The sequence below is a fragment of the Psychrobacillus lasiicapitis genome (assembly GCF_006861795.1).
GTDB lineage: Bacteria > Bacillota > Bacilli > Bacillales_A > Planococcaceae > Psychrobacillus > Psychrobacillus lasiicapitis.
Genome location: NZ_VDGH01000016.1, coordinates 1 through 55768 on the forward strand (window position 1 = coordinate 1; position 55768 = coordinate 55768).

At 36.5% G+C, this 55768-nt stretch carries 61 protein-coding genes and 2 pseudogenes; 56 read left to right on the forward strand and 7 right to left on the reverse strand.

Annotated features, from left to right (window positions below; genetic code table 11):
• Positions 1 to 86 precede the first annotated feature (86 nt).
• The 27 genes from FG382_RS21120 to FG382_RS21250 all read left to right on the forward strand — a co-directional run bounded on the left by FG382_RS21120 (position 87) and on the right by FG382_RS21250 (position 31093).
• Positions 87 to 1169 carry a BMP family lipoprotein gene (locus tag FG382_RS21120; RefSeq protein ID WP_142540837.1) on the forward strand — a complete coding sequence of 361 codons (1083 nt, stop codon included), beginning with the start codon at positions 87 to 89 and terminating at the stop codon, positions 1167 to 1169.
• 492 nt (positions 1170 to 1661) lie between these two features.
• Complete coding sequence (locus FG382_RS21125) at positions 1662 to 2327, forward strand: GntR family transcriptional regulator (protein WP_142540838.1); 666 nt, start codon at positions 1662 to 1664, stop codon at positions 2325 to 2327.
• A gap of 46 nt (positions 2328 to 2373) precedes the next feature.
• Positions 2374 to 3450: a BMP family lipoprotein gene (locus FG382_RS21130; RefSeq protein WP_142540839.1), complete on the forward strand. Its 1077-nt coding sequence runs from the start codon at positions 2374 to 2376 to the stop codon at positions 3448 to 3450.
• A gap of 131 nt (positions 3451 to 3581) precedes the next feature.
• Complete coding sequence (locus FG382_RS21135) at positions 3582 to 5132, forward strand: ABC transporter ATP-binding protein (RefSeq protein ID WP_142540840.1); 1551 nt, start codon at positions 3582 to 3584, stop codon at positions 5130 to 5132.
• Positions 5122 to 6168: an ABC transporter permease gene (locus tag FG382_RS21140; RefSeq protein WP_142540841.1), complete on the forward strand. Its 1047-nt coding sequence runs from the start codon at positions 5122 to 5124 to the stop codon at positions 6166 to 6168. The genes FG382_RS21135 and FG382_RS21140 overlap by 11 nt, the downstream gene beginning before the upstream one ends.
• A gap of 1 nt (position 6169) precedes the next feature.
• A complete protein-coding gene (locus FG382_RS21145; protein ID WP_142540842.1) occupies positions 6170 to 7129 on the forward strand; it encodes an ABC transporter permease in 960 nt (319 codons plus the stop codon).
• Between the two features lie 112 nt (positions 7130 to 7241).
• Complete coding sequence (yfmF, locus tag FG382_RS21150; RefSeq protein WP_142540843.1) at positions 7242 to 8519, forward strand: EF-P 5-aminopentanol modification-associated protein YfmF; 1278 nt, start codon at positions 7242 to 7244, stop codon at positions 8517 to 8519.
• Positions 8512 to 9816 (forward strand): EF-P 5-aminopentanol modification-associated protein YfmH, encoded by a 1305-nt coding sequence (gene yfmH / locus FG382_RS21155; protein ID WP_142540844.1) that lies wholly within the window; start codon positions 8512 to 8514, stop codon positions 9814 to 9816. The genes yfmF and yfmH overlap by 8 nt, the downstream gene beginning before the upstream one ends.
• On the forward strand, positions 9809 to 10540 hold the full coding sequence (ymfI, locus tag FG382_RS21160; RefSeq protein WP_142540845.1) for an elongation factor P 5-aminopentanone reductase: 732 nt from the start codon (positions 9809 to 9811) through the stop codon (positions 10538 to 10540). Before yfmH ends, ymfI begins: the two co-directional genes overlap by 8 nt.
• A 128-nt stretch (positions 10541 to 10668) precedes the next feature.
• Positions 10669 to 11475 (forward strand): DUF3388 domain-containing protein, encoded by an 807-nt coding sequence (locus FG382_RS21165; RefSeq protein WP_142540846.1) that lies wholly within the window; start codon positions 10669 to 10671, stop codon positions 11473 to 11475.
• A 16-nt stretch (positions 11476 to 11491) separates the two neighbouring features.
• Positions 11492 to 12355 (forward strand): helix-turn-helix domain-containing protein, encoded by an 864-nt coding sequence (locus FG382_RS21170; RefSeq protein WP_142540847.1) that lies wholly within the window; start codon positions 11492 to 11494, stop codon positions 12353 to 12355.
• A gap of 51 nt (positions 12356 to 12406) precedes the next feature.
• Positions 12407 to 12985 (forward strand): CDP-diacylglycerol--glycerol-3-phosphate 3-phosphatidyltransferase, encoded by a 579-nt coding sequence (pgsA, locus tag FG382_RS21175; protein ID WP_142540848.1) that lies wholly within the window; start codon positions 12407 to 12409, stop codon positions 12983 to 12985.
• Between the two features lie 14 nt (positions 12986 to 12999).
• A complete protein-coding gene (locus tag FG382_RS21180) occupies positions 13000 to 14247 on the forward strand; it encodes a competence/damage-inducible protein A (RefSeq protein WP_142540849.1) in 1248 nt (415 codons plus the stop codon).
• Between the two features lie 184 nt (positions 14248 to 14431).
• On the forward strand, positions 14432 to 15496 hold the full coding sequence (gene recA, locus FG382_RS21185) for a recombinase RecA (protein WP_142540850.1): 1065 nt from the start codon (positions 14432 to 14434) through the stop codon (positions 15494 to 15496).
• Positions 15497 to 16233: 737 nt separating this feature from the next.
• A complete protein-coding gene (gene rny / locus FG382_RS21190) occupies positions 16234 to 17793 on the forward strand; it encodes a ribonuclease Y (protein ID WP_142540851.1) in 1560 nt (519 codons plus the stop codon).
• Positions 17794 to 17846: 53 nt separating this feature from the next.
• A complete protein-coding gene (locus FG382_RS21195; RefSeq protein ID WP_142540852.1) occupies positions 17847 to 18644 on the forward strand; it encodes a TIGR00282 family metallophosphoesterase in 798 nt (265 codons plus the stop codon).
• 85 nt (positions 18645 to 18729) lie between these two features.
• Positions 18730 to 18996: a stage V sporulation protein S gene (locus FG382_RS21200; RefSeq protein WP_093060206.1), complete on the forward strand. Its 267-nt coding sequence runs from the start codon at positions 18730 to 18732 to the stop codon at positions 18994 to 18996.
• Between the two features lie 205 nt (positions 18997 to 19201).
• The gene (locus FG382_RS21205; protein ID WP_142540853.1) at positions 19202 to 20944 is read left to right on the forward strand and encodes a 2-oxoacid:acceptor oxidoreductase subunit alpha; all 1743 of its coding nucleotides are present in this window, start codon (positions 19202 to 19204) and stop codon (positions 20942 to 20944) included.
• Complete coding sequence (locus tag FG382_RS21210) at positions 20944 to 21810, forward strand: 2-oxoacid:ferredoxin oxidoreductase subunit beta (RefSeq protein ID WP_142540854.1); 867 nt, start codon at positions 20944 to 20946, stop codon at positions 21808 to 21810. The genes FG382_RS21205 and FG382_RS21210 overlap by 1 nt, the downstream gene beginning before the upstream one ends.
• A gap of 625 nt (positions 21811 to 22435) precedes the next feature.
• On the forward strand, positions 22436 to 23983 hold the full coding sequence (gene miaB, locus FG382_RS21215) for a tRNA (N6-isopentenyl adenosine(37)-C2)-methylthiotransferase MiaB (RefSeq protein WP_142540855.1): 1548 nt from the start codon (positions 22436 to 22438) through the stop codon (positions 23981 to 23983).
• Positions 23983 to 24417, forward strand: coding sequence for a YlbF/YmcA family competence regulator (locus FG382_RS21220; protein ID WP_142540856.1), 435 nt, complete (start codon positions 23983 to 23985; stop codon positions 24415 to 24417). Before miaB ends, FG382_RS21220 begins: the two co-directional genes overlap by 1 nt.
• A 200-nt stretch (positions 24418 to 24617) precedes the next feature.
• The gene (locus FG382_RS21225; RefSeq protein WP_142540857.1) at positions 24618 to 25628 is read left to right on the forward strand and encodes a TAXI family TRAP transporter solute-binding subunit; all 1011 of its coding nucleotides are present in this window, start codon (positions 24618 to 24620) and stop codon (positions 25626 to 25628) included.
• Between the two features lie 61 nt (positions 25629 to 25689).
• Entirely contained in the window at positions 25690 to 26220 is a 531-nt protein-coding gene (locus tag FG382_RS21230; protein ID WP_142540858.1) for a DUF1850 domain-containing protein, read from the forward strand.
• Entirely contained in the window at positions 26198 to 28219 is a 2022-nt protein-coding gene (locus FG382_RS21235) for a TRAP transporter permease (RefSeq protein ID WP_142540859.1), read from the forward strand. Before FG382_RS21230 ends, FG382_RS21235 begins: the two co-directional genes overlap by 23 nt.
• 185 nt (positions 28220 to 28404) lie before the next feature.
• Entirely contained in the window at positions 28405 to 29421 is a 1017-nt protein-coding gene (locus FG382_RS21240; RefSeq protein ID WP_142540860.1) for a LytTR family transcriptional regulator DNA-binding domain-containing protein, read from the forward strand.
• A 119-nt stretch (positions 29422 to 29540) separates the two neighbouring features.
• Complete coding sequence (locus tag FG382_RS21245) at positions 29541 to 30389, forward strand: ABC transporter ATP-binding protein (protein WP_142540861.1); 849 nt, start codon at positions 29541 to 29543, stop codon at positions 30387 to 30389.
• A complete protein-coding gene (locus FG382_RS21250; protein ID WP_142540862.1) occupies positions 30386 to 31093 on the forward strand; it encodes an ABC transporter permease in 708 nt (235 codons plus the stop codon). Before FG382_RS21245 ends, FG382_RS21250 begins: the two co-directional genes overlap by 4 nt.
• A gap of 150 nt (positions 31094 to 31243) precedes the next feature.
• Here the strand turns inward: FG382_RS21250 and FG382_RS21255 are convergent, their stop codons facing one another.
• Positions 31244 to 31978 (reverse strand): YqcI/YcgG family protein, encoded by a 735-nt coding sequence (locus FG382_RS21255; RefSeq protein WP_142540863.1) that lies wholly within the window; start codon positions 31976 to 31978, stop codon positions 31244 to 31246.
• A 168-nt stretch (positions 31979 to 32146) separates the two neighbouring features.
• Between FG382_RS21255 and FG382_RS21260 the strand changes: the two genes are divergently transcribed.
• Positions 32147 to 32992: a dimethylarginine dimethylaminohydrolase family protein gene (locus FG382_RS21260; protein ID WP_373287548.1), complete on the forward strand. Its 846-nt coding sequence runs from the start codon at positions 32147 to 32149 to the stop codon at positions 32990 to 32992.
• A gap of 117 nt (positions 32993 to 33109) precedes the next feature.
• Here FG382_RS21260 and FG382_RS21265 read toward each other — a convergent pair whose 3' ends face one another.
• Complete coding sequence (locus tag FG382_RS21265) at positions 33110 to 33295, reverse strand: hypothetical protein (protein WP_142540864.1); 186 nt, start codon at positions 33293 to 33295, stop codon at positions 33110 to 33112.
• Between the two features lie 228 nt (positions 33296 to 33523).
• Between FG382_RS21265 and FG382_RS21270 the strand changes: the two genes are divergently transcribed.
• The 15 genes and pseudogenes from FG382_RS21270 to FG382_RS21345 all read left to right on the forward strand — a co-directional run bounded on the left by FG382_RS21270 (position 33524) and on the right by FG382_RS21345 (position 41791).
• Positions 33524 to 34132 carry a trimeric intracellular cation channel family protein gene (locus FG382_RS21270; RefSeq protein WP_142540865.1) on the forward strand — a complete coding sequence of 203 codons (609 nt, stop codon included), beginning with the start codon at positions 33524 to 33526 and terminating at the stop codon, positions 34130 to 34132.
• 121 nt (positions 34133 to 34253) lie between these two features.
• Positions 34254 to 34451 carry a hypothetical protein gene (locus tag FG382_RS21275; protein ID WP_142540866.1) on the forward strand — a complete coding sequence of 66 codons (198 nt, stop codon included), beginning with the start codon at positions 34254 to 34256 and terminating at the stop codon, positions 34449 to 34451.
• Positions 34452 to 34476: 25 nt separating this feature from the next.
• Positions 34477 to 34899, forward strand: a complete 423-nt coding sequence (gene fosM / locus FG382_RS21280) for a FosM family fosfomycin resistance protein (protein WP_142540867.1) — start codon at positions 34477 to 34479, stop codon at positions 34897 to 34899.
• Positions 34900 to 35256: 357 nt separating this feature from the next.
• On the forward strand, positions 35257 to 35634 hold the full coding sequence (locus FG382_RS21290) for a DUF4181 domain-containing protein (protein WP_268238253.1): 378 nt from the start codon (positions 35257 to 35259) through the stop codon (positions 35632 to 35634).
• A gap of 152 nt (positions 35635 to 35786) precedes the next feature.
• On the forward strand, positions 35787 to 36038 hold the full coding sequence (locus FG382_RS21295; protein WP_142540869.1) for a DUF2268 domain-containing putative Zn-dependent protease: 252 nt from the start codon (positions 35787 to 35789) through the stop codon (positions 36036 to 36038).
• A 132-nt stretch (positions 36039 to 36170) separates the two neighbouring features.
• On the forward strand, positions 36171 to 37124 hold the full coding sequence (locus FG382_RS21300) for a sensor domain-containing diguanylate cyclase (RefSeq protein ID WP_142540870.1): 954 nt from the start codon (positions 36171 to 36173) through the stop codon (positions 37122 to 37124).
• 225 nt (positions 37125 to 37349) lie between these two features.
• The gene (locus FG382_RS21305; protein ID WP_142540871.1) at positions 37350 to 37604 is read left to right on the forward strand and encodes a PepSY domain-containing protein; all 255 of its coding nucleotides are present in this window, start codon (positions 37350 to 37352) and stop codon (positions 37602 to 37604) included.
• A gap of 200 nt (positions 37605 to 37804) precedes the next feature.
• Complete coding sequence (locus FG382_RS21310; RefSeq protein WP_142540872.1) at positions 37805 to 38203, forward strand: beta propeller repeat protein; 399 nt, start codon at positions 37805 to 37807, stop codon at positions 38201 to 38203.
• Between the two features lie 106 nt (positions 38204 to 38309).
• A complete protein-coding gene (locus FG382_RS21315; RefSeq protein WP_142540873.1) occupies positions 38310 to 38537 on the forward strand; it encodes a hypothetical protein in 228 nt (75 codons plus the stop codon).
• Positions 38538 to 38790: 253 nt separating this feature from the next.
• Positions 38791 to 39108: pseudogene (locus FG382_RS21320) on the forward strand (GyrI-like domain-containing protein); the annotation flags it as partial.
• Positions 39109 to 39216: 108 nt separating this feature from the next.
• Positions 39217 to 39576 carry an avidin-fold protein gene (locus tag FG382_RS21325; RefSeq protein WP_188713274.1) on the forward strand — a complete coding sequence of 120 codons (360 nt, stop codon included), beginning with the start codon at positions 39217 to 39219 and terminating at the stop codon, positions 39574 to 39576.
• Between the two features lie 160 nt (positions 39577 to 39736).
• On the forward strand, positions 39737 to 39997 hold the full coding sequence (locus tag FG382_RS21330) for a hypothetical protein (protein ID WP_142540875.1): 261 nt from the start codon (positions 39737 to 39739) through the stop codon (positions 39995 to 39997).
• Positions 39998 to 40153: 156 nt separating this feature from the next.
• Entirely contained in the window at positions 40154 to 40666 is a 513-nt protein-coding gene (locus tag FG382_RS21335) for a hypothetical protein (protein ID WP_142540876.1), read from the forward strand.
• A gap of 106 nt (positions 40667 to 40772) precedes the next feature.
• On the forward strand, positions 40773 to 41234 hold the full coding sequence (locus tag FG382_RS21340) for a hypothetical protein (RefSeq protein WP_142540877.1): 462 nt from the start codon (positions 40773 to 40775) through the stop codon (positions 41232 to 41234).
• 35 nt (positions 41235 to 41269) lie between these two features.
• A complete protein-coding gene (locus FG382_RS21345; protein ID WP_142540878.1) occupies positions 41270 to 41791 on the forward strand; it encodes an ankyrin repeat domain-containing protein in 522 nt (173 codons plus the stop codon).
• 199 nt (positions 41792 to 41990) lie between these two features.
• On the opposite strand, the gene FG382_RS21350 is transcribed toward FG382_RS21345, so the two are convergent.
• Complete coding sequence (locus FG382_RS21350) at positions 41991 to 42620, reverse strand: homoserine/threonine efflux transporter (RefSeq protein ID WP_142540879.1); 630 nt, start codon at positions 42618 to 42620, stop codon at positions 41991 to 41993.
• A 140-nt stretch (positions 42621 to 42760) separates the two neighbouring features.
• Here FG382_RS21350 and FG382_RS21355 point away from each other — a divergent pair, with 140 nt between their 5' ends.
• The 7 genes from FG382_RS21355 (at position 42761) to FG382_RS21385 (ending at position 47176) form a co-directional block, all read left to right on the forward strand.
• Entirely contained in the window at positions 42761 to 43588 is an 828-nt protein-coding gene (locus FG382_RS21355; RefSeq protein WP_142540880.1) for a TrmB family transcriptional regulator, read from the forward strand.
• A 167-nt stretch (positions 43589 to 43755) separates the two neighbouring features.
• Positions 43756 to 44193, forward strand: a complete 438-nt coding sequence (locus tag FG382_RS21360) for a YflT domain-containing protein (protein WP_142540881.1) — start codon at positions 43756 to 43758, stop codon at positions 44191 to 44193.
• A 285-nt stretch (positions 44194 to 44478) separates the two neighbouring features.
• On the forward strand, positions 44479 to 44937 hold the full coding sequence (locus FG382_RS21365) for a GNAT family N-acetyltransferase (RefSeq protein WP_142540882.1): 459 nt from the start codon (positions 44479 to 44481) through the stop codon (positions 44935 to 44937).
• Positions 44938 to 45045: 108 nt separating this feature from the next.
• A complete protein-coding gene (locus FG382_RS21370; protein WP_188713273.1) occupies positions 45046 to 45330 on the forward strand; it encodes a hypothetical protein in 285 nt (94 codons plus the stop codon).
• 31 nt (positions 45331 to 45361) lie between these two features.
• Positions 45362 to 45808 (forward strand): SRPBCC family protein, encoded by a 447-nt coding sequence (locus FG382_RS21375; RefSeq protein ID WP_142540883.1) that lies wholly within the window; start codon positions 45362 to 45364, stop codon positions 45806 to 45808.
• Positions 45809 to 45997: 189 nt separating this feature from the next.
• Entirely contained in the window at positions 45998 to 46372 is a 375-nt protein-coding gene (locus FG382_RS21380) for a DinB family protein (RefSeq protein ID WP_229677258.1), read from the forward strand.
• A gap of 129 nt (positions 46373 to 46501) precedes the next feature.
• On the forward strand, positions 46502 to 47176 hold the full coding sequence (locus FG382_RS21385) for an AlkZ-related protein (RefSeq protein ID WP_142540884.1): 675 nt from the start codon (positions 46502 to 46504) through the stop codon (positions 47174 to 47176).
• A gap of 549 nt (positions 47177 to 47725) precedes the next feature.
• On the opposite strand, the gene FG382_RS21390 is transcribed toward FG382_RS21385, so the two are convergent.
• From FG382_RS21390 to FG382_RS21400, 3 genes are all read right to left on the reverse strand, one after another.
• Positions 47726 to 48055: a tRNA-binding protein gene (locus tag FG382_RS21390; RefSeq protein WP_142540885.1), complete on the reverse strand. Its 330-nt coding sequence runs from the start codon at positions 48053 to 48055 to the stop codon at positions 47726 to 47728.
• Between the two features lie 27 nt (positions 48056 to 48082).
• The gene (locus FG382_RS21395; RefSeq protein ID WP_142540886.1) at positions 48083 to 49003 is read right to left on the reverse strand and encodes a DMT family transporter; all 921 of its coding nucleotides are present in this window, start codon (positions 49001 to 49003) and stop codon (positions 48083 to 48085) included.
• Between the two features lie 270 nt (positions 49004 to 49273).
• Positions 49274 to 49975, reverse strand: a complete 702-nt coding sequence (locus FG382_RS21400; RefSeq protein ID WP_142540887.1) for a helix-turn-helix transcriptional regulator — start codon at positions 49973 to 49975, stop codon at positions 49274 to 49276.
• A 566-nt stretch (positions 49976 to 50541) separates the two neighbouring features.
• Between FG382_RS21400 and FG382_RS23080 the strand changes: the two genes are divergently transcribed.
• Genes FG382_RS23080 through FG382_RS23085 form a run of 3 tightly spaced genes read left to right on the forward strand, consistent with a single transcriptional unit; the run spans position 50542 to position 51520 of the window.
• Entirely contained in the window at positions 50542 to 50877 is a 336-nt protein-coding gene (locus FG382_RS23080; RefSeq protein ID WP_142540888.1) for an inner-membrane translocator, read from the forward strand.
• A gap of 30 nt (positions 50878 to 50907) precedes the next feature.
• A complete protein-coding gene (locus tag FG382_RS21410; protein WP_211356434.1) occupies positions 50908 to 51372 on the forward strand; it encodes a GNAT family N-acetyltransferase in 465 nt (154 codons plus the stop codon).
• Positions 51365 to 51520: a hypothetical protein gene (locus tag FG382_RS23085; RefSeq protein WP_211356435.1), complete on the forward strand. Its 156-nt coding sequence runs from the start codon at positions 51365 to 51367 to the stop codon at positions 51518 to 51520. Before FG382_RS21410 ends, FG382_RS23085 begins: the two co-directional genes overlap by 8 nt.
• Before the next feature lie 240 nt (positions 51521 to 51760).
• Here FG382_RS23085 and FG382_RS21415 read toward each other — a convergent pair whose 3' ends face one another.
• Entirely contained in the window at positions 51761 to 52519 is a 759-nt protein-coding gene (locus FG382_RS21415) for an SDR family NAD(P)-dependent oxidoreductase (protein WP_142540890.1), read from the reverse strand.
• Between the two features lie 154 nt (positions 52520 to 52673).
• Here FG382_RS21415 and FG382_RS21420 point away from each other — a divergent pair, with 154 nt between their 5' ends.
• The 3 genes and pseudogenes from FG382_RS21420 to FG382_RS21430 all read left to right on the forward strand — a co-directional run bounded on the left by FG382_RS21420 (position 52674) and on the right by FG382_RS21430 (position 55456).
• Entirely contained in the window at positions 52674 to 53921 is a 1248-nt protein-coding gene (locus tag FG382_RS21420; RefSeq protein WP_142540891.1) for a helix-turn-helix domain-containing protein, read from the forward strand.
• A 183-nt stretch (positions 53922 to 54104) separates the two neighbouring features.
• Positions 54105 to 54659: pseudogene (locus FG382_RS21425) on the forward strand (transposase); the annotation flags it as partial.
• A gap of 449 nt (positions 54660 to 55108) precedes the next feature.
• Positions 55109 to 55456: a GNAT family N-acetyltransferase gene (locus FG382_RS21430; RefSeq protein ID WP_229677257.1), complete on the forward strand. Its 348-nt coding sequence runs from the start codon at positions 55109 to 55111 to the stop codon at positions 55454 to 55456.
• The last annotated feature ends 312 nt before the right edge of the window (positions 55457 to 55768 follow it).

Here is a 55768-nt window from a genome sequence, read left to right on the forward strand (position 1 = left end):
GATAAATTTAGCTTTCATGTTGTTCGGAAAAGGGTGTAAAATGTTTTAAATTCCTGCTAATAAGAAAATTAACGGAGGTTTTCATTTTGACAAAGCGTAAATTTGGTTTAGGACTATCATTTGTATTAGCTGCCGGTACTATTCTTGGAGCTTGTGGCGCAAAAGACGAAGAAACAAAAACTTCAACAGGTTCAGAAGGTACAGACACTGGAACTACAGAAACAAAAGATTTCTCTTTAGCTATGGTAACGGATGTTGGTGGGGTAGATGATAAATCTTTCAACCAATTAGCATGGGAAGGTATCGAAGCATTCGGTAAAGAAAATGGCCTTGAAAAAGGTGACGGCGGCTATGATTACCTTCAATCTTCATCGGACGCTGATTATATCACAAACTTAAATAGCTTAGTACGTCGTGATTTCGATGTAGTTTATGGAATCGGTTTCTTAATGGAAGAACCAATTGGTAATATTGCAGATCAACAACCAGATGCACAACTTGCTATTATTGATGCTATTGTTGATAAACCCAATGTTGCTTCTGTAATGTTTAAAGAGCAAGAAGGTTCTTTCTTAGCGGGTGTAGCAGCTGCATTAATGTCTGAATCCAAAAAAATTGGTTTCGTTGGAGGAATGGAAATTCCAGTTATCGAACGTTTCGAAGCAGGATTTGTTGAAGGTGTAAAAGCTGTAGATCCAAGTATTAAAGTAGATGTACAATACACTGGTAAATTCGATGATGCAGCACTTGGTAAAACAACTGCTAACCGTATGTATTCTTCAGGCATTGATATTATTTTCCACGCAGCTGGTGGTACTGGTAACGGTGTATTCGCAGAAGCTAAAGAACGTAAAACAAAAGATTCAAATGCAAATGTATGGGTAATCGGAGTTGACTCTGACCAATACGAAGAAGGTGCTGTTGGTGATACGAACATTACACTTACTTCTATGCAAAAACGTGTAGACGTTGCAGTACAAACAATTGCAAAAGAAGCAATGGATGGAAACTTCCCAGGTGGGAAAACAGTAACTTATGGTTTAGCAGAAAAAGGGGTACAGCTTGCTGACTCTCGTGGAGCTATTCCACAAGATATTCTAGACCAAATCGAAGAATACTCTAAAAAAATCGTTGATGGTGAAATTACTGTTCCTGAAACAGTAGAATAATAGGTTTATTTAATATCATAAAGGCTGATACTTATTCGGCCTTTATGATATTTTAATTAATAGAAGAAAGATTTTAAAAAGTTAAAGTTTTTCCTGTATTAATTTGGTACTAGTATAGTAGGGATTCAAGATGAAGTAAAAGAGCAACAAGAACAATTAGAGTGGGATGAATTTTATAATGAGACCATTGTCCCAAAGATGCTTTGAAGTTAGCCATTAGTGAGCTACTAAAATCATACATCAAATCGAATTAGGTGAATTAGTAGGACCTTAAGAAGGAAATATGCCACGTCAAGTACTTGTTAAGAAAATCGCCGTCGATACTGATTTTATATGACGAAACGATTACAAATAGATAAAGTTTCTGTAAAGTTAATAGTTAAAAAATTTATAAAAGTATTTATTTCGCCAATTAAAAGTGTTATAGTATGACTGATTAGTAGGAATGTTTTACATCAGAGGTCTGATCTCTAAAAATGGTGGTGTTTTTATATGACAATAAAAGTAGATCATCGTCATTTATATCTTCAAGTGATTGATCGTATAAAAGAAGACATTGAAAATGGCATATTCAAGGAAAAGGAAAAACTTCCTTCTGAGTTTGAATTAGCAAAATCACTAGGTGTCAGTCGTGCAACTTTAAGAGAAGCTCTACGTCTTTTGGAAGAAGAAAATGTAATCGTCAGACGACATGGAGTCGGGACGTTTGTTAACTCAAAACCCGTATTTACATCGGGTATTGAACAGCTTTCGAGTATTTCTTCTATGATTCGAAGTGCCGGTATGGAACCAGGTACAATCTATCTGAGTTCGATGCAATCGCTTCCAACTGAAGAAGATATGAATCGCTTTGAATGTAAGGACGAGCAATGGATTATTTCTATGGAACGAGTCCGTACTGCAAATGGCGAACCAGTAGTGTATTGTGTGGATAGAGTTCCAAAAAAATACTTACCGGGGGACTTTCTCCTGAGAGAAGAAGGATCTATTTTTTCAGCGCTAGAGGAATCTGGGGAAATTCGCGTATCCCATGCGGTCGCATACATTGATCCTGTTGGATACCATGAAGTTGCTTCTCCTACACTAAATTGTGCACCGGAGACGTCTTTGCTNCGAGCAGATAAATTTAGCTTTCATGTTGTTCGGAAAAGGTTGTAAAATGTTTCAATTCCTGCTAATAAGAAAATAAATGGAGGTTTTCATTTTGACAAAACGTAAATTTGGTTTAGGTCTTTCACTTGTACTAGCTGCTGGTACGATTCTTGGCGCTTGTGGTACTAAAGACGATGAAAAAGCATCAACTGGTTCAGAAGGTGCAGACAAAGGTACAGAATCAACAGATTTCTCTATTGCAATGATCACAGACGTTGGTGGAGTAGACGATAAATCTTTTAACCAATCAGCTTGGGAAGGTTTTCAAGCATGGGGGAAAGAACATGGTCTTGAAAAAGGCGATGGTGGTTTTGACTATCTTCAATCAGCAGGAGATGCTGATTACGTAACAAACTTAAATAACTTAGTACGTCGTGATTTCGACATCGTTTATGGTATTGGTTTCTTATTAGAAGAACCGATTGCAACAATTGCAGACCAAAAACCGGATAACAAATTCGTAATTCTTGATGGTGTTGCGGATCGACCAAACGTTGTTTCAGTATTGTTTAAAGAACAAGAAGTAGCATACCTTGCTGGTGTTGCAGCTGCACTTATGTCAGAAACTAAACAAGTTGGTTTCGTTGGAGGAATGGAAATTCCAGTTATCGAGCGTTTCGAAGCAGGATTCGTTGAAGGTGTTAAAGCAGTAGATCCAAGTATTAAAGTAGATGTTCAATATACTGGTAAATTTGATGATGCTGCACTTGGTAAAACAACTGCTAACCGTATGTATTCTTCAGGTGTAGATATTATTGCACACGCTGCTGGTGGTACTGGTAACGGTGTATTTGCGGAAGCAAAAGAACGTAAAACAAAAGATCCGAATGCAAATGTATGGGTAATCGGAGTTGACTCTGACCAATACGAAGAAGGTGCTGTTGGCGATTCTAACGTAACACTTACTTCTATGTTGAAAAAAGTTGGAACTGCGGTACAAGACGTTGCAAATGATGCAATGGCTGGAAACTTCCCAGGTGGAACTACTTTAACTTATGGACTAGCTGAAAATGGTGTTGAACTTGCTGATTCTCGTGGAGCTATCCCGCAAGAAATTTTAGACCAAATTAAAGAGTATTCAGATAAAGTTGCTTCTGGTGAAATTACTGTTCCTGAGACAGTTGAATAATTAGTTTACGAACATCATAAAGATCGATGTGAATCGGTCTTTATGATATTTTAATTAATAGATGAAAGATTTTAAAAATTTAAAGTCTTTCCTGTATTAATTTTGTACTAGTATAGTAGGGAGTGAATTCATTGGAATATGTAATAGAGATGCTAGGCATTCGAAAAGAGTTTGGATCATTTGTTGCGAATGATAATATTACTCTCCAATTAAAAAAAGGAGAGATTCATGCTCTTTTAGGAGAAAATGGAGCTGGAAAATCCACTCTCATGAATGTGCTATTTGGTCTATATCAACCGGAAGCCGGCGAGATAAAAGTAAAAGGGAAGACTGTGAAAATAACGGATCCGAACGTAGCAAATGATCTTGGTATTGGTATGGTGCATCAGCATTTTATGCTTGTAGAAAATTTCACTGTAACAGAAAATATTATTTTAGGGAACGAACTAACGAAAAGCGGTGTTATCGACATTAAAGATGCTGCGAAAAAAATCCAATCCCTATCAGAGATGTATGGATTGGCAGTAGATCCTTACGCTAAAATTGAAGATATATCTGTTGGTATGCAACAGCGTGTTGAAATTTTAAAAACACTATATCGAGGAGCAGAAATATTAATATTCGATGAACCGACCGCATCTCTTACTCCTCAAGAAATTATTGAGCTCATTCAAATTATGAAGCGACTCATTCAAGAAGGTAAATCGATTATTATTATCACGCACAAACTAAAAGAGATTATGGATGTTTCAGACAGAGTAACTGTTATACGTAAAGGAGAAGGAATTGGAACCGTTATCACGGCTGAAACCAATCCAAATGAACTTGCATCTCTAATGGTTGGTAGACAAGTAGATTTTACGACAGTCAAAGTGGATGCCAATCCTACCGATGACGCTTTAGTTATAAAAAATCTAGTTGTTACCGATTATCGCGGAGTGGAAAGAGTAAAAGATTTGAGTTTAACCGTACGTAAAGGTGAGATTTTAGGTATTGCTGGAATTGATGGAAATGGCCAATCCGAGTTAATCGAAGCAATTACCGGATTAAGAAAGTCAAAAAGCGGCTCCATCTCGATCAATGGAAAAGATATAACAAACAAAAAACCTCGTAAAGTGACGGAATCAGGCATTGGACATATACCACAGGACCGTCATAAACATGGATTAGTATTAGATTTTCCTATTGGACATAATATTGCTTTACAAACTTATTATGAAAATCCAATTTCTAAAAATGGAATCATGAACTATGGAAAAGTTTCAGAACTAGCACAAAAAATCATTAGAGAATATGATGTGCGAACACAAGGAGAATATACTCCAGCGCGTGCTTTGTCGGGTGGTAACCAGCAAAAAGCGATTATTGGTCGTGAAATCGAACGTAACCCAGAGTTATTAATCGCAGCACTTCCAACTAGGGGATTAGATGTTGGTGCAATTGAGTTTATCCATCAACGATTAATCGAGCAACGAGACAAAGGAAAAGCGGTGCTATTACTATCGTTTGAACTAGATGAAGTAATGAATGTATCCGATCGTATCGCGGTTATTCATGATGGACATATAGTCGATACCGTGTTGCCAAAAGAAACAACTGAACAAGAATTAGGTCTGTTAATGGCAGGTCAAAGCACAAAAGAAACAGTGACAAAACAGGGGGATACTAAGCATGCCGAATAGAGTAGTTAATATACTTGTCCCTGTTATTTCCGTTATATTAGGTTTACTTGTAGGAGCAGTAGTAATGGTAGTAAGTGGATACGATCCAGTTGCAGGTTATTCTGCACTTTGGAATGGTATTTTTGGAGACTCCTATACAATAGGAGAAACTATCCGCCAAATAACTCCTTATTTATTATCAGGGTTAGCGGTTGCGTTTGCTTTCCGTACAGGGCTATTTAATATCGGTGTAGAAGGGCAATTGTTAGTTGGTTGGTTTGCAGCTGCATATGTTGGAATTGCATTCGATCTACCAATGTATATCCATTTACCATTAGCGATTATCGCTGCTGCTGTAGCAGGTGGACTGTGGGCATTTATACCTGGTCTTTTAAAAGCCAAATTACAAGTGCATGAAGTTATTGTAACGATTATGATGAACTATATTGCGCTTCATACAACAAATGTACTTACACGTATGGTTGCAGATGGTAAAGAAACGACAGGTACTATTAAAGAAACGGCTTCTTTGAAATCTGTATTTTTTGAGAGTTTAACAGACTATTCAAGATTACACTATGGTATTTTCATTGCACTAGCGATGGTATTTGTTATGTGGTTTATATTAGAAAAAACGACAACTGGTTTTGAATTGAAAGCAGTTGGATTCAATAAGAATGCATCTGAGTATGCTGGGATGAATGTAAATAAAAATATTATCCTTTCAATGGTTATTTCCGGAGCATTTGCAGGGTTAGCTGGTGCGATGGAAGCGCTAGGTACATTCCAATATGCGAGTGTAAAAGGTGGATTTACAGGAATCGGATTTGACGGAATTGCAGTAGCTCTTTTAGGTGCTAATACGCCGCTCGGGGTAGTCTTCGGGGCAACCTTATTCGGTGCGTTGAAATTTGGCTCATTAAATATGCCGAATGCTGCCGGTATACCGGTAGAAATCGTTTCGATTGTTATCGCGCTTATTATTTTCTTTGTAGCATGTGGTTACATTATTCGCTATTTCCTTGTAAAGACGAACAAGAAAAAGGAGGCGAAATAACATGAGCTTTTTAGAGGTTCTATATTTCATCATTCCATCGGCTATATTTTATGCCGCTCCGCTAGTCTTTACAGCGATCGGTGGGGTTTTCTCCGAACGTTCCGGTGTTGTTAATATCGGACTAGAAGGTTTAATGGTAATGGGGGCATTTGTCGGCATTATTTTCAACCTTACATTTGTCGATACATTTGGTTCGATGACTCCTTGGGTTTCCATCATTGCAGCCATGATTGTCTCTGGTATATTCGCGATTATGCATGCGGTAGCAACTATTTCCTTCCGTGCAGATCAAACGATATCCGGGGTAGCGATCAATATGCTAGGTGTCGCGATTGCATTGTTCTCGGTTAAAATGATTTATGGTAAAGGACAAACAGATTATATTCAAGAACGTTTCGTCCGATTCGATATTCCTTTTTTAAGTGATATTCCGGTTTTAGGACCTATGTTTTTTAAAGATGTGTATTCAACATCGATTTTAGCTTTCATCGTAGCAATCGGTGCGTGGTTTGTTATCTATAAAACGCCGTTTGGTTTACGTCTTCGCGCAGTAGGGGAGCACCCGATGGCTGCGGATACGATGGGTGTTAATGTTACGAAAATGCGTTATATTGCGGTTATTTTATCCGGTATGCTTGCTGGAGTTGGTGGAGCAGTTTATGCACAAGCTATTTCTGGGGAATTTAGTCATACGACGATTAATGGACAAGGGTTCATGGCACTTGCTGCGATGATCTTCGGGAAATGGCATCCACTAGGAGCGCTTGGAGCAGCATTATTCTTCGGTTTTGCGCAGGCATTAAGTATTATTGGTGGGCAAATTCCATATATCGATCAAATACCGAGCTATTACTTGCATATCTTACCATATGTATTGACGATTTTAGCGGTTGCAGGATTTATCGGAAAAGCACATGCACCAAAAGCTAGTGGTGTACCATATATTAAAGGGAAACGTTAAAACGAGTGGGACCAATTAAATTTGGTCCCTTTTTGTTTGTACAGTTATAAGGACTACATGTATAGTAAAATGGTATAAGAGATAAACTAGAAAGAAAAAGGGGGATTACAACATGTTTCAACAATTCGAACTTGCCCAAGGCGTAAAGCTTTATGTAAGACCGACCGAACAATTTAAAACGATTAATATTTCGTTCAAATGGAAACAACAACTAACTGAGGAACAGGCAGCAATCCGTGCTGTTTTAGCGAATGTATTGCAGTATAGCAATGCGGAGTATGAAACAAATGCAGATTTTCGAAAACGTTTAGATGATCTATATGGTGCTGTATTATATTTTGATACAGGGAAAAAAGGAGCCCATCATATTTTTTCACTGAATGCGGAAACTGTAAATGATGCTTATTTATCCAACGAAAAAGTAGTAGATGAAGTCTTCAACTTATTACATACCGTCTTATTTAAACCACGGTTGGTAGATGGAAAATTTGTAGATTCAATTGTCACCCGAGAAAAAGATCAGGTTGTCGAACGTATACAATCGATGTATGACGACAAAACGAGATATGCGCAGCAACGTTTGCTAGAAAATATTCGCCCGAATCACCCTGCTTCTATTTCTGCAAACGGGACAGTTAAAGCGGTAAAAGCTGTAACGAACGAACAACTGGTAGCGATGCACCAAACCATTCTAACAGAAGATAATTTGTCCATTTATATTGTTGGAGATGTAAATGTGGAAGAAATCAAAGAAAAAATAGCTAGCCATTTTCCATTTACAGCGAGGTCGAAAGAACTGTCAAATGACGTCCAAGCAGCAAATGCATCCACCGAAAATGGATTTTTACATGAAATACAAGATATGAAACAAGGAAAATTGCATACAGCCTATCGTACACCAATTACTTTCTTTTCGGAGGAGTTTCCAGTTATGCAGATGACAAACGGCATCTTAGGAGGCTTTTCACATTCCAAAATATTCATGAACGTACGAGAAAAAGAAAGCATGGCCTATTATGCATCTAGTAGTTATGCATCCCTATATGGGTTAATATTTGTCCTAGCAGGTATCGATGCTAATTTGCAGGAAAAAGCGGTAAAGTTAATAGATGAACAACTAAAAACGATGCAAGAAGGAAATATTACAGACTTAGAAATAAATCAAACAAAATCGATGCTATCAAACCAATTGAAAGAAGCAATGGATTCTGCTCGCGCACAAATAGAAATTTATGATCAATATAAAGAGTTAAATGAGTCATTTACAGTAGAAGACTGGGTTGCTAAATGGTCCACTGTAACAAAAGAACAAATCAGTCAAATGGCTCAAAAAATAGAAAAGGAATTCGTCTATTTCCTATCTGGTAAGGAAGGTGAAGGCAATGAATGAAACTTATTTTGAACAATTAGAAGAAACGCTATACCATGAGCAATTGCCGAATGGCTTAGACGTATATATTTTGCCGAAAAAAGGATTTTCCAAAACTTTCGTAACTTTTTCAACGAAGTATGGATCAATTGATCGTGAATTTATTCCGCTTGGTAAAACGGAACCTGTAATCGTTCCTGATGGGATAGCCCACTTTTTAGAGCATAAAATGTTCGAAAAGGAAGAAGGAGACGTTTTTCAACAGTTCAGTGAAAAAGGGGCTTCTGCCAATGCATTTACTTCTTTTACAAAAACGACTTACTTATTCTCTTCTACTGACCATGTATTAGATAATACGAAAACTTTACTTGATTTTGTGCAGCAGCCTTATTTCACAGAAGAAACGGTGGAAAAAGAAAAGGGGATCATTGGGCAAGAAATCACCATGTATGATGACCAGCCCGACTGGCGCTTATACTTTGGAGCTATTGAAAATATGTATAAAGACCATCCCGTGAAAATTGATATTGCTGGAACGATAGAATCTATTGATAAAATTACGGCAGATCATTTATATGAATGCTACCACACGTTTTATCACCCATCTAATATGACAGTATTTGTTGTGGGTGCAGTAAATCCACAGGAAATGATGGATTTTATCAAACAAGATCAAGCGGCAAAAACCTTTGAAGCGCCACAGGAAATTCAACGATTTTTCCCGACTGAACAAACGAATGTTGCTTTTTCCGAGCGCAGCTTGCAAATGGATGTCCAAAAACCAAAAGTAATCTATGGTATTAAAGCAACAAATACCGATATTTCCGGTGAAGAAATGCTGAACTTTGAGTTAGCCATGCAAGTAGCCGTTGAACTCTTATTTGGAAGAACATCTACATTTTATCAAGACGTTTATGAAAAGGGCTTAATCGATGAATCGTATTCAGCAGACTTTTCAATGGAAAAAGGATATGGATTTACGATGATCGGCTCGGATACCGTAAATGCGGAACAACTTGTCGAGAAGATTAAACAATCGATTCAATCATTTGCAAAAGAAGGACAGTTTACGGAAGAGGATTTAAAGCGAGTTACACGTAAAAAAATTGGCTTTTTCTTACGTGCATTAAATTCAATCGAATATATTGCAAACCAATTTACAAGATACTCTTTTAACGATATGAATTTATTTGATGTTGTACCAGCCCTTGAAAATTTAAAGCTGGAACAAGTGATGCAGGCACTGGAATCTTTAAAGGATGAACAGACCCATACAGTATTTACGGTCGTTCCATTCGAAAAAAACGGTAATGAGTAAAAAGTTCGCATTAGTGTTAGGGGCTTCTGGAGAAATTGGGGATACCATTTGTCGTAACTTGGCTGAAGCCGGGTGGTCCCTATATCTACACTATTCAAGCAATAAAGCACGTATAAGCGTGCTTATGGATGATTTAGAGCGTTTATACCCAACACAAGAATTTATGCTTATACAAGCGGATATGAGGAAAACGAGTTCTATTGAAAAACTAGCAAATTCAATCTTTTCCCTTCATTCCATTGTTTTCGCTCATGGACATAGCTTATATAAAGGGTTGGAAGAAACTACGCTAGAAGATATACGTCAATTATTTCTAGTGCATGTGGAACATCCGATGTTTCTATTAGGGAAATTGACACCGAAGCTTCGAAAGCATTTGCATAGCTCCGTTATTTTCGTTGGATCTATTTGGGGGGAAACCGGGGCTTCCTATGAAGCGGCATACTCTGCTGCGAAAGGGGCCCAGCATGCTTTTGTAAAAGCTTATGCAAAAGAAGTGGCGCACTCTAAGATTACGGTAAATGCGGTAGCGCCAGGTTTTATCGATACGAAGATGAATATGCATGTGGAAAACGAAGCTAGGACGTTATTATTAGAAGAAATACCTGCAGGCGTTTTCGGTACAACACAAAACGTTGCAGATGCGGTCGTTTTTTTAGCTAGCGAAAAAGCAAACTATATTACGGGTCAAATTATCCGCATTAACGGCGGCTGGTATATTTAAGAAGTATTTTTAGAGAAAAGAGAGAGATTCGTGCTCTTTTCTTTTTTCTTTTATTCGCCTCGGAATTCATATATGATAGAACTTATAATAGGTAAATAACGTCATCTAACGAGAGAGGACAGATACGTATGGCAAGTGAGTGGTTTTTTGAATACGAGATTCAAATAAATCGTCCAGGACTTTTAGGGGATATTGCTTCATTACTTGGGATGCTTCGTGTAAATATTGTTACGATTAATGGCGTAGATGAAGGCCGTCGTGGTATGCTTATTAAAGCAGAAAAAAAGGAAAACATTGAACGCTTTGAACATATTGCATCAACAATGGAAACGATTCAATTAACGAAATTTAGGGAACCGAAGTTAAGAGATCGGCTGGCAGTGCGTCATGGTCGCTATATTCAACGAGATGCAGATGACAAAAAAACATTCCGATTTGTCCGCAATGAGTTAGGGATATTAGTGGACTTTATGGCTGAAATTTTTAAACAAGAAGGCCATAAGCTGATTGGCATTAGAGGAATGCCACGTGTCGGTAAAACAGAATCGGTTGTCGCTGCAAGCGTTTGTGCAAATAAAAAGTGGATTTTTCTTTCTTCTACGATGATTAAACAAACCATCAGAAGCCAACTTATAGGGGACGAATTTAGCGATCGCAATATTTTCATCCTCGATGGCATTGTGACAAGAAATTCAAATGATGAAAAACATCAAATGTTAGTAAGAGAAATGATGCGAATGCCTACGATTAAAGTAGTAGAGCATCCAGATATGTTCATTCAACACTCCGAGTATTCTATTGATGATTTTGATTATATTATTGAGCTTCGTCACAATCCCGAAGAAGAGATTTCGTATGAAATGATGGAGAAAAACCACAGCATGTCGGACAAAGGAATGAGTGGTTTCGGCGGATTTGGTGGATTTAATTTTTAACGGGCAGGTGTTTTAGTTGACGGAACTTGGCGCTCGCTTAAAAGAAGCGAGATTAGCAAAAGGGTATAGTATTGATGATTTACAAGAAATAACAAAGATTCAAAAAAGGTATTTGACTGGTATAGAAGAAGGAAATTATGCCACAATGCCTGGCGCATTTTATGTGCGTGCATTTATAAAGCAATATGCAGAGGCAGTTGGTTTGAACGGTGACGAGCTTTTGGAATCTTATAAAACCGATATTCCATCTCCTACAAATGACGACGTTTCTAAAAGTATTCCTGCGACGCCTTCTAGAAGAAGTTTAGGCGGTCGTACGTCGAATAAATTTATGGAAGCTTTTCCAATGATTGTTGTGGCACTATTTATCATCGCAATTATTGTAATTGTTTGGATTTTATATCAAAATAAACCCGAAGATTCCAAAGATGTGGTGGAACCAAATGATAATGTGTTGATTGAACAAAAACCTCAATCAGAGCAAAATACAAAAGATCCAGTAGTGGAAGAACAAGAACCAGAAGAGCCTGAAGAGCCGGTAGAAGAAGAAGTAGAAGAACCAGTTGTCGACGAGCAACTGACTTTTGTGGAAACACAAGGGGAAACGTCTACGTATAATTTAACTGGTGGAGAAAACTATGTATTGAAAGTAGTAGCAACGAACAAAACATGGTTGAACATAAGGGATCAAGACAATAAAATCTTGGTCGATCAAGCAGTTAGCGCTGGTGAAACATTCGAATTAGACGTGACTAACTTATCAAAAGTTCGAGTACGCCTCGGTTCGACCCCTGGAAATACCGTGTCTATCAATGACCAAGTAGTTGAATTTCCAACAGATATGGTTACGCAAAACTTAGTGATACAGTTTCAAAAATAGTCATCTTATAGATGGCTATTTCTGTTTGAAAGTGAAAGGAGTTACATATAAATGAATATACCAAATCAAATAACGATGTTCCGAATTTTTTTAATACCAGTATTTATGTTGTTTATGCTTGTCCCTTTTAACTGGGGAGATGTTAGCTTTCTCGGTGCGACGATTCCGACGGGACATTTAATCGGAGCGATTATTTTTATTGTTGCATCCATTACGGATTTTATTGATGGTTACTATGCAAGAAAATATAATTTAGTAACGAATATGGGGAAATTTTTGGATCCGCTGGCAGATAAATTGCTAGTGTCTGCTGCACTTATTATTTTAGTGCAACTAGGTTCCGCTCCAGCTTGGGTAGTTATTTTAATCATTAGCCGTGAGTTTGCGGTAACTGGACTACGTTTGATCCTTGCAAACGAAGGAGAAGTAGTAGCTGCCAATCAGCTTGGCAAGATTAAAATGTGGACACAAATTATCGCAGTTTCTTCCTTATTATTAGGAAATGTGTTTTTTGAAATGTTCCATATTCCGTTCGATATGATTATGTTGTATGTTTGTTTATTCTTTACTGTATGGTCCGGTTTTGATTATTTTTATCTAAATCGTAAAGTGTTACTGGATTCTAAGTAGGAAGGAAGTTTTTGATGAAAGCTGAAATTATTGCGGTAGGTTCCGAATTATTATTAGGGCAAATTTCGAATACAAATGCTCGGTTCATCTCTTCTCAGCTAGCGGAGTTAGGAATTGATGTTTATTATCATAGTGTTGTAGGGGATAATCCCGACCGCTTGGTAGAATCTATTAAAATTGCGGAGAATCGAGCAGACCTGATCATTTTTACAGGTGGATTAGGACCTACTAAAGATGATTTAACGAAAGAAACGATTTCGAAGCATCTAAACAAAAATCTTGTATCAGATCAACATGCGCTCATTTATATTGAAGATTTTTTCAAGCGCATGAATCGAAATATGACAGAAAACAATAAAAAACAAGCACTTGTTTTAGAAGGCTGTACTGTTTTAGAAAATAAGCATGGAATGGCTCCTGGAATGTTTTTATCGACCGAAACGCATTCGTATATTCTTCTACCAGGACCACCGAAAGAAATGGAGCCAATGTTCCAATTCGAAGCGAAACCCATTCTTTCTAAGCTACTACATAATGAATCCATTATTAAGTCACATGTCATGCGATTTTATGGTATTGGAGAAGCAGAGCTAGAAACCGAAGTCCAGGATTTATTGTACAATCAAACGAACCCAACACTTGCACCACTTGCGTCTGACGGAGAAGTTACCTTACGACTAACCGCTAAAAGTGAAACAGAAGAAGAGGCTTGGAAACTAATCGATGTCTTGCAAACAGAGATTTATAATCGAGTAGGAAAGTTTGTGTATGGGTACAATAACGATTCCCTAGCATCTAAACTTCGAGATATTTTGGTTGAAAATAATTTAACAATCTCTGCTGCCGAAAGTATGACTGCAGGACTTTTTCAAGCAGAACTTGCCGCAGTTTCAGGTATGGGGCAGGCATTAGTTGGTGGTATGATTACGTATACAGAGGCTATAAAGATACATCAATTAGGTGTAAATGAAGAGACGATTAGTGAATACAGCGTTGTATCTAGCCAATGTGCAGAGGAAATGGCTATTCGTGTAAGAGAGAAGTTTGACACTAATATTGGGGTTGGCATAACAGGAGCAGCGGGTCCAGACGGGCACGGTGGTCAACCGGCGGGTACAGTTTGGATTGGCATCGCTTTTGACGATGCAGCACCTGTTTCATACAAGTTAAGCCTATCAGGTATGCGAAATACAAACAGATTAAGAGCTGTAAAGTTTACCATCCATTATTTAATACGTTTACTGCACGACCGAGGATTATAGGAAATTGAATTTTGAATATAGAAAACAGCCCGAAATTGTATTTTGGGCTGTTTTTAGTAACTAAAATGAAATAGTCGCAAAAATTAACGAATAAACGTTCGCTTTTTTCTTGTGTATTTCTCAAAAACCTAGTATAGTAGAGATAGAAATAAAAAACAGTGAATCTTCTAAGGAGGAAATATAGTTGGCTAATGATCGTAAAGCAGCGCTCGATATGGCGTTAAAACAAATAGAAAAGCAATTCGGTAAAGGTTCCATTATGAAATTAGGAGAAAAAACGGACCGTGAGATATCCACTTCTTCAAGTGGTTCTTTAGCACTTGATGCAGCATTAGGAATAGGTGGATATCCAAGAGGCCGTATTATCGAAATATACGGTCCAGAAAGTTCGGGTAAAACAACTGTTGCACTTCACGCGATTGCAGAAGTACAAAAAAATGGCGGTCAAGCAGCATTTATCGACGCAGAGCATGCATTAGACCCAGTTTACGCTCAAAAACTAGGTGTAAATATTGATGAATTACTTTTATCACAACCAGATACTGGAGAGCAGGCGCTTGAAATTGCAGAAGCATTAGTTCGAAGCGGTGCCGTAGAAATTTTAGTAATTGACTCAGTAGCTGCCCTTGTTCCAAAAGCAGAGATTGAAGGGGAAATGGGAGATTCACATGTTGGTCTTCAAGCTCGACTAATGTCTCAAGCATTGCGTAAACTTTCAGGTGTTATTAATAAATCTAACACGATTGCGATCTTCATCAACCAAATTCGTGAAAAAGTTGGAGTAATGTTCGGAAATCCTGAAGTCACTCCAGGTGGACGTGCGCTTAAATTCTATAGTTCCGTACGTTTAGAAGTAAGACGTGCAGAAGCAATTAAACAAGGTACGGATATTATGGGGAACAAAACGAAAGTAAAAGTAGTTAAAAACAAAGTAGCGCCACCATTTAGAACAGCTGAAGTAGATATTATGTACGGAGAAGGAATTTCGCAAGAAGGAGAAATTATCGATCTTGGTTCAGAAATGGACATCATCCAAAAAAGTGGTTCTTGGTATGCATACAACGAAGAACGTTTAGGGCAAGGTAGAGAAAATGCAAAACAATTCCTAAAAGAAAATCCAACCATTAAAAGCGAAATCGCTTTAAAAATCCGTGAATCACTAGGACTTGCTGCGTCATCTTATACAATTGCAGGACACGAACCTGAAGAAGAAGACGAAGAGTTTGAATTACTATTAGATGAAGAATAAAATAATCAAAGTCTCTCAACTTGTTGAGGGACTTTTTTTTGGATGCTTTGGCATCCGCTTTATAGGGATTCACACGCAATAAAAAGCTTCTGGTAGGATTTCCATCGGCTATTAGTAGCACTGGACGATACTCAATCATTCGCTGACAATAAATTCCATTAAATGGTGTGACGCGAAAAATCTAATCTAGCAGATTCCTTTGTTTAACAGGTAGGATTATAGCAACCATTAAAAAGTAGTTATAGAGCAGGAATCTTATAGAATGTACCCTAATCATTGATATCTCACACCAAGTGCACTTGATATACGAAAAACTGGTTGCTTTCACCAGCTATTTGGTTGCTCTCATCCAATTTATGTAATTGATTATATAATATCCATATAATTTCGGAATTTAGTTCGGCGGCTTATCGACAAAGCAGTTCGTCGCTCGCCCGCTCAAAGCAAAGCACCGCTTTATTAAATCCTAGCGAACTATCCCTTCAAACTACCAAGACGTATAATCCTTATTTAATAAGGTGAAATTTCAGTATTTTTTTAAAAGCACTAACGATTTTTACTAAAAAACCTAGTAGAAACCAATAATATTCCTATCGTTTCCTTGACAGAGTATTTCTACATCTATACAATTAAAATTGTATAATTTCTTTATAAAATAATGAAAAGGCAATACATATATGTACTTTCATATATGAGCCGACTGAAACTTAAAAAGAATAGCAATAGGGGGTGTTCGAATGCCATATGAAATTATCATCTCCGCTTTGCTTGGTCTTTTCGTCGGTGCCGTTGTTGGTTATATTTATCTGAAAAACGTGAACGATTCAAAAGTGACTGGTGCAAAACAATCTTCTGCACTCATCTTAGATGAAGCAAAGCGAGAAGCAGAAGCATTAAAGAAAGAAGCATTACTAGAAGCCAAAGATGAAACTCACCAATTACGAACTGAAGCAGAATCTGACATCCGTGAACGCCGTATGGAACTGCAAAAACAGGAAAATCGGTTATTACAAAGAGAAGAGAACCTTGATCGTAAGGATGATGCTCTAAACAAGAGAGAAGTAGGTCTTGAGCGTAAAGAAGATGCTCTAACCGAAAGACAACAGCATATCGAACGGAAAGAAAGTAAAGTGGACGAGCTTGTTGATAAACAACAAAGTGAACTTGAACGAATTTCTACATTAACGCGTGAAGAAGCAAGAACTGTTATTCTTCAAGAAGTAGAAAATGAGCTGGCTACGGATATCGCTGTCATGACAAAAGAATCGGAGACAAGAGCAAAAGAAGAAGCGGACAAGAAGTCTCGTGAAATTCTTTCCCTTGCGTTACAACGATTTGCGGCGGACCATGTAGCAGAAACAACCGTTTCCGTTGTTAATCTACCGAATGACGAAATGAAAGGTCGTATCATTGGCCGTGAAGGTCGTAACATTCGTACGCTCGAAACTTTAACTGGAATCGATTTAATCATTGATGATACACCAGAAGCTGTTATACTATCAGGATTTGATCCGATACGAAGAGAAACTGCTCGTCTAGCACTAGAAAAATTAGTGCAAGATGGACGAATTCATCCAGCGCGTATTGAGGAAATGGTAGAAAAATCGAGAAGAGAAGTAGATGAACAGATTCGAGAAATCGGAGAACAAACTACCTTTGATGTAGGCGTTCATAATTTACATCCTGACTTGATCAAAATTCTTGGTCGTTTACGTTACCGTACAAGCTACGGTCAAAACGTATTAAAGCATTCAACAGAAGTAGCGGTTCTAGCTGGTCTACTTGCTGCAGAGCTTGGAGAAGATGTAACACTTGCAAGACGTGCAGGATTACTTCACGACATTGGGAAAGCAATTGACCATGAAGTAGAAGGAAGTCATGTAGAAATTGGGGTCGAGCTTGCAACGAAATACAAAGAACATCCAGTTGTGATCAATAGTATTGCATCTCACCATGGTGACACAGAAGCCACTTCTGTTATTGCCGTATTAGTTGCAGCTGCAGATGCATTATCAGCAGCACGACCTGGTGCAAGAAGTGAAACATTAGAAAACTACATTCGTCGTTTAGAGAAACTGGAAGAAATTTCAGAATCCTATGATGGCGTGGAAAAATCTTTTGCGATTCAAGCAGGAAGAGAGATTCGTATTATGGTTCGTCCAGATCAAATTGATGATATTACTGCTCATCGTTTGGCAAGAGATATTCGTAAACGAATCGAAGAAGAGCTAGATTATCCTGGTCATATTAAAGTAACGGTTATTCGAGAAACAAGAGCTGTAGAATACGCAAAATAGAAGGAAGGCTTCTACAAAAGAAGCCTTTTTTTCGTTAAGGAGGTGGGTAAATAATGAAGATTTTATTTATAGGCGATATCGTTGGTTCGATTGGTAGAGATACACTAGAAAGTTATTTACCAAGATTAAAAAGAAAATATGCTCCAGATGTTGTTATTGCAAATGGAGAAAATGCTGCGGCTGGTCGTGGTATTACGAAGAAAATTTTTCAAGACTTGCTATATATGGGTGTAGACGTCGTAACGATGGGTAACCATACTTGGGATCAAAAAGAAATTATGGACTTTATTGATGATACGGATTACTTAATTCGTCCTGCCAATTTTTCAGAAGAAGCACCAGGCAAAGGTATGACGTCCGTGACGAAAAATGGGCAAACTATTTCGGTGATTAATATGCATGGTAGAACATTCTTGCCACCTCATGATGACCCATTTAAAAAAGCGACAGAGCTAGTAGAAGAAGCGAAGAAATTATCTCCAATTGTTTTCGTTGATTTTCATGCGGAAGCAACAAGTGAAAAAATTGCTTTTGGGTGGCATCTAGATGGAAAAGCATCTGTTGTTGTCGGAACGCATACGCATGTGCAAACAGCCGACTCTCGCATCCTACCAGGTGGTACAGCGTATATAACTGACGTTGGGATGACAGGCCCTTATGATGAAGTTTTAGGGATGAAAAAAGAGGATGTTTTATATCGTTTTCAAACGAATTTACCTACTCGTTTTGAAGTTCCGAAAAGTGGTCGCTCCGTATTAAGTGGTTTTTTCGTAGAAGTAGATAATGCTACAGGGAAAGCTGTACACCAAGAACGAGTTTATATTAATGATGACTATCCATTTCAAGGCTAATAGAGTCTAAATAAGAACTCCGAAGCATAAGGTAGGTTATGGACGAAAGCAAGTTCATAATCTAGCTATAAAAGGAGAAATGATAGTGGATTCTTTAAAAGTATCTTCTCGTTCTAACCCCAATTCAGTTGCTGGAGCACTTGTTGCAGTAATTAGAGAACAAGGGTATGCAGAGATGCAAGCAGTAGGAGCAGGCGCACTAAATCAGGCAATTAAGGCAATTGCCATCGCAAGAGGATTTGTTGCACCTAGTGGTACAGACTTAACTTGTTCACCTGCTTTCACAGATATCATCATATCGGGTGAAGATCGAACTGCTTTGAAGTTATTAGTAGAGAAAAAGGTAAAATAACCGTGAAGTCGCTACTGTAAAACGTAGCGACTTCACTTTATTTTTTAGAATATATTGTGACGGTTTGATTCCGTCAAAGGTCTGATTTTGAGGAAAAACATTGTGAATACATAGTGAATCGTATTACTTCATGGTAAACTTATGAAGGTAAAAAAACATTCAATATAGAAAAAAGCATTCAACGAGACAGTAAGGAGATGTTTATATGTTGCAACAGCTTTCTTGGAAAGTAGGAGGGCAGCAAGGAGAGGGTATTGAAAGTACTGGGGAAATTTTCTCTATGGCGATGAACCGCCTTGGATACTACTTGTACGGATACCGTCATTTCTCTTCTCGAATTAAAGGTGGCCACACAAATAACAAAATCTGTGTACGTCCTACACAAGTACGTACAATTCCAGATGATTTAGATATTTTAGTAGCATTTGATCAAGAAACAATAGACGTGAACTACAAAGAACTAACAGAAAAAAGCATTATTTTAGCAGATGCTAAATTCTCACCGGTAGCACCAGAAGATTGCTTAGCACCAATGTATATTGTTCCATTTACAGAGGTCGCTGCAGAATTAGGTACATCTCTTATGAAAAACATGGTAGCAATAGGAGCTACATCTGCCTTATTAAATCTAGATAAAGCAGTATTCCAAGAAGTTGTAGATGAGATTTTTGGTAAAAAAGGACAAGAAGTTGTTGAGAAAAATATGCAGGCTATCCAACAAGGCTTCGATACAATGGCTGAACAGCTAGGAGACCGTTTAGGTGAATGGGAACTTGTTCCTGCAGATGGCAAACATCGACTGTTTATGATTGGAAATGATGCAATTGCACTTGGAGCCTTGGCTGCAGGTGTTCGATTTATGGCAGCCTATCCGATTACGCCAGCTTCTGAAATTATGGAATATATGATTAAAAAGCTGCCTTTATTTGGTGGAGCAGTTATCCAAACAGAAGATGAAATCGCAGCAGCTACAATGGCGATTGGATCTAACTACGGTGGTGTACGTGCATTTACAGCCTCGGCGGGTCCTGGTTTATCTTTAATGATGGAAGCAATTGGTCTTTCTGGTATGACAGAGCAGCCATTAGTTATTGTCGATACGCAGCGTGGGGGACCATCTACTGGACTTCCAACTAAACAAGAGCAATCAGACCTTATGCAAATGATCTATGGTACACATGGGGAGATTCCGAAAGTCGTTATCGCACCAAGTACCGGGGAAGAAGCGTTCTTCGATACAATTCAAGCTTTTAATATAGCAGAAGAATTACAGCTTCCTGTTATTATCTTATCAGATTTACAGCTTTCACTAGGTAAACAAACAGTTGATCCGTTTGATTATTCAAAGATCGAAATTCGCCGTGGTAACCTAATAAATACAGAAGAAATTCCAGAAGCAGAAGATAAATCATACTTCAAACGTTATGAAGTAACAGAAGATGGTGTTTCTCCGCGAGTACTACCGGGTACAAAACATGCTATTCACCACGTTACAGGTGTTGAGCATGATGAAACTGGTAAGCCTTCAGAAGCAGCATCTAACCGAAAAGCGCAAATGGATAAACGTATGAAAAAGCTACAACATGTAAACTTTAGTGATCCAGTTTATGTAAGTGCACCTTATGAAGAAGCTGACATTCTATTCGTAGGTTTCAATTCTACTAGAGGTGTATTAGAAGAATTACAGCAAACACTGATTGCACAAGGAATGAAAGTCAATCATGCTCATATTCGTCTGATCCACCCATTCCCAGCAAAAGAAGTGCAACCACTAGTAGCAAATGCGAAAAAAGTAGTGGTAGTAGAAAATAACGCAACAGGCCAATTGGCAAACATATTAAAAATGAATGTTGGCGGTCATGATAAAGTGATCAATGTGTTGAAATATGATGGAACGCCATTCTTACCATTACAGCTTGAAAAACAAGTAAAGGAGTTGCTTAAATAATGGTAACATTTAAAGACTTTCGTAATAATGTAAAACCAAACTGGTGCCCAGGATGTGGCGACTTCTCTGTTCAAGCAGCTATTCAACGTGCGGCAGCCAATGTTGGCATTCAGCCCCACGACTTAGCGGTAATTTCAGGAATCGGCTGTTCAGGACGTATTTCCGGTTATATCCATTCTTATGGTTTCCACGGTATTCACGGCCGTGCACTTCCGATTGCACAAGGCTTGAAAATGGCAAATAAAGATCTGCACGTAATCGCTTCTGGCGGAGACGGTGACGGGTTTGCAATCGGTATCGGCCATACAATTCATTCGATCCGTCGTAATATCGACTTAACATATGTTGTCATGGATAACCAAATTTATGGCTTAACAAAAGGGCAAACTTCTCCACGTTCTGCAGAAGGATTTAAAACGAAATCAACGCCAGGTGGAGCAATCGAGCCTTCCCTTAAACCACTAGAACTAGCACTAACATCAGGAGCTACTTTTGTAGCACAAGGTTTTTCTTCTGATATCAAAGAGTTAACTGCCATTATTGAGGCTGGTATTAACCATAAAGGTTTTTCTTTCATCAATGTGTTCAGTCCTTGTGTAACATACAATAAAGTAAACACCTATGACTGGTTCAAAGAAAACTTAACAAAGCTTTCCGATGTAGAAGGATACGACCATACAAATCGTGAAGAAGCAATGCGTGTTGTCATGGAAAATGAAGGACTAGTAACAGGAATCATTTATCAAAATGAAGATGCACCTTCCTATCAAGAGCAAGTTCCTGGCTACGCACCAACACCACTTGTAGACCAGAACTTGAAGATGAGTGAAACAGAATTTAATACACTATTACAAGATTTTATGTGATGATAAAAAAGCTACCTTTCAGGGGTGGCTTTTTTAGTGCTTGGAGTATAGGAAGGGTGATTTACAGATTGGCAAGATCCCCCTCCATAATTGGGAACTGCAAGATAGAAGGCTGGAATCACAAGATAGGACCCCTAAATCGCAAGATACAGTTTCAGAATCACAAAATAGAGTCTGCAAATCGCAAGATCTACCCATCATAATTGGGAACCGCAAGATAGGTGTGTGGAATCACAAGATAGAGCCCCTAAATCGCAAGGTACAGTCATAGAATCGCAAAATAGAGTCCGCAAATCGCAAGATCCATCTCCATAAATTAGGAATCGCAAGATAGGTGTGTGGAATCACAAGATAGGACCCCTAAATCGCATGATACAATCTTAGAATCGCAAAATGGAGTCTCCAAACCGCAAGATAGGTCCCCCAAATCGCAAGATCCCCCAAGATCCCCCAAAACCCCCAAGATAAAAAGTACAAACTCTAACAACTCCCACTCCAAACCCATTTTCTTATGTCCAAATAAGTACTTTTAAGCTTTATACCTTGTAGCTATAGTGCAGTATTCAGTATAATAGGTTGATGGGTATTCGTATTAGTTACGAAGGAAAGAAAGGAGCGTCTTCTTATGAACGAAGAATCGCGTTTACAAAGTACACAAGTAAAGGAACCTAATTCTCCGGACAAAAAATCCGAGAAGGATTATAGCCAATATTTTCAATCAGTTTATACTCCACCTTCCTTAAAAGAAGCAAAAAAACGAGGAAAAGAAGAAGTTGCTTACCATAATGACTTTTCTATTGCCGAGCAATTTAAAGGAATGGGGCAAAACCGTAAATTTTATATTCGTACGTATGGCTGCCAAATGAATGAGCATGATACAGAAGTTATGGCTGGTATTTTCATGCAACTTGGATATGAGCCTACTGACACTGTGGATGATGCAAATGTTATTTTACTTAATACATGTGCTATTCGTGAAAATGCGGAAAACAAAGTATTCGGTGAGCTAGGCCATTTAAAACACTTAAAACAAAACAATCCAGACGTATTAATCGGTGTATGTGGATGTATGTCCCAAGAAGAATCCGTCGTCAATAAAATATTAAAAACCTATAATCAAGTAGATATGATTTTTGGAACGCATAATATTCACCGCCTACCTAATATTCTAAACGAAGCTTACCTTTCCAAAGAAATGGTCGTAGAAGTTTGGTCTAAAGAAGGCGATGTTATTGAAAACTTGCCACGAGTGAGAAAAGGTTCGATTAAAGCTTGGGTAAATATTATGTACGGTTGCGATAAATTCTGTACGTACTGTATCGTTCCTTATACAAGAGGAAAAGAACGTAGCCGTCGTCCTGAGGATATTATTCAAGAAATTAGACATCTTGCTGCACAAGGCTATAAAGAAGTGACACTACTTGGTCAAAACGTTAATGCATACGGCAAAGACTTCGAAGACTTAGATTATCGTTTTGGTGATTTAATGGATGATCTTCGCAAGATTGATGTAGCTCGTATTCGTTTCATGACAAGTCATCCTAGAGACTTTGATGATCATTTAATCGAAGTACTTGCAAAAGGCGGTAACTTAGTAGATCACATTCATTTACCAGTTCAATCAGGGTCTTCTGATATACTCAAAATAATGGCTCGTAAATATTCCAGAGAGCATTATTTAGAGCTAGTTCGTAAGATTAAAGATGCTATTCCAAATGTATCTTTAACAACGGATATTATTGTTGGATTCCCGAACGAAACGGATGAGCAATTTGAAGAAACGATGTCTTTATATAAAGAAGTAGGCTTTGAAATTGCTTATACGTATATTTATTCTCCACGAGAAGGTACTCCAGCTGCAAAAATGGTTGATAATGTACCGATGGAAGTGAAAAAAGAACGTCTCCAACGTTTAAATAAATTAGTAAATGATATGTCTGCAGAAGCAATGAAAAAATACGAAGGTCAAATTGTAGAGGTACTTGTAGAAGGGGAAAGTAAAAATAACCCGGATGTACTTGCAGGATATACACCGAAGAGTAAGCTAGTTAACTTTGTTGGACCAAAAGAAATCATTGGTCAGCTAGTCCAAGTAAAAATTACAGATGCTAAAACTTGGTCACTTACTGGAGAACTAGTAGAAGTACAAAAAGAACAAGAGGTGGGAATATAATGACTACTAAATATACTAGAGACGATATTATTGAAAAAGCAAAAGAAATCGCGACAATGATTGCCAATACAGAAGAAGTAGATTTCTTTAAACGTGCAGAAGCACAAATTAACGAAAATCAAACAGTGCGTGAAAAAATTGCTAGTCTGAAAAGCTTGCAAAAACAAGCAGTAAACTTTCAACACCTAGGGAAAGAAAAAGCACTTAAAATGATTGAAGGTAAAATCGAAGCAATTGAAGCAGAAATTGATGAGCTTCCAATTGTACAAGAGTTCAAGCAATCACAAGGTGATGTAAATAGCCTTTTACAACTAGTTGCAAACTCTATTTCTAATAATGTAACAAACCAAATTATCGAAGCAACTGATGGCGATCTACTAAGAGGCGAAACTGGCTCGAAAGTAAAAAATACGACATATGATAGTTGTTCTTAATAAATAATTGAAGAAAAAGGCATACAAAATCTGAAAAGATTTGTGTGCCTTTTTTATTTTGTGAGTTAATAATTATGTAATATATTATATATAATAGTCTAATAATGCCCAATTTACGTAATAGGTTGACAATTACATAGAGCTTTATGATAGAATTATAACGAACATGGGGAAATATATATATAAGGGGAGAAATTTGAATGAAGAAAAAGCAATTGAATTTGCTAGTACTACTAAGCTTATTTGCATTATTAGTATTAGCAGCTTGTGGTTCTACAGATAGTGGCTCTTCAGACAGCTCAACTGATAGCAAGTCTGGCGAGGAAACTGGTAAAAAGAAAGAGGATTATAAGTTTTTAAGCATATTAACAGGTGGAGTACAAGGAACTTATTATCCGCTTGGTGGTACATTCGCAGATCTAATCAGTAAAGAAACTGGTATTAAAACAACAGCAGAAGTTTCACAAGCGTCTGCAGCTAACATGACTGCTTTACAAGAAGGTACACAAGAAATAGCATTTGTTCAAACAGATATTGCCTATTATGCAACGGAAGGCAAGTTCATGTTTGAAGGTAACAAAATCGATACCATTTCTGCACTTGGATCCCTATATCCGGAGACTGTTCAATTAGTAACGACAGATAAAACAGGTATAAAATCATTTGCAGATTTAAAAGGAAAGAAAATATCTGTAGGTGCTCCAGGTTCAGGAACTTATGCAAATGCAGAACAATTACTTGAAATCCATGGAATTACGATGGATGATATTGAACCACAAAATTTAGATTTTGGTGAATCTCAAGATAGTTTACAAGCTGGGCAAATCGATGCTGCATTTATTACAGCTGGTACACCAACTGGAGCTGTTGAGGCATTAAATGCTGTAGCAAACGTTTTAATTATTCCAGTGGAAGATGTTAAAGCAGATGAATTGATCGAGAAATATCCATATTATGCAAAAGATGTGGTGCCAGCAGGTACTTATGGTTTAACATCTGATGTGCCAACAGTTTCAGTTGGCGCAATGCTTGCAGTTAGCAATGAACTTCCTGAAGACTTAGTTTATGAAATGACAAAAGCGATTTATGATAATGCTTCTAGTATTACTCATCCTAAGGGACAATATATTAAAGCAGAAACCGGTCTTGACGGCATTGGAATACCAGTTCATCCTGGTGCTCAGAAATACTTTGACGAAGTAAACAAATAATAGTAAATATGGGGGCCATGTTGCGCATGCTTCATGCCCCTTTTTAAATGGGGGAAAGAGAATGCAATTTTTTAAGGTGTTCGCGATTCTCTTAATTACCAGCAGTATAGCGCTTCTTGTTTTTTATCCATACAAACAAGCTTTTGTATTTACGGAAACTAGAACGGATGATGCATCTGTTCATTACATTCCCACTGGAGAAGATCAATCATTTCAAATTCGTTATACACATTCCATTCATAAAACAGATGTAGTGGAGACATACAAAATCATAAACAAGTCAAAAATTCAATTATTAAAAATGGTTTATACTGATTTAGCGATTGGGTTACCTGGATATGCAGAAGAAGGGCAAACATTTGAAGAAAAAGATGGTAAATATATTCTTACATATAATAATGAAGTGATTGACTCATTTACGATATTAATAGGGAATATTGATTTGGATTTAGTATTACAATATGAAAACAATGAAATAGACTTAAAGAAATCATTAGATCGTGGCAAATCATATTTAGTGGAAGTAAAAAAAATATCCATTTATCAACAAATGAAAGGAGAAAAAATGAATGACGGAAAAAAAGTTAGTTAATAACACTGAAGAAGAATTTAAGCAATTATCGGAAGAAGAACAACAAGAAATATTAAAAAAATATGATCCCGAGTCGAATACAAGGTCCGTTGAAGGAATTATGAAGACAGTCATATTTATAGGACTTCTTGCATTTTCTCTTTTCCAATTGTATACAGCAATTTGGGGGCAATATACAGCTTACTTACAGCGCTCCATCCATTTGGGATTTGCATTATCGCTTATCTTTTTATTGTTTCCTGCTCGTAGAAAACTACTTAAAAAGAAAACGATATCGTTCTATGATTATATCTTATCGCTTCTAGCGATTGGGGTTGGATTGTATTGGCCTTTGCAATATCAAGAATTAGTTTTTAGGGTAGGAAAGTTAACACAATTAGATTTTATCGTAGGGTTATTAGCTGTTCTATTGACACTGGAAGCTGCTCGTCGGGCAGTAGGAATGCCTATTACAATAATAGCGAGTGCATTTTTAGTTTATGGACTCCTGGGTCCTTATTTTCCTGGTTTTCTTGCCCATAGAGGACAGGATTTAGGTAGTCTAATCCATTTAATGTTCTTTACAACTGATGGAATATTGGGAACACCAATTAGTGTATCAGCAACGTTCATCTTTGTATTTTTACTATTTGGAGCGTTCCTTGTTAAAACAGGAGTAGGGCAATATTTCAATGATTTAGCTGTAACAATAGCTGGACGCTTAGTAGGTGGACCAGCAAAGGTTGCAATCTTCTCTAGTGCATTACAAGGGACGATATCCGGAAGTTCAGTTGCAAACGTAGTTACTTCAGGTTCATATACGATACCAATGATGAAAAAACTTGGTTATCGAAAAGAATTTGCTGGTGGAGTAGAAGCAGCTGCATCTACAGGAGGGCAACTGATGCCTCCAATTATGGGAGCAGCAGCATTTTTAATGGTCGAATTTATTGGTGGTATTACATATTGGGAAATTGCCAAAGCGGCAGCCATTCCGGCAATTTTGTACTTTACCGGCATTTGGATTATGACGCATTTTGAAGCGAAACGTGTAGGTTTAAAAGGCATGTCTAAAGAGGAAATGCCTGATCGTAAAGAGGTATTTAAAAAACTTTATCTTCTTATTCCGATTATAGCTATCATTGTGTTGATGTTTATCGGAGTACCAACGATGCAAGCAGCACTTTGGGGAATAGTAGCGGCTGTTGTATTTAGTGCTTTTGATAAACAAACAAGAATGGGCTTCAAGGATATAATTGAGGCATTAGTAGATGGTGCAAGGACAGCTCTAGCAGTTGCAGCGGCTACTGCAGCAGCCGGTATCATTGTAGGGGTAGTTGTAAAAACAGGTCTAGGATTAAGTTTAGCAAATGGTTTAATTTCTGCTTCTGGCGGAAATATCTTCTTGACTCTTATTTTTACAATGCTAGCTTCCATTGTACTAGGAATGGGATCACCAACGACAGCCAATTATGTAATTACTAGTACAATAGCAGCTCCGGCGATTATCACATTGCTAATGATCGATATGCCAGCAGGTTCAACGGTTCCTTTAGTTATCGCGTTATCGGCACATTTATTTGTATTCTATTTTGGTATTATTGCCGATATCACACCACCAGTAGCACTTGCCGCATTTGCTGCTTCAGGGGTATCAGGTGGAGATCCGATTAAAACAGGTGTAGTAGCAGCAAAATTAGCGATTGCTGCGTTTATCATTCCGTATATGATTATTTTCTCGCCTGCTTTATTAATGATGGACACGACTTTCCTAGAAATTGTCTGGGTTGTTTTTACTGCCATTACGGGTATGATAGCTATTGGTGCAGGTATGATTGGATACTGGTATCGCAAGGTTACATGGATTGAAAGAATTTTCGCGGTTGGGGCTGGATTATTACTAATCTATCCTGAAAGTTTTTCGGATATTGCAGGATTAGTGATTTTCGCCATACTATTAGCCATCCAATTGTTCACACGTGAAAAAGGAGATTCGTCTAAAAAAGCAGTGGTAGCTTAATGTAAAAGAAAAATAGCAATCTAATTAGAGACATAATTCGCATGCGGATTATGTCTCTTTAACGTTCATTTTAATAGCAAATCTGTGTTGAAGGCACTGTAAAAATTTTGTATGCGATATTTTCAACTATTATTTAGTAACTGTTATAATAAAAGAATGAAGAATAATAGAAAAGGGGATTATGAATGTCACTCAAGTTTATACAAGCGGAAAAGCAAGTATATGATTCCATCGTATTTCCTGCTTTTGATTTAACGATTGCTGGTGGGGAAGTTACCGCCATTTGTTCGACAGTGAATATAAGAGAGCAGCTTATCGAAATAATTTTAGGAAGAAGTTTATTATCCAATGGGGAAATTCAATATGCCGATGAAAAAAAGTTGGCCTTCTTTTTCTTGCATGAAGGCTTGCACGAACGTCTTTCAGTGCAAGAATTTCTAAAATTTTTCCATCAATTGTATCAATCCAAACAATCAATCGAAGAGATTACTCGTTTAGTACAGTTGGATTCGAAGAAAAATAAGAAAATAAAAGATCTTACATATTCCGAAAAAAAACGTGCTCAGTTAGCTTACATACTGATTCAAAATGCGGAAACTTACATAATGGAAGAACCTGATCAAAACTTGGACGTTGAATCGAAACGAATATTTATCGCTGTTTTTAACGAGCTTCGAAAGTTGCATAAAACAGTGCTTGTTTTAACAAGTCACTTAGAAACAGCAGTAACGGTTGCAGATAAAATTGTTCGCTTGGATGACAAAGGACTTCAAATAGTCCAAACCGAAGAAGAGCATCCAGAGGAACTCCAAAACGAAAACGGAAAAGAAAGTGAAGCCGAAGAAAAAATTGTACAACCAATCCGATTTGAAAAAATCCCAACGAAAGTAAATGAAAAAATCGTGCTATTTGATCCACCGGAAATTGACTATATTGAAAGTACGGAAGGGCAAACTATTTTACATATAAAAGGAGAAAGCTTTCCATGTACGTTTACGCTAAATGAATTAGAGGAGCGATTATATCCATTTGGATTTTTCCGATGTCACCGTTCCTATATCGTGAATTTACAAAAAGTTCGGGAAGTAATTACGTGGACGAGAAATAGTTATAGCCTCGTACTCGATGATGTACTAAAATCGTCCGTTCCCTTATCCAAAACGAAAATGGCGGATTTAAAGGGAATGTTGGGCCTCAAATAAGCTCCATTCACCCCAGAAATGACTCCTTTCACCGGAAATATGCTGTTTTCTATATAAAAACCGCTTAATGTTAGTTGTGTAGAAACGAAACAGACAACTAACCATTTAGGAGGATGAATATGGAAAACGCAATTGAAGTGAAAGGTTTAGCAAAATATTTTGCTAATTTTAAAGCAATTGAAGGGGTCGATTTTGAAGTAAAAAAAGGAGAAATTTTTGGCTTTCTTGGACCTAGTGGCTCGGGAAAAACAACAACCATTAAAATATTAACTGGTCAACTAGATCCAACAGAAGGAGAAGCATTTGTTTTTGGGGAAAATGTTTCCCATCTAAAAAATCCAAAAGCACGCAAACGTTTCGGCGTACTAACAGATAATAGTGGCCTATATGGAAGATTGACCATTTATGAGAACTTAAAATTATATTGCGAGCTATATGATCTCCCACTCTCTAAAATTGATGAGGCTATTGGATTCGTTAATTTAAAAGAAGAGAGCAAGAAAAAAGTGGCTACTTTATCAAAAGGGATGACACAGCGTGTCGTTTTAGCAAGGGCAATTTTGCATGAACCAGAGCTATTATTTCTAGATGAACCAACCTCTGCACTGGACCCAGTAAATACGCTTCATATTTATGAGGGATTACGTGCGCTCAATAAAAAAGGAACGACCATTTTTTTAACGACGCATGATATGCAAGAAGCGGATACACTGTGTAATCGCGTTGCCTTTTTAAACAAAGGAAAGATCCGTCTGCTCGATCAACCAAACAAATTAAAAAAGCAATATGCGGATGCCACTATTACCGTAGAATTAACGAACGATGAAAAAAGACAGCTTCGTAGAGATGCAGCTGGAGCAGAAGAAATGTACCAATTAATGAAAGATAATCGAGTGGTAACGGTACATTCCAACGAACCAACATTAGGGGATATTTTTGTGAAAGTAACGGGAGGGGAATTGGTATGACATTTTCATGGAAGCGTGTAAACGCAATACTTCAAAAGGATTTTAAAGACTTTTCTAGAAACTCGGCTGTTTCCATCATCATTTTTTTACCGATTATTTTGGCTGCAATTTACGGAAGGATGGGAATCGATTCGCTTCAAGTCCATTTTATGACTATTAATATGGCGTTTGCAATGGTTGGAACATATGTACAATGTTGTTTAATAGCAGAAGAAAAAGAGAAGAACACGCTACGAGGACTTATGCTATCACCTGCAAGTACGCTTGAAATTCTTGGTGGGAAAAGCCTGCTAACTTTTGTATTAACAATTGTTGTTGTATTTTTTAGTGCGTATTTATCTGAATATAGACCGGCAAGTATGGGGATTGTTGCATTCGCGATTATTTTATCGACCTTATTTTATATTGGAATGGGTACGTTATTAGGGCTTGTTGCAAAGTCTGTAATGGAGTCGTCTGTTATTGTGTTACCAGTTATTGGAGTATTTACAATGGGTTCATTTATAACTGCATGGACGGAGAAATATCCAATATTAAAAGTCGCAGAATTTTTACCGAACATACAATTATTCGAACTGGCAGAAGCAGTAGAGCAAGGAGCAGGTTTTGTTCAAGTGTTTTCAGAGTTAGGAATCATCGGTATTTGGATTGTTGTGATCTTTGCATTGACGGTGGTTGTATATCGGAAGCGTATGGTGGATTAAATGATCGCTTAGAATTTATTGGATAGGGGCTTCGGATTTACCGCGTTCGCAGTGGGTATTGTAAGGATAATGGATGCAAGCGTTTGTTAACTATATATCTTCATAGAAAAAGGTTTCGGAATAATACCATTCCGAAACCTTTTAAATGATTTAAGCTTGTGATTTATGGTGAAACGGACATTTCCCTTGAATTGGCTCAATATCATCGCCAATAAAGAATTGCTTCCATTCGTTATGCGTGGGATCGCCGAAGTGGCCGATATCTGGATGCTTCGGTAGCTGATCCCAAGCTTCTACACGTTTCCGGACTTTTTCACGTGACATAATACCACCTTTTTCAGTTCCTTCTAATCCTTTAAATATTTTACGTGGCTGGAATCCAAGAACCATTGCATTTCCTAGATCACGTGTCTTTCGCTTTTTGTAGGCAGGAGTGTTTCCGAACACGAAGATTGGCTCTCCATTGAAACGGAAATCCCATAAATAATGATCAGGATCACGTGGACTGTCTTCCGGCCATTCCACTTCGTCGACGTCATGTAAGTATTGGAGGATTTCCCAAAATTGCTTTCGGTAATCGTCGATAGAACCCTCCTGTTCAAAAGGTTCTACAAATACAAAAAGACCATGTCTTTTATAGTTTGGTAATTTAAATAAATCTAGAAAGCCTGCTACTGCAGAAGGTAGATTACTCCAGTCATCTTGCGTGATATAAGCATAGCGGAGTTCGCCTTTCAGTTCCCCACTCATTCCAAAAAAGCATGGAAACGTTTTATCTGTTACTGTATTATGAAATGTTTCATATTCCTTATAAAGCCAACTAGGTAAGTCTGTTCTCGTATGAAAATCTTCTTTTGTTAATAATGCTTTTTCCTTTGTAATCACACAATCTCCTCCACTATCTTTATTCACATATATATGTTTATTCTTTACCCCATCCTAAATTTCCTGAAACAACAAGGTTAAATAAAATAAATTGCACAAAAAGGTTATGTAATGAAAAAAAGAGGGAATATAAAAAGAAGGAATAAAGAAATTGGAGGATTAATCATAGTGAAAATAATTCAAGATCAAATACATTGTCAAAATGAATATGGAACGCTCCAAAAAGTCGTTCTATGTGAACCGCAATATATGGAAATTAAAGAAGTGATTAATGATGTACAGAAAAAATATAAACATGATAATATTGACCGCTCACTTGCCATTTCCCAGCATCAGTTATTTGAACAAACTTTAAGAAATGCTGGTGTAGAAGTGATTAAACTAAAACCAAGTAAGAATCATCCTGAACAGGTCTTCACTAGAGATATTGGTTTTACTTTAGGAAATCGCTTTTTTATTTCCGAAATGGCGAATCCGATTCGTCAAGGTGAGGAGGAAATATTAGCCCAGTGGATGAACGAACATGGCCTTTCCTATATGGAGTTTTCCAATTATTCCATAGAAGGTGGAGATGTAATCATAGATGGAAATCGCGTGTTTATAGGAATCAGCGACCGTACGTGTCTGATGGCTGTGGAAGCTTTGCAGAAAGAATTACCGGAATTTGAGGTTATACCTATTCCTTTTAATTCAAAATACTTACATCTGGACTGTGTGTTCAATATTTTGTCCTCCGAAGATGCGTTAATTTATCCTGATGCGCTCGATCCGGAAATAGTGAACAGCCTGGCGAGTATGTACCATTTAATCGAAGTAAGTGAGAAAGAGCAATTCTCCATGGGTACGAATGTGTTATCTATTGGTCAAAATCGAGTGTTTAGTTTGCCAATAAATCAGGATGTGAATAATCAGTTGAGAAAGCATGGATATGAAGTGTTAGAGGTAGATTTTTCGGAAATCATTAAATCAGGTGGCTCGTTCCGTTGTTGTTCTATGCCATTTGTGCGACAATAATATGCAATTATATGAAACCAATTCCTCGATGTTATGATTTTCGCTTCATTCGGACGTTTTCCGCCGGGTAAGCGATGAGCCATTCCCGCCGCTTAGGACGCCTTTGGGATGGCTCATTTAGTTCTCGGAAGATAGTAGACGCCCTTCATTTAGGTATACTTCTACTTTTTGTTTTTCTTTTTTCGTCTCGTCCATACTTTCAGCTAATGTTTTTTCATCGTTTTGCGAATGAAAAAACAAAAAGGAAAGGATAACAATCCAAGCCAGTACTACTCCTAGCAAAGTAAGGGATTTCTTCTGCACTTCTTCCACCTCCAATTAATCAGGATGTTAATACATGATTATGCTTTGAAAAAATGAAAATTACAAAATACTTCTACCAGCCAATTATACCTTGAAATAAGTTTAGCAACACTATATTTGGGTAGGATAAATAAAGATGCAAGAAAAAACAGAGAGTCGTTCAAAAATTTCTATTTGAACGACTCTTTTGCGATGAAATGAGTCCGATGAAGAAAGGAGGAATTGCCTTTGACATGGGACATTCTTAACATTATTGGTACCATTGCATTTGCAATAAGTGGCGTGCTTATCGCTACAGAAGAGGATTATGATTTGTTCGGTATGTATGTACTAGGGTTTATGACCGCATTCGGTGGAGGTCTTATTCGAAATATATTAATCGGGATACCAATTGAAGACTTTTGGATGCAAGGACATTTATTTGAAATAGCCTTTTTAGCTATTACGATCGCTTATATATTGCCGAATAAATGGATTGTCAAATGGAAAAATGCCGTAGTATTTTTTGATGCAATCGGATTAGCTGCGTTCGCCATTCAAGGGGCAAATTATGCGGTGTCAATCCATGCGCCGTTAATGGTAGTAATAATAGCAGCTTCCATGACGGGTACAGGCGGGGGAATGATAAGAGATGTGTATGCTGGTCGAAAACCGTTGATTTTTAGTTCTGGAATTTATGCTTTATGGGCCGTACTAGCAGGTCTAGTCATTGGTCTAGGGTTAGTACGTGCGCCTTATTCTACGTTTTCGCTTTTAATAATAATAGTGATATTAAGGATGCTATCCGTCTATTTTAATTGGAATCTTCCACGTAAGGCATATAACAAAATAGAATAGACAACTGAGGATAAAGGGTTGCTTAGGCAGCTCTTTTTCTTATTGTCCAAATATCGATATTTAGAAATTTCCGAAACTTTATTTTCCTCTATTCGTAAGTATTGTAAAGGAGTTGATTTGCTTGTTAGTCCTCGCAGATATCTTAATGGCTATTTATGTTGGTGTCATGATTATTTCTTCGGCTTCCTATTTTCGTCATCTTGCTAAAACCAAGAAAAGAAGAAAATTATCCACTTATGAATATGCTATGTACATAATAATTCAGATTGCGTATTTGTTATTTGCAATCGGCCTATTAATTTCTGTTTTTGTTGGTTGATAAATAAGAATCTTGAGGTGATAAGGTGTCGATAAAAGGGATTAACCATTTATTGTTTTCCGTTTCGAATTTAGATAATTCGATTGATTTTTATAAAAATGTGTTGGAAGCCAAATTGTTAGTGAAAGGTAAGTCTACTGGCTATTTCGATTTGAATGGAATGTGGCTTGCACTCAATGAAGAGAAAGATATACCTCGTAATGAAATAAGTCAATCATACACACATATAGCTTTTACTGTTGATGTAGCTGAATTTGATAAAATGTATGAGAAACTGAAAAAATGGAATGTAAATATCTTACCGGGACGTTCAAGAGATGAAAGAGATAAGAAATCTATCTATTTTACTGACCCAGATGGCCATAAGTTTGAGTTTCACACAGGAACATTGCTAGATAGAATGCACTATTATAAATCAGAAAAAGCGCATATGGAATTTTTTGATTAAAAGTTCTCTTTGCAATAACTAATGTAATTTTAAATATTCAGAAATTATGTATACTAATAGTTGAGTGAACGCTCAATCAAAGTTTGAGAGGGAATAGCTTTTGACCACATCATCTATTTATATCGTTGTTATAGCGACCTTTGGAGTCTCGCTTGTTGTTAGTGGACTGATGGTTATTTTTCGGAAAGACAAAAGGGGTATTCATGATTTCATTGACGGGACTATGTTACTAGTGAATAAATAATTAAAAAATCAAGAAGATTTAGATGAATCATTTAACCTATTACACTTAAAGTAAAGCTGCTTTTTGGTTGATTAAGGGGGTATTTTGTGATTTGGATAGAGTTATCATTATTTATGTTGTTTGTATTTATATTAAATCTAATAGTTAAGTTTCTTTTGAGAAGATTAATGAAAATCGAGAAAGAAAATAAACCTTTTTTTTCTTACAACCACATAAACGCATTGCATAGAAAAATTGATTGGTTTATCAGAATTACTTCTGCTATTGCATTAATTGTTATCAATTGCTTAATCATACTTGAAAGTTATTCGATAAACCTGTTATTAATTGCAACATTTTTCTTCATTCTATTAGATTACGCAGTAAGGGCATTGTTTGAGTGTAAATATTCGCAGAATCCCAAACAATATATTCTAACAATTAGTGAAGGGATTTTATTTTTAACTGCCATTATTATTATGTTTGATTATTTACTTATTAAATTATCATAATTGAGAACGTCATTTTTGTATCATTTTCTGTGGTCTATTTTCATATAAAGGACAGGAATTTAAAATTATATCATTTTTCGATGAATTATTGGAATATGCAAGAACAATTAGGGAGAATCCAGAACTTGATAAAATAGCTATCTATACAGAGTATGTTTGGGGAAGAGGCTAATGTGTTAGAAGAATTAAGCTTGAATGGCCAATCTATGAATTTTGTTATTTACGATAAATTGGTTTATGGTAATCCACGTAAAGATATCCCGAGTTTCTCGAATTACAAAATAGGCTATCAAATCACGGAAAACTTCATCGAAAATAATCCTGATATTTCTACATTGGAATGGACAAAAAAGAGTGCGAAAGAAATCGTTATGGGCAGTAAGTATAGTGATTTGCTCCAGTAGGTTATTCAACAAGTGGACAGATTTTTGAACCCACATAGTTATCTATGTTAACCTTAATAGAAATAGTGAAGGAATTAGTGCCCTAATGTTCCGATAAAAACTAATTTTTGATAGTAATAGAGGTGTTGCTTTGTGGTAATAACGTTACAAGAATTGCAGATGTATAGGAATTTTGATGAGCTTGCTAGTGATGTATTGGATCTTGCAAAAGAAATTTTGCCGGACAAATTGATTTATTTAACCTCCTTCAGTGATAAACAACAAATTATCCTAAAGCTTTCAAATGAAGATACAAGTATTCTCTTGACTGAAGGAATGGTTATAAACCTTAACGAAACGGTTTGTAATCGAATTGATTTTAAAAATAAACAACCATTAATCTATGAGGATATTAAGGATGGAACGTGTTCGGTCGATTTGAGAGATATTCTTGAAGAAGTCAATATTAAATCTTATCTGGGTATTCCTATTTCGCTTGTTAATGGGGAAAGGTTTGGGACATTATGTGTGGCACATCATGAGGAAAGCCAATTTGATAAGAAGAGTATAAATTTGCTTCAAAAAATAGCCAAGATGTTTGCTTATTATTTGGAACTAGAGCATTTTGCTTATAAAGACTCTTTGACTGGACTATACAACAGGCATTATCTCTCCAGGTATTTTGAGGATCACTCTAAAACTGGAGGAGTACTATTCTTTCTTGATATGGATGGGTTTAAAGAGGTAAATGATATACATGGTCACGATACTGGTGATCTGGTGTTAAAGGAAATCGCTATAAGACTTCAAAAGTTCGTTAATGAGCACCACGATGCCTTTGCAGTAAGACTAGGGGGAGATGAGTTTATCATCCATTTCGCTCAGCTATCCACTAGAGAGGAACTTAGTAAGCGAGCGGAATATGTACTTAACTGTTTGAGTGCATGGAATAACAAGTTTCAACTCTCCACTAGTATTGGAATAGTATCTTATCCTGTTGATAGTAATATCAATTTAAAAACGCTTCTTAAAAATGCAGACAATGCCTTATATCTTTCAAAAACAGCAGGAAAGAACTCTTATAAGTTTTTTAAAGAAAAAATTTAGGAAGGAGAAGAGGTAATCGAGAAGAAGAGCATAATCGCATTTATCATTTATTTTATAGTGACAAGTCTCTGCCTGTTCTACTTTTTTTACGATTCGAAAGAATACGAACGGATAAATTCCCTTTCTTATTTTGTACCAAATATACTAACGTTATTTTTAGTAACGTGTGGATATATTTTGTTTATGGCTTTTGGTGATAAAAAAGATAAAGAGATACTCTTTAAAATGATCGTTTGGTTCATAATTGGAATAGGGAGTAGCACTCTGTTATATGAATTCGTTAAACCGAGTTATACCTATGCTGAAGCAAAAGCAATAGTAGAGCAAAGATACGACACAGAGGTGATAGACAGTCATTTTACAACAATCACTCAAGTAGAATCCGGTAAAGAAGTCTACCGTATGAATGCAATTAAAGATTCAAAAGAAATCGAGTTAGTTTTTAATCCGTATACAAAGCAGATAATATTTCTTAAATAAAATTACTTAGAATTTTATTGGAGAAGGGAGTTCCTATTTAGGACGTTGAAATTTTCTGTATGAAATTATTTCTCTAGGATGAAGCTGCTGGGAGCAGTATAACTGGATGCACATTTAAATGTCAGTAAAGTTCTAGCCGAATTACGAATGGAATGGGTGACAAAAAGCCAACCCAAAATAGTTTAACAAAGAAGCCCTTTATGGAATGGAGCCGTAACAATGGTGAAACATGGGGAAAACTACCGGTTAATAATTATGTAACACACGCGTGGTTTGATGGGAATGATCAATTAAATATAGCTACGGAAAAAGAAATATGGTTAGGTATTACACCCAAAAGTAAAGGGACGAAAATTCTTTCATTAGACCACCCGATTGATAAAGTCGATTATTCAAGCAATAACCATATGGCTGTGCTCTCCAACGAAAGGATTTATTATACGACCAACCAAGGGGAGAGCTGGGAGCAAGCTGTTGTTCCTAAACCATTTTATAAGGTTCAAATAACAGATAGTGGTGACTTGCTAGTCCTCACAGGAAAAAGTAAGATTTTACAAAAGACAAATGATGGCTGGAACGAGATAGCTATGCCCAAATAATGATGAACCTTTAGATATAAAAGTCATTAATAATCAGCTATTCATTACCTCACAAAGTGGAATTCGGATTAGTGATCTTAAAGAGGAAAGTTGGAGAAAAGTTCAAATGGATGAAGTAATATTTCACTTTAATAAAAAAGGTGAAAAATTATTCGGTTATACTTACAGAGGGGAAGTTATTTATTCCATTCCCACAAAAGTTGAAAGAAAACCTGAAAAAGTGTCGGATGCTGTTGAGTTCGTCGTTTCGGACGTAGATAGTATTGGAGATATCCTCTGGATTGCCACGGTACCCGATTATTCGTGGAAAGAGATGAAGATACCGCAGAAATGATAAAATTTGAAGTGTAAATCCAAAAAGAACTTATTCTTACGAATAGTTCTTTTTTATTTCAAAAAAATGCATCTTTTTTGTACGTACACTTTCTAAGAGAAAGGACGGATAATAAACGAATTGGTTTCGATTCTATTGAATTGAAAAATGCACGTAAAAAACAGGGCAAAAAAAGGATTTAAACAAAAAATAGCGAATAAAAAGATTATTGCTATTTTAGGAGATGATTAATATAAATATGGTAATTTAGGAATTATCTGAATATGAGGTGGCGTTTGTAAGACGAGTTGGAAGCTATTTTGAACCACAGGATCATTGGAAAAAATTGATGTACTGGGCTAATGAAAATGCAATTTTTCCACCTCACCAATCATTTATAGGGATATCTTTAGAGAATCCGGAATTTGTGAAAAATGATCATTGTCGACACGATGCTTGTGTTACCATTCCTGCTAGTTTTGTTAAAGAAAAACATATTAGTATACAATTCAAAAATTTAGATGACGGACAGTATGCTTTGTATTCACTTTATGATGAGTCCGAAAAATTGAATTTAGCTTATAAATATATGTTGTACCGATAAAAAAGCGAATAGCTTAAACTATCGGGCAATTAGAGTGAAATGCTATGCTCTGAAAACTAACGAAAAAAGTTAACACAAACAAAGGAGAAGAGAAAATTGATAGATTATAACGGTCGTAGTTTTGTTTCCATTGAAAATACAGATAACGGTGAGGTTTCTTCTAAGACTATTTTTGATTACAAACAAGAGGGACATATCATCTCAGCAACATATGGTGGAGGGGAAATTGTAAAAGGGACATTGATCGGAGTAATAAAGGAAGACGGTTGCTTAGAATTTAGATATAACCACGTTAATAACAAAAATGAAATTAGAGGTGGACAATGTACTTCTACTCCAAAACTTTTACCAGATGGGCGAATTAGGTTATATGAAAATTGGAAATGGCTTGATTCGGAAGCTACTGAGGGAAATTCAATTATTGAGGAATTGAGTGTATCAAACGATTTTGATTAATTATTTATTATTAATGTGAAGTGTGCTTACGTTAAAGTTCATGGGTTGCTTAGGCAGCTCTTTTTTTCATATTAAGCTAACGAGGCAGGTAGTAGAAAATGTGATGAAATTTAATATGATAATCTTATATGTAGAACAATAAGTCAAGGAGAGGTGGAAAATGTTATTATGGCAGCTTTCATTATTTGTTTCCCTTGCAACTTTATTCGTTGGAGTTGCTAAAACGTCCTGGTTGTACTTACTGATTAGTACGATTACATTTATACCGATTGCATATTATTTTTCAGGAGCAAACAATGCTTGGAAATACGTTGGTTTGACTCCATTCTTTTTACTTTTTCTAACAATATTATTTTGGTTAATACATAAGAGGAAACGAAATCGTTTTTGGATAAAACGGAAGAATAAACACATTCAGTAGTCTATTTTGGTTAATTGGTAGTGATATCCCTAAGTTGTCTAAAGGTGATCAGGTTTTATTTCTGCTAATTCCTTTATTTAGCATCATTCTTGCCAAACAGGTTCTCTTAAAGTTCCGTAATGAATTGAAGTGAAAAATTCAATCTTGGAGGAAAACATGAAAAAACAGATGTTTATAATATTTATCTTCATATTAATTTTAGGAGGATGTAAGGAACCATCAATCCCATTATCGGAAAATAGTGAGGTAAATTATAAAGCCCAAATGGAACAGCTGGAAATGACAAATGAGCAAATGAAAATGAAAATATCTAATATGGAAAAGAAGAATGAGGAAGAAAAAGAAGCATTAAGGACAACGTTGAATTTAGCATTCCAACTTCTCACTGCAATAACTAATAAAGATTATGAGTACATTACATCCATTTCTTCCTCCAATATTCGAGTGAATATGGAAGAAAGCACTATCTATTCTACTGACTATAGCTATAGAATGAACGACAAGCATTATCTATTAGAAAACCTGGAGTATCGTTTTTATCAAATGGAAGACGACAAGCTGACAATTGGCTTCGCAAATTATTTTCCTGAGGGACATAGTACCATCAATATTGGATTTATAAAGCAGGATGGACAATGGCTATTCGATTATTTAGTGACTGATGCTTAACGCTGTGCAAATGATGAAGAGATAACCAGTTATGAAAGAGATTCTGATGTAGAATTAAGAGTTGTTAGACTTTAATAAGATAAAATTTTTATAAGTAGGTGCTTTAATGTTATCAACTCCATTAGGTGCTATGAAATTATTTATTAATGGTGAAGAAGTGGGATTTACTGCGATAAAATTAGATTTAGAATTGCATTGTCCAGATGTAAGTGGTAGGTATTTAATCCAATATGAATACAAAAATGAAATGAAGAATCAAGAGATAAAATGTTGCATACCCTCATTAGATGTAAAAGGAGATGTTGAAAGTGGAGAAAATCTTGAAGCAATATCCTTTTACAAAAATGATATAAAACTCACAATTGGGGTAGAAGGAGAATTCACAGACGACACTAAATATATTGATTATAGTGGAGAGTATTTAAGTAATGGAATTCAGTATGTAACATATCACACCAGTGTGGATAGAAAGTTCAATTTTGGTGTTTCTTGGATTCAACCATGGACAGAAGGAAATGATATTCAAACTTGGTTTGGTGCGGATCCAACATTAATACAGAATGTATAGTTTGTGAATAGTATACTTCGGCTGGAGGACAGAGCATGAAAAAAAGATTAAAAATGAAAATAGCAAAGAAGTATAGAGGAGAATTGGTGTGGGCTATTTATTATGGTCAACTGGATAAAGTAAAACGATTAATCCGCTTAGGAATAGATGTGAATGAATCCGATGAAGATGGACGGACAGCGATTCACTGGGCGACACAGGAAGGGGAGCTGGAAATTATTCATTTGCTTCTCTCAATCGGTGCCGATATTGATGTAAAAGACGAAAATGGTTTTTCACCTCTATATCAAGCGTCTGCAGACGGGAATATACAAGTTGTTAATTATCTATTAAAGAACGGCGCTGATATTGAAATAAAATCGAATGATGATACTACTGCTTTAATAATTGCAAGTTGTTATGGCCATATAGAGACGGTGAAGCTGCTCATTGAAAGAAGTGCGGATATTATGGCAAAAACCGACGATGGACATACTGCACTTTCTTTAGCAAAGGAATATGGAAATGAGGAAGTTGCTATTTTTCTAAAAGAGCAGAAGAATTTATTATCCAAGTAAGAACATTATTTACTTCTGCCTTCGGTGATTTGGCTAGAGAATAATTAGGATTTAGTTATACATTGCCTAGTACATATCTAATTTCCCTTTCCAAAAGCCGATTAATATTTGTTTTAAAAAGAAAAGCCGAACTACGACGAAACAATAAATGGAAGTTTCGTGTGATAGTCCGGTTTTTTATTGTCTGAAATTATATTTCCTATATGCCTGTTTTTATGCCAAACCCAATCAAAATTAATCCCGTTGATTTTTGGAATACCTTTTGGAATTTGGAGTTGTTCAACCATCTTTTTGCATAATCAATTACATAAACAAGGGTTAGAAACCAACAAACAGCGAGTAAAGTAAGGATTAAAGCTAACATGATCAATTGCTGATTTACATTTTCGTTCAAATCGATAAATTGAGGCATGATCGTTATATAAACCAAAACAGTCTTTGGATTAAGAACATTGCTAAGTAATGCTTGCATAAAGGAACTCTTATTATGCTGATTTGAATATTTCGTAGGTGTGTTTGCTTGGGACTGAATCTCTTTTAAAGAAAACATGCTCTTAGTAAAAAAACTTCTTATCCCTAAATAAATTAAGTAGGCAGCTCCCAAATATTTGATGATACTGAAAAGGACAACGGACTTTGCTATTACAACAGATAAACCAAGGATGGCAATAAGCGTCCAAAAAGAAAGTCCCGCTGCCATTCCAAGTACCGTAAAACGTCCAGCTTTTGGACCATAAGCGAGCGTGTTTTTCACTAGCAACATTGTATCTACTCCAGGTATGATAACCATCATTGCAGCAATTGAAATATATATTAGTAAGCTACCCATGTTGTTTCTCCCTTCTCTTTCTTTTAGTGACTACCAGAGTAACTACTTATGATTATATCAGAATATTTTGGATAAAATCAATAGGTTTTGTTAAACTATTAGTTACAATGGTAGCGACTAAATTTGTCTTGGAGGATTTTATGAAAGAAAATATTTTAGATACATTAAAGAATTTGAATTTTACCGAATATGAAGCAAAAGCATATCTTACTTTATTACAAGAATCACCATTAACTGGCTATGCAGTAGCAAAACATTCAGGTGTGCCACGATCGAAGATTTATGAAGTTTTGGAAAGTCTCACCATGAGAGGAGATATTCTGGTCAGTCCAGGAAGCACACCTCTGTATTCTCCAATTCCTGCAAAGGAACTAATTAAAAATCGCCGAATGAAAGCAGAAGAGCATTTTGAACTGGCAGAAAAATCATTAGCAGAGTTTAAAAAATCAGCAAATGACCGTGAAAATATTTGGAACATTATGGGACGCAATGAAATACTCGATAAGGTAAAAGCCTGTATAATAACTGCCCAAAAAAGAATTCTCTTAGAAGTTTGGAAAGAGGAATTCGAAGAAATGGAGTCTGAACTAAGACAGGCAGCAAAAAGAGGAGTCAACGTAACGATTATTGCTTATGGAGAAATTGCCTCTGATTTTGCTAATGTTTACCACCATTATATGGGTCAAGAAATTACAGAAGAGTATGGGGGACGATGGATTGTCATTAGTGGAGATGATTCGGAAGTAGTAGCAGGTATTGTCTCACTGGGTAAAGATAGCCGTGCAGCATGGACAATGCATGTAGGCTTAGTCATGCCAATTACAGAAGTCATGATTCATGATTTATATGTAATGGAAATTATGGAACAACACAAAGAACTTTTGGAGGAGAGTTTTGGGAAGAACCTCGTCAATTTACGTCGCAAATTTTCCATCCATCCAGATTTTAAGAAACATTATGTGAAATAGATGGTCATACTCAATCCATAAGTGAATGTAAAGCACAGCTCATATTTTTGGGTCGTGCTTTTTAGCGTTATTAGAATGATAAAAGCAGCCAAAAGATGAAAAATGTCTAGAAAACCGAAAAAACGGGTAAAGAATACATAGTTGGAGTAAACAGGAGGTAATTTTTAATGAATAATCATATTGTTGGTGTATACGAAAATGAACAACAAGCAGTTGAAGTGGTGGAGGAATTAAAAGCGAAAGGCTATACAACTGAGGAAATTTCCGTTATTGCGAAAAATATAGAAGAACTATCGGAATTCTCACAGGAAGTAAAACCATCTACTAGGGATGGGGCTATTGCAGGAGCTGTGACTGGTGGAGCCATTGGTATAGCGGGTGTGCTAGCAGGGTTATCCACTATATTGATCCCCGGATTTGGTGCTGTGTTGGCTGCGGGCCCTATCCTTACAACAATTGGGGGAGCAGTTATAGGGGCAAACGCTGGTGCTGGCGGATTAAAGCATGCTCTTATGGAAATTGGAGTTCCTGATGATGAAGCTGAACGCTATTCAAATGATGCAGAGGAGGGGAAAATCCTAGTATTTCTTCATCCCAAAGAGTGATAGCGGATTAGATAGATTATGCCATTAATAATCTCGTAGGCCATCTTTTCGATGGTCTTTTTTGTGTCCAAATCATCAAGTGGATTTTGGGTAGGTTTTTAACAAAGAACAATAGTATAATTAAAATAGTCTAAAAATTATTTAATATAATTTTGGAGACATAGCTGTTAGAGGAGGCGTTCATTATGAAAAATAGGAGAAAACATATTATGAATCACTACAAGGGGATAACGACTAATTAGCAATGTTCTTTAGCGTTTCCTCGTATTCTGGAAGGGGAAAATTATGAATAAAGAAAATGTGAAAATTGTAGAATTAAATGCAGAAAATTGGTACGACTGTTGTGAATTAGAAGTATCAACAGAACAAAAAGAATACATGGAGCCCAATGCTATATCAATAGCTCAGTCAAAGTTTGAGACTACATTAAAGCCATATGCTATTTATGCTGCAGATAAGATAGTTGGTTTTCTAATGTACAATTCCGTTCAAGAAGAACTTGATGGTTTTTGGATATATAGAATAATGGTAGATAAAAAATTCCAAGGCAAGGGTATAGGTAAAGCTGCAACTGAGTTAATGATTTTAGAAATGGCAAAATTACCGAATGCGAAAAAAAAAATTATTGTAGGTTACCATCCAGAAAATTTAGGAGCACATCATTTATACTCGAGTTTAGGATTTATTGATCATGGTGATAGATTCGGTAAGGAAATGGCTGTTATCTTACATGTGAACAATTAACAGACTGAAAGAATACTACAAAAAGAATGGGCCAATCTATGGTCCTTTCTTTTTATGTTTAAAACATCAAGAGGGTTACGACGATTTGAATAGAGGAGGGATGTTCATATGAGGATAATTCTTCAAGCATTTATTGGTTCAATAATGATTCATTTAATTTATACAGCTTATACAATAATAAATGGTTATATAAAAACAAAATTTTACAATCCTGATATGCAAAATGCATGGGAGACAGTAGACGTGCTTCAAAATGAAGTAGCGTTCGGCATGATTATGTCCCCATATTTCTTTTTATATTCTATTTTAATTTTAACTGTTATTTGTGCCATTATCCTATTTTTATATGAAAAACTGTTTAAGAATAAGATGAGTTACTACAAGAAGGGTTAACGCATAAAAAGATTAAAAGGAGAGAAAAACATTGTTAATAACAAGCCAACTGGAGATTCAAGCATCTAAGGAGGTAGTATTCTCTTACTTAGAAGATAACGAGAAACAAAAAGAATGGATGACAGGATTAGAAGGTACGGAGTATTTAACGGAGTTTGATAGTACTAATCCGGTTGGTACTAAGTTCAAACAAAGGTTAAAAGAAGGAAACCGTATGCAAGAATATGAAGGACAAGTTACTGAATACAACAAAAATAATAGATTAAGTATTCAAATGAACCATCCTTCTTTCTTAATTCATATTTCTTATAAACTTAAAGAAATTAGTCCGAATTCTAGCATTCTATACATTACAGAAGAACTGACAGCTAAGACTGTTTCAGGAAAGATAATAAGTATCCTTTTTCGTGTATTTATGAAAAAAGGTTTAGAGAAACAAATGAAGGCATTGAAACGGTCCGCTGAAAAACAATTATAAAGTTTTTGGGCAAACTTAAGCTTACGCAGCAGATTAGATGTACAAGAAGGAATTTAGATGAGTAAATCGAATTAGTATTTAAAGGAAGTTATTGAATGGAGGGGAAAAGAAATGGAAGTAAAGACACTTTTATTACAACAATGGGCAAGCTGATAAGATGAGGAAGACTGGTTTCCACCGCTTGAAAAAGTGCTAGAGAATATCAGTTTAGAACAGGCACTTTGGAAGCCAGTCCACGGGTCGATGAATTCCATTTGGGAATTAGTTTGTCATTTGCTTTTCTTTAAAAAGAGACTTCTGTTGCGAGTCCTTGGTGAAACAGCGAATGAACCCCAAGCAGAAAATAATAAATCTACATTTCGAATACCAACAGAGACAACTGAAAATTGGAACGAAACAAAGCAAGAATACTTTTATGTTCATCGGGAGATTGAAAAAATACTAGCAAAATCAGAACAGGAAGATTTGTATAGACAGATTCCCAGAGAAAGATCATTAGTGCTGGAAATGAAGGGTTTGCAATGCACGATGCATATCATATTGGGCAATTGTATTCCTAAGTAAAATGCAAGGAGCTTGAGCAGGGAAAACGGGGACTTTCGATTCGGACTTCCCATTTTTTAAACCTGAAAACAACTATACTGATTAACAAAGCCTTTGATATATGTCTATTCATAAAAGGAGATAAAAAAAGTGGAATATAAAGTAAAAACCTATGAAGATGCCATAAAGGTAATCGAAGAAATCGGAATACTCCCCCTTGCACCTTTAATACCAGATTTTCCTTCTTTAAATACCATTACTCAACCAGAGTACTGGCATTCCGATACAGAGTTCGATCCTTGGATTTGGAGAACAAAATTCTCAACTGATGGGGTTGCAGGATACGGTAAATTCATGAAGAAAAAATCTATATTAGTTTCAGTCCAGATTCTTCCATATGTAAAAAAGGTCTTAAGTTATGATGAGTCCGTCGAGGAACGCTATTTTAATGGGAACGTATCAAAAGAAGCAATGGAAATTTATAAAATAATTAACCAGCTGGAAGGAATAGACACAAGGGCTTTAAGAATAGAAGCAGGTTTAAAGGAACGCGATAAAAAGAAGATATTTGAAAACGCGTTATTAGAATTACAAGGATCAATGGATATCGTCATTTCGGGCATACAAGAGAAAAGAAATGAAGTTGGCGAAAAAAATGGGTGGAGCAGTACAGCTTTTGAAACATATGATTCTTGGGCTAATAGAAATAAAATAGAAACAATAAATACAGACAAAGCAGAATCAAGAAAATATCTACTATCCTTTTTCTCCAATGTTTGTAGCAATGAATCACTAAAGAAGCTCGAAAAAATATTTGCATCGTAGAAAAGATATAGTGAATTAATTTAGAACTGACATATATGCTTATGATAAAAGATACGCTCTCACTATCTATTGCTTTAAGCAGTACTATCCTCTAAAACAGTTCCAGTTACTATCGCAAAATTTTAAATTAGGGCAATACAAGTGCTCATTTTTTTATTGAATTGAGGTGCTTTGTGAAAGGTTTCACTTAAACTAACGGGGCAGTTTAGTTGAAGATTAGCTTTCCGAAATTAGTGGCAAATAAACAATTAAATCTCGTATTTTTCTAAAATTTTGCACAAAAACGTGTTCTAAGATAGTAAAGTTATCTTTAAAAAGACAGTCATGTTATTCAACAATCTGGCGTTTTAGTTGAAGAAGGAGCAAGAAAAACAATTGATGAGGTTAAAGAATAGCTATCCCTTTGAGGATAGCTTTTACTTATTACCCGACAAGAGTTAGTTCGTAAAAGCGTGCTTTTACGAACTCTTTTTGCGATTTTTTCGTAAATAAAAAACAAGCGAAAGATTATCTCCTTCTTGTTTTTCATATGTTATTCAACGTGGATCTTTAACCCAACCTATCCCCTTTTTTCACTTTTTGCTGGGGTTCGATCAGGACAACCCCTTGTTCGGAATACACACCCATTACTAGCGCCTCTGAACTGAAACCTGCCACTTTCATCGGGGGGAAATTCACGACGCCTAGTACCTGTCTGCCCACTAGTTCATCCAGCTTGTAACAGTCGGTAATTTGGGCACTGCTTTGTTTAAGCCCGATTTCTTCGCCAAAGTCCACCCACAGTTTATAGGCGGGTTTTCTGGCTTTCGGGAATTCTTCTGCTCGGATTATTTCGCCTACCCGCATATCAATCTGTTGAAAATCATCGAACGTTGCCATCTTAATTCCTCCTAAAAGTTCTTCTTTTTACGTTGTTTTTTGAGCTAATGAATGGCTCGGCTGCTGCTCTTCTTCTTGCTTATCGGTAATGACAATCAATACCCCTAGGAGAATCAAAACAGAACCGATCCAAAACATGATGCTGATCGTTTCTCCGAGTAACAGCCAGCCCAGCAAAGTTCCGACAACAGGCTGGAAAAAAAAGAAAACCCCGCCGCTGGAGGCATTCAGCATCTGCAGCCCCCGGCTCCATAACAGAAAAGCCAGGGAAGTCGAAATGACTCCTAAATAAAGCAATCCACCCCATATGGTGAGGTCGGCCAAATCGTGCAGCTCAATTTGCGGCAATCGGGGAATCACAAAAGGCGTCAGAACCACCACGGCAATTGCCGTCGCATAGGTCGTCACCACAATCTGAGAGTATTCACTCGGTATCATTTTGACTAGTACAGACATCAACGCCCAGGTTAAGGCGGCAATCACTAAGGAAATTCCGCCAAGCATGCTGGACATGTCGAGATTATTAATTCCAACAATGGCAATCACACCGATTGTGGCTAAAGTGACGGAAATCGCCTTTTTCTTCGTCAAGCGTTCTTTTAGGATCAAACTGGCGAACACCACCATAAATGCAGGTGTTGTCGCCGTTATGATTGCACCCATTTGGGCAGTGGACAGCATCGTGCCGGTTTCCTGGGATACAATGGAAATGACGTAGCCGATGATGGCGATGGCAAGGATTATGCCGAAGTGGTGTCTCTTGATTCGCCAATTCTGCCGTGTCACCAATCCGATGATGCCAAGGGCCACCAGTGCGATCAAATAGCGCATCCACACAAGTTCCAGTGGCGGGATGACGTCCACTACTATTTTTACGACCACATACATGCCGCCCCAGATGCTTGAAGCCACTATTAAATAGAATGAACCAATTAATGTATTTTTCATTTTTATACCCTCCGTTTTAATTGATAGGCTTTAGCTGCCTCGACAGAGAGATGCAGCACTCTCTCTATTAATTGTTGGAGAGTGCCACAGGTACATCATTTTCAAACAAAGGAGTCCGAAGCATGTTGTTTCACCTCACGTCTAGTTTTTGTGCTGTAAGAACAGAGAATTTCCTTTCATTTTGCTCCACGCGATAAAAAGAGAAAAAGGATATTAAACTCATTTTAGAAAATTCCCTAGAAATTTTCTTTGCCGAGTTTAATATCCTCTTTAACCATTATTAAGAATTCGATATTTTTGTGGGGCTATTCCTTCGCTGTTGCCAAACCATCGGGTAAACGATGAAGAATTTTCAAAACCTAATTCTTCACTAATTTTCGACATCGACCAACTGGTGGATACCAAAAGGTTTTTGGCCTCTTGCAAGCGCAGTTCAGTTAGATACATCTTTAAGCTTTTTCCGGTTCTTTTCTTGAACCAGGACGAGTAGTAAACGGGGTGGTAATGTTCGATTTTCGCTAAGGTCTCCAAAGTGATCGGTTCTTTGAAATGGTTATGGATGTAGTCAATCGACGCTGGATTCGAGGTCTGGAGTTTACTGACGACATAGCGGGCTAAATTTACCAAGGAAGATGCACTGTCCGGCCTCTTCGCCTCTTCCAGCAACAAATACCGGATCGCCGACCACTGCGTATCCAACTGGAAATGCATGTTATATGTCTGTTCCGGCAAGTAATGTGTGGGAACATCCAGGATCAAAAATTCATTCCGGTCTTTAGACCGGTATTCATGTTCCAACTGGGGCGGCAGATAGAAACAATGGTCCTCGTTCAGGTTGACCTCTTGGCCCTTCGTTTTAATATCCAAAGAACCCTGTAGAGGGAAAAGGAATTGCCCGAACTCATGATGGTGAGAGGCAAACTCTCTCGAATAGGATCTTTTTTCACACAATACATGTTTTAACGAGTTCATTTTTCTCCTCCTTCTCTCTAGATGTATGTTAGTCCCATCCTATAGAAGAAACAAAGATTTCTTTTCATTTAATTAGAGAATACCATATTAATTCATAGAACATGATGTTATTGCATTCTCTGAAATTTAGAGCTTTCTTGACGTTGTTGAAAAGGGAGTAATCCTGTTGAAAGGGCTTCTTATCTTTAACATGTATTTTTCTCATGCCTCTCTGTTATCAGTTTACATATCAATAGATTATCGGAAGGAAAGAAGTGATAGATATAGCTTCTTTTCTTCCTCTTTAAAACAATTACTGCTTAAGAATATTTATGACGGTAGATTAAATAACATTTAAAAAATAGAGAGTTCTTATTCAACTAACGGGTGCTTTAGTAAAAATTGTTGAGCTGCCCAGACAGCTCTTTTTTTATTGACCTAAAGGGGCAGTTTAGTTCAATAAGCGGAAATGGATTTTTGTTAATCAAAACTGGTTAATTCGCTTAATATTGGAACTTATATAAGTATCAAACGTATTAAATTTAGGGACAGAATGTTTCCATAATAATGTTTTTTTGCTGTGAAATTTGACTAAGGGGAATTGTTATGGACACTTTGATTTATCTTTATTTATCATAGTCATAATATCGCTTAATATCGCTATTTTTATATTGTTTAAAAAAGGAAAACTAAATTTTATTATATCTGGCATCATTATAATGATGCTTGCTCCAGTTTTTGGTTTCTCAAATTATGCCTTATTTCATTACTTTTATGATTGGAATTCAGGGGGAACTGGAGAGGGTGCTGGATATGGTGGTGCAATTTTAGGGTTTATAACATTAGCTAATGGTATTCTCATACTCGTTATTGGAATTATTAGGTGGGGGATTAAGTTGATTGTAAAAAATAACAAGAACTGAAGTATATATATTAAACAGTCATAACTATGTTTGGAAGGTGATATTGCTTTGCTAGAGTTAAGAAAAATTAATAGTGACAATTATGAAGAATGTTTAAACTTGCGTACAATTGATGCCAATGAGGACTTTGTAGATTCTGTAGCATGGTCATTAGCCGAAGCGTGGGTATTTTATGATGATTCACACCCTTTTGCAATTTATGCCGATAATGTGATGGTGGGTTTTGTTTCAATGTATATTGGCGAAAATAACCCCCAAATCATAAATTTTATGATAGATAGCCGTTTTCAAAAAAGAGGCTATGGATCAGCAGCGGCTAAGCTTTGTATTGAATATTTGTGTAAAGAATTTAATGCAAGAAGGATCTCCTTACCAGTTAATCTAGAAAATAGAACCGCACAAAAGTTTTGGAGCAATATCGGCTTTGAAATAACAGACGATATGGAGGATGGTTATCTTTATATGCGGTTGTACATACCAGAAAAATATGTCTGAGTATATAAAAATGGAACCTATTTCTACGAATGGGCTCGATTGTTTAATAAGCGTCTCTGTTCTTATTAAACTAACGGGTGCTTTAACAGAACAAAGCTTTCTATTGAAAGTCTTTATTCTTATTCAACTAAAGGGGCAGGTTAGTTGAATACCGTGTTTATTTCATCATTTAACAATAGAGATAGATGGTCGAGTAAAAAAATAACACAGTTTTATATTAGTTTCGGTGAACCGTACCATAAGTAAAGGCGGTTTTTCGGTAACACGAGGCTATAAAGGTACTTGTTATGGGTGAATTCTCATTCCCTCTGAAGGACAGGGACAGTTCAACCTCCATTATGAAAGTGAAAATGGAGGTTGAACTGTCCCTATGTTTATAACCTTAAGCTTATAAAGTTAAACCACCATCAACAAGAACAACTGAACCAGTCATATAGCTGGCTTTATCTGATGCTAAGAAGGCAACCATTTCAGCGAGCTCATTCGGTTTAGCATAACGGCCCATTCTCATATTGGAAACCTCTTCTGGAATGTAATTACCCGTTTCAAACTGTTTCGCCACACCAGCGGTTAAAGCTGTTTCCACGCCGCCTGGGCAAAGCGCATTTATACGGATTCCCTTTTTTGCATATTCTAATGCAGCACCTTTGGTTAAACCTATAACTGCATGTTTACTTGCAGAATATACAGCTACACTGTGTTCAGGACGAATTCCTGCAGTAGAAGCAGTATTAATAATAGAGCCGCTGCCTTGCTCCTCCATTACTTTTAACACATATTTCATTCCAAGGAATACCCCTTTTACATTGATCGCCATAATACGTTCATATTCAGGTTCTTCAACTGAAGTGAAGGGAGCGAACTTTTGAATAACACCTGCATTGTTGAAGAATATATCAATACGTCCATATGTTTCGACTGCTTTATTTACATAGTTTTGCACATCATCATTTTTCGAAACATCGGATTGAACGAAAATTCCTTCTCCACCTTGTTCTTTTACAAGTTTCAACGTTTCTTCGCCTGTTTCCTTATTGAAATCTACCAAGACAACTGTTGCGCCGTTCCCTGCAAGTTTCAAACTACTTGCTCTTCCGATACCACTCCCTGCACCAGTGATGACAGCAATTTTATTAGTTAATTCCATGATTATATCCCCTTTGTTTATGATTTCTTACATGATTTATTATATGGCTGATTAAGTATTAATTATTGTGTAATTTTACGGTTAATAGTATTTTGTTAATATCAAAATAAAATATATATTGGTTTTTAAAAAATAAGGGAGGTAGATGGAATAAATGGAAAAGGCAAAAGAAGAATTGCAAAATATTTGCCAGCTTATTTATGAAGCTCATCAAATACCCGTTAATTTTGTCAACCAATTTGGTGAGTCTGAATACGAATATTCAAGAAATGATCTGCAGAAAAACCCATATTATATTATCTTTAAGGAACAGATTAGTGTGTATACGTATGAAGAGGATTCAAATGCTTTCCCTATCTTCTTTTCAAATTCTAATATGAACTTTTTCTTTATAAATTTTAAAAAAGCCAATCACTTTATAGGAACACTTATTGTAGGGCCTATCCTTGAGTCAGAGATATCTGATGAAAAGATAACCAAGATCACGGAGGTATTTAAAGGAAACGTTAATAAAAGGAATCTCATTGAATATTTTCAAGCCATCCCTATAATGAATCATCAACAACTTCTAGCGATTAGTATATTGGTTTATGATTTGATTTATCATAGAACGTTAGAAAAAAGATATGTTATTGAAAATAATAAAGCATTAGACATTGTCATTAATGAATCAGAGAAGTTAGACCTTGAACTTTCAAAAGGTAGAAGGAATCTCATTTTTCATTCCAATCTTTCCTATGAACGGGTATTGCTTGATTATGTTAAAAACGGGCAGATCGATAAATTACAGGATATCTTTGATTATTCCATAGTCGGTGAGGCAGAATTGGGATTATTGTCGAAACGAAATCGCTTAAGAAGTGAGAAAAATTTAATGATAACTGGACTTGCCCTTGTTTGCAGAGCTGCCATTGAAGGAGGTTTAAATGAAGAGACAGCCTTTACTTTAAGTGACTTCTATATCCAACAACTCGAGGAATTGGGAAACCTAAAGGCAATATTGAAATTAACGGAAGAAGCTATAAGAGATTTTACCAATCGTGTTTACAAAATGAATGTGGGAAAATATTCTCCCACCATTACAGCTTGCCAGCATTATATTTATAACCATCTCTATGACCAGATTACACTTGATCATCTTGCACAATTGTGTCAATTAAGTCCAAATTACTTATCATCATATTTTAAAAAAGAAGTTGGGATTACTTTAAGTGAATATATCCAACAGCAACGAGTTGAGGAAGCGAAAAAGTTATTATCTTTTTCAAATTATTCGATTTCAGACATATGTTCATGGTTAAATTTTAACGACCAAAGTTATTTTATAAAGGTCTTCAAAAAATACACGGGGTTAACCCCAAAGCAGTTTAGAAGTAATCGTTCAGGAAATAAAGTGACGTGAAGGAAGAGGTAGGTATCTTTTCTGTTATTTTAAAAAGCCAATAATTGGTGGGGTTTAGGAGAATACAATGACATATATTGTACCTATGTTTGATTGGAAAGTTATAATTTCCACTCAAGCAAAAAAAGACTGAAATAGTCAGTAATGACAAAATTATCGATGTCATTAGCGCATCAAAAAGCCAGATCAAAGTTAACGGAGGATCTAGCAAGTATAAAAAATCGCATCATTCGTTGGCTAGATCGCTATTTTCCTGAGTTTACACAGGTCTTTCCGGGTTTTGGAAAGATGGCACTGGCCACATTGGAAAAGACACCATTACCAACAGATATACAAAATAAAACAGCTGAAGAGCTCGTTTTTCTCTACCGTCAGGTAAAGGGGATGAGAGCGCCTCAATTATCTAAAGCGAAGCTGCTTATAGAGACTTCCATAAACTCTATTGGAGTGACAGAAGGTACTCAGATGGCCCGACAAAAAATCGCCACTCTCCTTCGGCAATATTGCTTATTAGAAAGTGAAATTGAATCCGTGAACAGTCAATTAGCCGAAATGGCAAAGACAACGATGGAATATGATCTACTCGCGTCAGTTCCGGGTTTAGGGGATGCCACTATTGTTGATTTACTTTCACAAGTAGGGAGTTTCTCACTTTATGAAAATCCACGCCAACTTATTAAACTAGCGGGATTAACGTTACGTGAAAACTCATCCGGTCAACACAAGGGGCAAAAGCGCAGCTTAGTTGGCCTCTGCCTTATGAATAGACCGAAAGAAGGAATGTAAGCGCAGTTGACGCTAAGAGACATGGGAGGGTAAGTCATCATAATTATCGTATAGATCCATTGTGCATCACATAGTGGGGAAAAAAGCTAATGATTCCCATTAGTTTTAGCGAAGCGCACACTCAAATTGGTAAGAATAACTATAAATTTAAGAATATGTTTATAGACAAGCAAAAAAATAATTTTTTACATTAGAAGTGGTGAGAACCGTCGATACCTCAATGTTTATAGAGGGAGTTGGTTCAATAAGATATTTTGGGGGGAGTAAGCAGGAATATGGTGAATAGTGTCGAAATAGTAATTTACAACAACATACTGAAATTTAATCGAAAGGAGGCATAAGACAGTGGTAAAATTGTGGAACAACTCTTCGAAATAATATATTTTGAGGAGGAAAAATGAATGACGATAAATTTTGTTAACAGGAAAAATATAAATAGAGAACAATTAGAAAAATTATATAATGATGTAGAATGGTATGCTTATACACAAGATTTAGAAGTTCTTCAACACGCAATAGTTCAGTCATTAGAAGTTATATCTGCTTGGAATGGTGAAGAATTAGTTGGGTTAATTCGTATTGTTGGTGATGGATTAACAATTATCTATATTCAAGATATTCTTGTGTTAAATGCTTATCAAAATCAAGGAATTGCAACTCAACTGATGGAACGGGTTCTGAAGCAATATAAAAATGTTCGTCAAAAAGTTTTATTAACTGAAGAAGCCCTTGATGTTAGACACTTTTAAAAATGGTTTTGAATCATGCGATAAGGGTTCACTAGTAGCATTTGCTAAGTTAAATTAGGATATATTCAGTAAAAGAAAAGTCAGAGTTAGACCTATAAATTAGGTGAACTCTGATTTTCTTTTATAACAACGGATAAGTGTACATATTCTTTAAGTAACAAGATGAAGAGTGGGAAAGCATGTACTTAAACTAACGGGTGCTTTCGTATTATAAGGTTAACCAGTTTTTACTGGTTGACCTTATTTTTATAGGATTTAATATATCAGTAGCCAGGGTAGGACGTACGGGTGCGTGGGACAATGATCCCGTGA

Excerpts from the sequence above, each read along its gene's own strand:
- yfmF (WP_142540843.1), top strand. The coding sequence starts at position 7,242 with ATGTTTCAACAATTCGAACTTGCCCAAGGCGTAAAGCTTTATGTAAGA.
- FG382_RS21165 (WP_142540846.1), top strand. The coding sequence starts at position 10,669 with ATGGCAAGTGAGTGGTTTTTTGAATACGAGATTCAAATAAATCGTCCA.
- FG382_RS21395 (WP_142540886.1), bottom strand. The coding sequence starts at position 49,003 with ATGAAAAATACATTAATTGGTTCATTCTATTTAATAGTGGCTTCAAGC.
- FG382_RS21225 (WP_142540857.1), top strand. The coding sequence starts at position 24,618 with ATGAAGAAAAAGCAATTGAATTTGCTAGTACTACTAAGCTTATTTGCA.
- FG382_RS21180 (WP_142540849.1), top strand. The coding sequence starts at position 13,000 with ATGAAAGCTGAAATTATTGCGGTAGGTTCCGAATTATTATTAGGGCAA.
- FG382_RS21400 (WP_142540887.1), bottom strand. The coding sequence starts at position 49,975 with ATGAACTCGTTAAAACATGTATTGTGTGAAAAAAGATCCTATTCGAGA.
- yfmH (WP_142540844.1), top strand. The coding sequence starts at position 8,512 with ATGAATGAAACTTATTTTGAACAATTAGAAGAAACGCTATACCATGAG.
- FG382_RS23085 (WP_211356435.1), top strand. The coding sequence starts at position 51,365 with ATGTCTGAGTATATAAAAATGGAACCTATTTCTACGAATGGGCTCGAT.
- FG382_RS21350 (WP_142540879.1), bottom strand. The coding sequence starts at position 42,620 with ATGGGTAGCTTACTAATATATATTTCAATTGCTGCAATGATGGTTATC.
- rny (WP_142540851.1), top strand. The coding sequence starts at position 16,234 with ATGCCATATGAAATTATCATCTCCGCTTTGCTTGGTCTTTTCGTCGGT.
- FG382_RS21205 (WP_142540853.1), top strand. The coding sequence starts at position 19,202 with ATGTTGCAACAGCTTTCTTGGAAAGTAGGAGGGCAGCAAGGAGAGGGT.
- FG382_RS21240 (WP_142540860.1), top strand. The coding sequence starts at position 28,405 with ATGTCACTCAAGTTTATACAAGCGGAAAAGCAAGTATATGATTCCATC.
- FG382_RS21245 (WP_142540861.1), top strand. The coding sequence starts at position 29,541 with ATGGAAAACGCAATTGAAGTGAAAGGTTTAGCAAAATATTTTGCTAAT.
- FG382_RS21340 (WP_142540877.1), top strand. The coding sequence starts at position 40,773 with ATGTTATCAACTCCATTAGGTGCTATGAAATTATTTATTAATGGTGAA.
- FG382_RS21230 (WP_142540858.1), top strand. The coding sequence starts at position 25,690 with ATGCAATTTTTTAAGGTGTTCGCGATTCTCTTAATTACCAGCAGTATA.
- FG382_RS21210 (WP_142540854.1), top strand. The coding sequence starts at position 20,944 with ATGGTAACATTTAAAGACTTTCGTAATAATGTAAAACCAAACTGGTGC.
- FG382_RS21390 (WP_142540885.1), bottom strand. The coding sequence starts at position 48,055 with ATGGCAACGTTCGATGATTTTCAACAGATTGATATGCGGGTAGGCGAA.
- FG382_RS21145 (WP_142540842.1), top strand. The coding sequence starts at position 6,170 with ATGAGCTTTTTAGAGGTTCTATATTTCATCATTCCATCGGCTATATTT.
- FG382_RS21370 (WP_188713273.1), top strand. The coding sequence starts at position 45,046 with ATGAGGATAATTCTTCAAGCATTTATTGGTTCAATAATGATTCATTTA.
- FG382_RS21335 (WP_142540876.1), top strand. The coding sequence starts at position 40,154 with ATGAAAAAACAGATGTTTATAATATTTATCTTCATATTAATTTTAGGA.
- FG382_RS21315 (WP_142540873.1), top strand. The coding sequence starts at position 38,310 with ATGGATGAAGTAATATTTCACTTTAATAAAAAAGGTGAAAAATTATTC.
- FG382_RS21365 (WP_142540882.1), top strand. The coding sequence starts at position 44,479 with ATGAATAAAGAAAATGTGAAAATTGTAGAATTAAATGCAGAAAATTGG.
- FG382_RS21310 (WP_142540872.1), top strand. The coding sequence starts at position 37,805 with ATGGAATGGAGCCGTAACAATGGTGAAACATGGGGAAAACTACCGGTT.
- FG382_RS21220 (WP_142540856.1), top strand. The coding sequence starts at position 23,983 with ATGACTACTAAATATACTAGAGACGATATTATTGAAAAAGCAAAAGAA.
- FG382_RS21290 (WP_268238253.1), top strand. The coding sequence starts at position 35,257 with ATGTTGTTTGTATTTATATTAAATCTAATAGTTAAGTTTCTTTTGAGA.
- FG382_RS21330 (WP_142540875.1), top strand. The coding sequence starts at position 39,737 with ATGTTATTATGGCAGCTTTCATTATTTGTTTCCCTTGCAACTTTATTC.
- FG382_RS21250 (WP_142540862.1), top strand. The coding sequence starts at position 30,386 with ATGACATTTTCATGGAAGCGTGTAAACGCAATACTTCAAAAGGATTTT.
- pgsA (WP_142540848.1), top strand. The coding sequence starts at position 12,407 with ATGAATATACCAAATCAAATAACGATGTTCCGAATTTTTTTAATACCA.
- FG382_RS21355 (WP_142540880.1), top strand. The coding sequence starts at position 42,761 with ATGAAAGAAAATATTTTAGATACATTAAAGAATTTGAATTTTACCGAA.
- miaB (WP_142540855.1), top strand. The coding sequence starts at position 22,436 with ATGAACGAAGAATCGCGTTTACAAAGTACACAAGTAAAGGAACCTAAT.
- FG382_RS21420 (WP_142540891.1), top strand. The coding sequence starts at position 52,674 with ATGGAAAAGGCAAAAGAAGAATTGCAAAATATTTGCCAGCTTATTTAT.
- FG382_RS21345 (WP_142540878.1), top strand. The coding sequence starts at position 41,270 with ATGAAAAAAAGATTAAAAATGAAAATAGCAAAGAAGTATAGAGGAGAA.
- FG382_RS21305 (WP_142540871.1), top strand. The coding sequence starts at position 37,350 with ATGATCGTTTGGTTCATAATTGGAATAGGGAGTAGCACTCTGTTATAT.
- FG382_RS21415 (WP_142540890.1), bottom strand. The coding sequence starts at position 52,519 with ATGGAATTAACTAATAAAATTGCTGTCATCACTGGTGCAGGGAGTGGT.
- FG382_RS21430 (WP_229677257.1), top strand. The coding sequence starts at position 55,109 with ATGACGATAAATTTTGTTAACAGGAAAAATATAAATAGAGAACAATTA.
- FG382_RS21140 (WP_142540841.1), top strand. The coding sequence starts at position 5,122 with ATGCCGAATAGAGTAGTTAATATACTTGTCCCTGTTATTTCCGTTATA.
- FG382_RS21295 (WP_142540869.1), top strand. The coding sequence starts at position 35,787 with ATGTTTGGGGAAGAGGCTAATGTGTTAGAAGAATTAAGCTTGAATGGC.
- FG382_RS21235 (WP_142540859.1), top strand. The coding sequence starts at position 26,198 with ATGACGGAAAAAAAGTTAGTTAATAACACTGAAGAAGAATTTAAGCAA.
- FG382_RS21360 (WP_142540881.1), top strand. The coding sequence starts at position 43,756 with ATGAATAATCATATTGTTGGTGTATACGAAAATGAACAACAAGCAGTT.
- FG382_RS21195 (WP_142540852.1), top strand. The coding sequence starts at position 17,847 with ATGAAGATTTTATTTATAGGCGATATCGTTGGTTCGATTGGTAGAGAT.
- ymfI (WP_142540845.1), top strand. The coding sequence starts at position 9,809 with ATGAGTAAAAAGTTCGCATTAGTGTTAGGGGCTTCTGGAGAAATTGGG.